Source organism: Undibacterium sp. Di26W, assembly GCF_049340265.1.
Classification (GTDB): domain Bacteria; phylum Pseudomonadota; class Gammaproteobacteria; order Burkholderiales; family Burkholderiaceae_D; genus Undibacterium.
On record NZ_JBMPOR010000023.1, the window covers coordinates 54,553 to 111,415 of the forward strand.

58 protein-coding genes and 1 pseudogene (2 of these 59 running past the window's edge) are annotated in these 56,863 nt (G+C 50.3%); 34 read left to right on the forward strand and 25 right to left on the reverse strand.

The window, feature by feature from the left end; all coding sequences use genetic code 11:
- A protein-coding gene (locus ACO0LM_RS22410) for a winged helix-turn-helix transcriptional regulator (protein WP_423040087.1) crosses the window boundary here: on the reverse strand, positions 1–55 show its 5' portion. Its footprint begins 368 nt before the window's first position; 55 of the gene's 423 nt are visible here — the first part of the coding sequence; the start codon lies at positions 53–55; its stop codon lies off the left edge, out of view.
- A gap of 88 nt (positions 56–143) precedes the next feature.
- Between ACO0LM_RS22410 and ACO0LM_RS22415 the strand changes: the two genes are divergently transcribed.
- The 15 genes from ACO0LM_RS22415 to ACO0LM_RS22485 all read left to right on the forward strand — a co-directional run bounded on the left by ACO0LM_RS22415 (position 144) and on the right by ACO0LM_RS22485 (position 15,726).
- Positions 144–305 (forward strand): hypothetical protein, encoded by a 162-nt coding sequence (locus ACO0LM_RS22415; RefSeq protein ID WP_423040089.1) that lies wholly within the window; start codon positions 144–146, stop codon positions 303–305.
- Between the two features lie 21 nt (positions 306–326).
- Complete coding sequence (locus ACO0LM_RS22420; protein WP_423040091.1) at positions 327–521, forward strand: hypothetical protein; 195 nt, start codon at positions 327–329, stop codon at positions 519–521.
- Between the two features lie 50 nt (positions 522–571).
- On the forward strand, positions 572–958 hold the full coding sequence (locus ACO0LM_RS22425; RefSeq protein ID WP_423040093.1) for a hypothetical protein: 387 nt from the start codon (positions 572–574) through the stop codon (positions 956–958).
- A gap of 364 nt (positions 959–1,322) precedes the next feature.
- Entirely contained in the window at positions 1,323–2,207 is an 885-nt protein-coding gene (locus ACO0LM_RS22430) for an MBL fold metallo-hydrolase (protein WP_423040095.1), read from the forward strand.
- Between the two features lie 25 nt (positions 2,208–2,232).
- Entirely contained in the window at positions 2,233–2,580 is a 348-nt protein-coding gene (locus tag ACO0LM_RS22435) for an antibiotic biosynthesis monooxygenase family protein (protein ID WP_423040097.1), read from the forward strand.
- An 11-nt stretch (positions 2,581–2,591) separates the two neighbouring features.
- The gene (locus ACO0LM_RS22440; RefSeq protein WP_423040099.1) at positions 2,592–4,796 is read left to right on the forward strand and encodes a molybdopterin cofactor-binding domain-containing protein; all 2,205 of its coding nucleotides are present in this window, start codon (positions 2,592–2,594) and stop codon (positions 4,794–4,796) included.
- A gap of 20 nt (positions 4,797–4,816) precedes the next feature.
- Positions 4,817–5,266, forward strand: coding sequence for a (2Fe-2S)-binding protein (locus ACO0LM_RS22445; protein ID WP_423040100.1), 450 nt, complete (start codon positions 4,817–4,819; stop codon positions 5,264–5,266).
- A complete protein-coding gene (locus ACO0LM_RS22450) occupies positions 5,263–5,853 on the forward strand; it encodes a hypothetical protein (RefSeq protein ID WP_423040102.1) in 591 nt (196 codons plus the stop codon). The genes ACO0LM_RS22445 and ACO0LM_RS22450 overlap by 4 nt, the downstream gene beginning before the upstream one ends.
- An 80-nt stretch (positions 5,854–5,933) precedes the next feature.
- Positions 5,934–6,257 (forward strand): hypothetical protein, encoded by a 324-nt coding sequence (locus tag ACO0LM_RS22455; RefSeq protein WP_423040104.1) that lies wholly within the window; start codon positions 5,934–5,936, stop codon positions 6,255–6,257.
- A gap of 243 nt (positions 6,258–6,500) precedes the next feature.
- A complete protein-coding gene (gnd, locus tag ACO0LM_RS22460) occupies positions 6,501–7,550 on the forward strand; it encodes a phosphogluconate dehydrogenase (NAD(+)-dependent, decarboxylating) (protein WP_423040212.1) in 1,050 nt (349 codons plus the stop codon).
- Positions 7,551–7,552: 2 nt separating this feature from the next.
- Positions 7,553–8,350: an HAD family hydrolase gene (locus tag ACO0LM_RS22465; protein ID WP_423040106.1), complete on the forward strand. Its 798-nt coding sequence runs from the start codon at positions 7,553–7,555 to the stop codon at positions 8,348–8,350.
- Between the two features lie 20 nt (positions 8,351–8,370).
- The gene (gene tal, locus ACO0LM_RS22470; protein ID WP_423040108.1) at positions 8,371–9,501 is read left to right on the forward strand and encodes a transaldolase; all 1,131 of its coding nucleotides are present in this window, start codon (positions 8,371–8,373) and stop codon (positions 9,499–9,501) included.
- The gene (gene tkt, locus ACO0LM_RS22475) at positions 9,498–11,663 is read left to right on the forward strand and encodes a transketolase (protein WP_423040110.1); all 2,166 of its coding nucleotides are present in this window, start codon (positions 9,498–9,500) and stop codon (positions 11,661–11,663) included. Before tal ends, tkt begins: the two co-directional genes overlap by 4 nt.
- A gap of 4 nt (positions 11,664–11,667) precedes the next feature.
- On the forward strand, positions 11,668–13,338 hold the full coding sequence (gene pgm / locus ACO0LM_RS22480) for a phosphoglucomutase (alpha-D-glucose-1,6-bisphosphate-dependent) (RefSeq protein WP_423040112.1): 1,671 nt from the start codon (positions 11,668–11,670) through the stop codon (positions 13,336–13,338).
- A gap of 3 nt (positions 13,339–13,341) precedes the next feature.
- Positions 13,342–15,726: a phosphoketolase family protein gene (locus ACO0LM_RS22485; protein WP_423040114.1), complete on the forward strand. Its 2,385-nt coding sequence runs from the start codon at positions 13,342–13,344 to the stop codon at positions 15,724–15,726.
- Between the two features lie 199 nt (positions 15,727–15,925).
- Here ACO0LM_RS22485 and ACO0LM_RS22490 read toward each other — a convergent pair whose 3' ends face one another.
- A complete protein-coding gene (locus tag ACO0LM_RS22490) occupies positions 15,926–17,509 on the reverse strand; it encodes a methyl-accepting chemotaxis protein (RefSeq protein ID WP_423040116.1) in 1,584 nt (527 codons plus the stop codon).
- Between the two features lie 391 nt (positions 17,510–17,900).
- Here ACO0LM_RS22490 and ACO0LM_RS22495 point away from each other — a divergent pair, with 391 nt between their 5' ends.
- Together ACO0LM_RS22495 and ACO0LM_RS22500 are read left to right on the forward strand one after the other, a co-directional pair.
- Complete coding sequence (locus tag ACO0LM_RS22495; RefSeq protein WP_423040118.1) at positions 17,901–18,233, forward strand: DMT family transporter; 333 nt, start codon at positions 17,901–17,903, stop codon at positions 18,231–18,233.
- Positions 18,234–18,465: 232 nt separating this feature from the next.
- Positions 18,466–20,192 (forward strand): annotated as a pseudogene (locus ACO0LM_RS22500) (cation:proton antiporter).
- A 51-nt stretch (positions 20,193–20,243) separates the two neighbouring features.
- Here the strand turns inward: ACO0LM_RS22500 and ACO0LM_RS22505 are convergent.
- Together ACO0LM_RS22505 and ACO0LM_RS22510 are read right to left on the reverse strand one after the other, a co-directional pair.
- On the reverse strand, positions 20,244–21,188 hold the full coding sequence (locus tag ACO0LM_RS22505) for a CHAD domain-containing protein (protein ID WP_423040120.1): 945 nt from the start codon (positions 21,186–21,188) through the stop codon (positions 20,244–20,246).
- A gap of 94 nt (positions 21,189–21,282) precedes the next feature.
- Positions 21,283–21,645: a translational machinery protein gene (locus ACO0LM_RS22510; protein ID WP_423040122.1), complete on the reverse strand. Its 363-nt coding sequence runs from the start codon at positions 21,643–21,645 to the stop codon at positions 21,283–21,285.
- 552 nt (positions 21,646–22,197) lie between these two features.
- Here ACO0LM_RS22510 and ACO0LM_RS22515 point away from each other — a divergent pair.
- Both ACO0LM_RS22515 and ACO0LM_RS22520 read left to right on the forward strand, forming a co-directional pair.
- Positions 22,198–23,130: a DnaJ C-terminal domain-containing protein gene (locus ACO0LM_RS22515; protein ID WP_423040124.1), complete on the forward strand. Its 933-nt coding sequence runs from the start codon at positions 22,198–22,200 to the stop codon at positions 23,128–23,130.
- Positions 23,127–23,441, forward strand: coding sequence for a chaperone modulator CbpM (locus ACO0LM_RS22520; protein ID WP_423040126.1), 315 nt, complete (start codon positions 23,127–23,129; stop codon positions 23,439–23,441). The genes ACO0LM_RS22515 and ACO0LM_RS22520 overlap by 4 nt, the downstream gene beginning before the upstream one ends.
- 111 nt (positions 23,442–23,552) lie before the next feature.
- Here the strand turns inward: ACO0LM_RS22520 and ACO0LM_RS22525 are convergent, their stop codons facing one another.
- The 4 genes from ACO0LM_RS22525 to ACO0LM_RS22540 form a co-directional block, all read right to left on the reverse strand.
- Positions 23,553–23,849 (reverse strand): 4Fe-4S binding protein, encoded by a 297-nt coding sequence (locus ACO0LM_RS22525; protein ID WP_423040128.1) that lies wholly within the window; start codon positions 23,847–23,849, stop codon positions 23,553–23,555.
- Between the two features lie 11 nt (positions 23,850–23,860).
- Positions 23,861–24,208: a hypothetical protein gene (locus ACO0LM_RS22530; protein WP_423040130.1), complete on the reverse strand. Its 348-nt coding sequence runs from the start codon at positions 24,206–24,208 to the stop codon at positions 23,861–23,863.
- 15 nt (positions 24,209–24,223) lie between these two features.
- The gene (locus ACO0LM_RS22535; RefSeq protein ID WP_423040132.1) at positions 24,224–24,796 is read right to left on the reverse strand and encodes an RNA polymerase sigma factor; all 573 of its coding nucleotides are present in this window, start codon (positions 24,794–24,796) and stop codon (positions 24,224–24,226) included.
- Positions 24,797–24,894: 98 nt separating this feature from the next.
- A complete protein-coding gene (locus ACO0LM_RS22540; RefSeq protein WP_423040134.1) occupies positions 24,895–27,681 on the reverse strand; it encodes a PAS domain S-box protein in 2,787 nt (928 codons plus the stop codon).
- 488 nt (positions 27,682–28,169) lie between these two features.
- On the opposite strand from ACO0LM_RS22540, the gene ACO0LM_RS22545 reads away from it, so the two are divergent.
- A complete protein-coding gene (locus tag ACO0LM_RS22545) occupies positions 28,170–28,820 on the forward strand; it encodes a hypothetical protein (RefSeq protein ID WP_423040136.1) in 651 nt (216 codons plus the stop codon).
- Positions 28,821–28,957: 137 nt separating this feature from the next.
- Here ACO0LM_RS22545 and maiA read toward each other — a convergent pair whose 3' ends face one another.
- Both maiA and ACO0LM_RS22555 read right to left on the reverse strand, forming a co-directional pair.
- Positions 28,958–29,614, reverse strand: coding sequence for a maleylacetoacetate isomerase (gene maiA / locus ACO0LM_RS22550; RefSeq protein WP_423040214.1), 657 nt, complete (start codon positions 29,612–29,614; stop codon positions 28,958–28,960).
- 14 nt (positions 29,615–29,628) lie between these two features.
- The gene (locus ACO0LM_RS22555; RefSeq protein ID WP_423040138.1) at positions 29,629–30,324 is read right to left on the reverse strand and encodes a fumarylacetoacetate hydrolase family protein; all 696 of its coding nucleotides are present in this window, start codon (positions 30,322–30,324) and stop codon (positions 29,629–29,631) included.
- Positions 30,325–30,540: 216 nt separating this feature from the next.
- Between ACO0LM_RS22555 and ACO0LM_RS22560 the strand changes: the two genes are divergently transcribed.
- Positions 30,541–31,848 (forward strand): TRZ/ATZ family hydrolase, encoded by a 1,308-nt coding sequence (locus ACO0LM_RS22560; RefSeq protein ID WP_423040140.1) that lies wholly within the window; start codon positions 30,541–30,543, stop codon positions 31,846–31,848.
- 22 nt (positions 31,849–31,870) lie between these two features.
- The gene (locus ACO0LM_RS22565) at positions 31,871–33,670 is read left to right on the forward strand and encodes a M14 family zinc carboxypeptidase (protein WP_423040142.1); all 1,800 of its coding nucleotides are present in this window, start codon (positions 31,871–31,873) and stop codon (positions 33,668–33,670) included.
- Positions 33,671–33,719: 49 nt separating this feature from the next.
- On the opposite strand, the gene ACO0LM_RS22570 is transcribed toward ACO0LM_RS22565, so the two are convergent.
- Positions 33,720–34,958, reverse strand: coding sequence for a nucleoside recognition domain-containing protein (locus tag ACO0LM_RS22570; RefSeq protein ID WP_423040143.1), 1,239 nt, complete (start codon positions 34,956–34,958; stop codon positions 33,720–33,722).
- Between the two features lie 213 nt (positions 34,959–35,171).
- Here ACO0LM_RS22570 and ACO0LM_RS22575 point away from each other — a divergent pair, with 213 nt between their 5' ends.
- A complete protein-coding gene (locus ACO0LM_RS22575; RefSeq protein ID WP_423040145.1) occupies positions 35,172–35,603 on the forward strand; it encodes a hypothetical protein in 432 nt (143 codons plus the stop codon).
- Positions 35,604–35,625: 22 nt separating this feature from the next.
- Here the strand turns inward: ACO0LM_RS22575 and ACO0LM_RS22580 are convergent, their stop codons facing one another.
- Positions 35,626–36,243: a DUF1345 domain-containing protein gene (locus ACO0LM_RS22580; protein ID WP_423040147.1), complete on the reverse strand. Its 618-nt coding sequence runs from the start codon at positions 36,241–36,243 to the stop codon at positions 35,626–35,628.
- Positions 36,244–36,603: 360 nt separating this feature from the next.
- On the opposite strand from ACO0LM_RS22580, the gene ACO0LM_RS22585 reads away from it, so the two are divergent.
- From ACO0LM_RS22585 to ACO0LM_RS22595, 3 genes are read left to right on the forward strand one after another with little or no spacing between them, the layout of a single operon-like run.
- The gene (locus ACO0LM_RS22585) at positions 36,604–36,924 is read left to right on the forward strand and encodes a hypothetical protein (RefSeq protein WP_423040149.1); all 321 of its coding nucleotides are present in this window, start codon (positions 36,604–36,606) and stop codon (positions 36,922–36,924) included.
- On the forward strand, positions 36,921–37,775 hold the full coding sequence (locus ACO0LM_RS22590; protein ID WP_423040151.1) for an HDOD domain-containing protein: 855 nt from the start codon (positions 36,921–36,923) through the stop codon (positions 37,773–37,775). Before ACO0LM_RS22585 ends, ACO0LM_RS22590 begins: the two co-directional genes overlap by 4 nt.
- A 50-nt stretch (positions 37,776–37,825) precedes the next feature.
- On the forward strand, positions 37,826–38,797 hold the full coding sequence (locus tag ACO0LM_RS22595) for a diguanylate cyclase (protein ID WP_423040153.1): 972 nt from the start codon (positions 37,826–37,828) through the stop codon (positions 38,795–38,797).
- Positions 38,798–38,878: 81 nt separating this feature from the next.
- Here the strand turns inward: ACO0LM_RS22595 and ACO0LM_RS22600 are convergent, their stop codons facing one another.
- The 5 genes from ACO0LM_RS22600 to ACO0LM_RS22620 form a co-directional block, all read right to left on the reverse strand.
- Positions 38,879–39,880, reverse strand: a complete 1,002-nt coding sequence (locus ACO0LM_RS22600) for an NADP-dependent oxidoreductase (RefSeq protein ID WP_423040216.1) — start codon at positions 39,878–39,880, stop codon at positions 38,879–38,881.
- A 155-nt stretch (positions 39,881–40,035) separates the two neighbouring features.
- Positions 40,036–40,845: an oxidoreductase gene (locus ACO0LM_RS22605; protein WP_423040155.1), complete on the reverse strand. Its 810-nt coding sequence runs from the start codon at positions 40,843–40,845 to the stop codon at positions 40,036–40,038.
- 121 nt (positions 40,846–40,966) lie between these two features.
- The gene (locus tag ACO0LM_RS22610; protein WP_423040157.1) at positions 40,967–41,575 is read right to left on the reverse strand and encodes a TetR/AcrR family transcriptional regulator; all 609 of its coding nucleotides are present in this window, start codon (positions 41,573–41,575) and stop codon (positions 40,967–40,969) included.
- Positions 41,576–41,802: 227 nt separating this feature from the next.
- Positions 41,803–42,474: an OmpW/AlkL family protein gene (locus ACO0LM_RS22615; RefSeq protein ID WP_423040159.1), complete on the reverse strand. Its 672-nt coding sequence runs from the start codon at positions 42,472–42,474 to the stop codon at positions 41,803–41,805.
- A gap of 14 nt (positions 42,475–42,488) precedes the next feature.
- The gene (locus ACO0LM_RS22620; RefSeq protein ID WP_423040161.1) at positions 42,489–44,015 is read right to left on the reverse strand and encodes an alpha/beta hydrolase family protein; all 1,527 of its coding nucleotides are present in this window, start codon (positions 44,013–44,015) and stop codon (positions 42,489–42,491) included.
- 1,003 nt (positions 44,016–45,018) lie between these two features.
- Here ACO0LM_RS22620 and ACO0LM_RS22625 point away from each other — a divergent pair.
- The 4 genes from ACO0LM_RS22625 (at position 45,019) to ACO0LM_RS22640 (ending at position 46,528) form a co-directional block, all read left to right on the forward strand.
- On the forward strand, positions 45,019–45,492 hold the full coding sequence (locus ACO0LM_RS22625) for a DUF2716 domain-containing protein (RefSeq protein ID WP_423040165.1): 474 nt from the start codon (positions 45,019–45,021) through the stop codon (positions 45,490–45,492).
- A 76-nt stretch (positions 45,493–45,568) separates the two neighbouring features.
- Positions 45,569–45,958 (forward strand): hypothetical protein, encoded by a 390-nt coding sequence (locus tag ACO0LM_RS22630; protein WP_423040167.1) that lies wholly within the window; start codon positions 45,569–45,571, stop codon positions 45,956–45,958.
- 67 nt (positions 45,959–46,025) lie between these two features.
- Complete coding sequence (locus ACO0LM_RS22635) at positions 46,026–46,286, forward strand: hypothetical protein (RefSeq protein WP_423040169.1); 261 nt, start codon at positions 46,026–46,028, stop codon at positions 46,284–46,286.
- Positions 46,286–46,528 (forward strand): hypothetical protein, encoded by a 243-nt coding sequence (locus ACO0LM_RS22640; protein ID WP_423040171.1) that lies wholly within the window; start codon positions 46,286–46,288, stop codon positions 46,526–46,528. The genes ACO0LM_RS22635 and ACO0LM_RS22640 overlap by 1 nt, the downstream gene beginning before the upstream one ends.
- A 135-nt stretch (positions 46,529–46,663) precedes the next feature.
- Here ACO0LM_RS22640 and ACO0LM_RS22645 read toward each other — a convergent pair whose 3' ends face one another.
- Genes ACO0LM_RS22645 through ACO0LM_RS22660 form a run of 4 tightly spaced genes read right to left on the reverse strand, consistent with a single transcriptional unit; the run spans position 46,664 to position 49,164 of the window.
- Positions 46,664–47,125: a DoxX family protein gene (locus ACO0LM_RS22645; protein ID WP_423040173.1), complete on the reverse strand. Its 462-nt coding sequence runs from the start codon at positions 47,123–47,125 to the stop codon at positions 46,664–46,666.
- Between the two features lie 56 nt (positions 47,126–47,181).
- Complete coding sequence (locus tag ACO0LM_RS22650) at positions 47,182–47,988, reverse strand: putative DNA-binding domain-containing protein (RefSeq protein WP_423040175.1); 807 nt, start codon at positions 47,986–47,988, stop codon at positions 47,182–47,184.
- Positions 47,985–48,875, reverse strand: a complete 891-nt coding sequence (locus tag ACO0LM_RS22655; RefSeq protein ID WP_423040177.1) for a DUF692 domain-containing protein — start codon at positions 48,873–48,875, stop codon at positions 47,985–47,987. Before ACO0LM_RS22655 ends, ACO0LM_RS22650 begins: the two co-directional genes overlap by 4 nt.
- Positions 48,876–48,909: 34 nt before the next feature.
- On the reverse strand, positions 48,910–49,164 hold the full coding sequence (locus ACO0LM_RS22660) for a DUF2282 domain-containing protein (protein WP_423040179.1): 255 nt from the start codon (positions 49,162–49,164) through the stop codon (positions 48,910–48,912).
- Between the two features lie 217 nt (positions 49,165–49,381).
- On the opposite strand from ACO0LM_RS22660, the gene ACO0LM_RS22665 reads away from it, so the two are divergent.
- Complete coding sequence (locus ACO0LM_RS22665) at positions 49,382–49,660, forward strand: hypothetical protein (protein ID WP_423040181.1); 279 nt, start codon at positions 49,382–49,384, stop codon at positions 49,658–49,660.
- Positions 49,661–49,733: 73 nt separating this feature from the next.
- Complete coding sequence (locus ACO0LM_RS22670) at positions 49,734–49,952, forward strand: RNA-binding S4 domain-containing protein (RefSeq protein ID WP_423040183.1); 219 nt, start codon at positions 49,734–49,736, stop codon at positions 49,950–49,952.
- Here the strand turns inward: ACO0LM_RS22670 and ACO0LM_RS22675 are convergent.
- The 3 genes from ACO0LM_RS22675 to mobB form a co-directional block, all read right to left on the reverse strand.
- The gene (locus tag ACO0LM_RS22675) at positions 49,940–50,392 is read right to left on the reverse strand and encodes a hemerythrin domain-containing protein (RefSeq protein WP_423040185.1); all 453 of its coding nucleotides are present in this window, start codon (positions 50,390–50,392) and stop codon (positions 49,940–49,942) included. The two genes, ACO0LM_RS22670 and ACO0LM_RS22675, sit on opposite strands and share 13 nt — an antisense overlap.
- A 187-nt stretch (positions 50,393–50,579) precedes the next feature.
- Positions 50,580–50,780 carry a YjfB family protein gene (locus ACO0LM_RS22680; protein WP_422987943.1) on the reverse strand — a complete coding sequence of 67 codons (201 nt, stop codon included), beginning with the start codon at positions 50,778–50,780 and terminating at the stop codon, positions 50,580–50,582.
- 40 nt (positions 50,781–50,820) lie between these two features.
- The gene (gene mobB / locus ACO0LM_RS22685; RefSeq protein ID WP_423040187.1) at positions 50,821–51,372 is read right to left on the reverse strand and encodes a molybdopterin-guanine dinucleotide biosynthesis protein B; all 552 of its coding nucleotides are present in this window, start codon (positions 51,370–51,372) and stop codon (positions 50,821–50,823) included.
- A gap of 240 nt (positions 51,373–51,612) precedes the next feature.
- Between mobB and ACO0LM_RS22690 the strand changes: the two genes are divergently transcribed.
- Positions 51,613–53,010, forward strand: a complete 1,398-nt coding sequence (locus tag ACO0LM_RS22690) for an MFS transporter (RefSeq protein WP_423040189.1) — start codon at positions 51,613–51,615, stop codon at positions 53,008–53,010.
- 304 nt (positions 53,011–53,314) lie between these two features.
- On the forward strand, positions 53,315–54,355 hold the full coding sequence (locus ACO0LM_RS22695; RefSeq protein ID WP_423040191.1) for an ABC transporter substrate-binding protein: 1,041 nt from the start codon (positions 53,315–53,317) through the stop codon (positions 54,353–54,355).
- Positions 54,356–54,443: 88 nt separating this feature from the next.
- On the opposite strand, the gene ppc is transcribed toward ACO0LM_RS22695, so the two are convergent.
- Positions 54,444–56,863, reverse strand: partial view of a phosphoenolpyruvate carboxylase gene (gene ppc / locus ACO0LM_RS22700; protein ID WP_423040193.1) — the 3' portion only. 367 nt of this gene lie beyond the right edge of the window; the window shows 2,420 of its 2,787 coding nt (coding positions 368–2,787); its start codon lies off the right edge, out of view; the stop codon is at positions 54,444–54,446.

Below are 56,863 nucleotides of genomic sequence, written 5' to 3' on the forward strand. Positions count from 1 at the left end.
TAGTAGTTTTTACTGGACAGTCTTCCAGTCGCATTGGTAGTCTGACTGTTTTCACAATGTTTCATCCCTTCCACCGCAGATAGAAATTCTAAAAAATTATAACGCTAGCCCAAAGTCACACTAAGCTTTTTGCGTTCCCTATCATGATAGTCGTAGGAATATTAACCGCACTGGGATTGGAACACGCCGCAAGCAATCACCAGCATCATGCGGCAGCAGAGCTATCCAAGCAACAGGTCATTGCAGAAATTAAGGCTAATCTACAGGAAGTAATGCAGCAGAGCAAAAAAATTCCGGACGAATGAAACCTCTGCTCAGCATCAGCAATGAACTTAAAAAAAATATCATCGCCAATTTGGATAACAAAAAAAATTAATCGACTTCTGCTGGAAAAAATCAAAGCCAAGCTGGAGTTGGGCTTTGTTATTCCTACCCTGCGGCATGAAGCCTGGAATATGATTATCGCCAACCAGACTGCTACGTATATCGGGGGAATCTCACTGGCAACAATAATGTGTTGAACAGGGGTATCGCAAGCGAGAGTTATCGCTGCTTACCTGGAGAAGTCACAGTGACATCAACAGCGGCCAGCAGCTTTGCAGAAGCCAAACAAAAAACGATCAATGCTGTACAGGATGGAGATCCGGTATATTTTCATGTTCTCTTACCCCGTCCGTTAAAAGATTATGTATTCCAGACTTATTCGAACGACAGGATAGGTCTGATCCTTGCGGTAGGCCCAAGGGGCCAACCTGACAAGCAGCATAACGCAGTAGCTCTTTTTCTGCATGAGGCAGAAAAAGAGCTGCTGAATTACATCTCAATCTATCTCCTGGTGAAGTCAGAAAATCGGCCATGCTGGAGGTGGCGCAACGCCATAAATATCAGGCCCATGGCAGCAAATGCTGCCCCACAAAGAAAACCCACAAAAGCCTGGCTGGTGCGCTTTACTTCTTGATTCAACACGTTTTCTAAAAGATTGCCATGCATATGATGATCCTCCTGTAATGAGCTACAAAATTTTAGCTTTGAAGATGATCCAATGGCAGATGCTTTTCCTGATTGTTGCAAAAAACTGGTTACAAAATTGTGCGTAATAGTAAATATATGCCATGCGTCATAGAATTTGCAGAATGCCAATTTCAACCCGGTATTAATCAAGATCGGAAAGTGATTTATTCATGCCATCCAATGTCTTACCGCACAAGCATCTTGTAATAGCAGCCATCTTGCGAGTCACACGCCCTATGCTGTTGATTTTCATTGGCTTGCTTAATTGTTCAATCGGATTTGCTGCCGCGCAAACAGGTAAAGCGTATGAGTTGAAACAAATAGGTGATGGCGTGTATTTTGTGTCTGATACTGCCTATGCCACTATTTTTGTCGTCAGCGACAAGGGCGTGATCGTGGTTGATCCTCTACCCACTTTGGGTAAGGCATATCTGCAAGCAATTGCCGAAGTCACGACCTTACCCGTCACACACATCATATACAGCCATGATCATCTGGACCATATTGGTGCTGCCAAGTTGTTTCCAGCCAGCGCTCACATCATTGCGCAGGCAGAAACCAGGCGTAGTCTGGAAATGCTGCATGACCCAAGGCGCCCCGTGCCAGATATTAGTTTTGATCAAACTTATCTACTAGAGCTAGGCAACCAGCAAATTGAACTTTTCTACCCTGGTCCAAACCATACGCCAGGTAATATCTTCCTCTATCTTCCACGTCAAAAAATACTGATGTGGGTGGACGTGGTGTATCCCGGTTATGCCCCCTATCCCAAGCTCAGTGTCAGTACGGATATAGCTGGCACCATGGCCGCCAACAAAAAAGCGCTGGACTATGATTTCGACATCTTTGTCGGTGGTCATGTAGACCATATCGGTAACAGAAAGGATGTGGAAACTTCATTGGCTTTTCTGATAGCGGTTGAAGAGAGCGCTCGCCAGGTGCTGGTAGAAAAAACTTTTCCAGACTACCTCAAGGCCACAGGTTTGGCGACAACCGAAGGTATCTGGTTTGCTCATGACGACTATGAAAAAGACAGGACAAATGCCTGCTACGCGCAACTTTTTCCAGCTTGGGAAAAACGTTTGCAGGGTCTGTCCAGATCACTGAAGTCCCATTGCTGGGCCATGCTGGTTGGCCTGGCCATATCGCTACCGCCAGCCACTATCCCGGCATCTCTGCCAGGCAGCAGCAAATAATCCTGAGATTCCATATTGAAATGCAATGCTCACTTCCTATCAGAAAGCCCGCGACATGATTATTGAATACCTGCGCTATCAGTTAAAAGACGAGACCCTATGCGGCGATTTTGAACATGCCTACCTGCAGGCGATGGCGATATTGCGATTATCACCCCATTGTCTGGGGGTAGAGGTGTCGCAATGCAAGGATGCACTGACTGATTATATCGTGCGAATACAGTGGGATAGTGTCTCCGGCCATATTGATGGATTTCGCAAGAGCAAGGACTTCACAAACTTTCTCGCACTGGTGCGCCCTTACATTTCGTTCATGCCAGAAATGCGCCATTACCAGGTGAAGTTGGCCAGCGAAACCAGCACCAATACATAAAAAGCCACCCCATGAAAACCAGCAACGCCACACAAGTCAGTGAATTGCCAAATCCATCCCGCCGCCATGTCATCAAGTTAATGGCAAATGGCACTGGTGCGCTGGTGCTGGGCTTTAACCTGCCTGCCCTAGCCGCCAAGATTTTTGACGAATTGCCGTTACAAGCAACAACACAGAAAGTCAGCCTGGGTAGCTGGATCAGTATCACGTCGGACAATGAAGTCACCATCATGGTATCGCAGGCAGAAATTGGCCAGGGTATCAGCACCACTCTACCAGCCATTCTGGTAGATGAACTTGGTGCCGACTGGAACAATATCAAGCTGGAAACTGCCGCCTTTGCCCCTGCATTTCGCAATCCCAAGTTGAACTGGATGTTCACCGGTAATAGCGAAAGCACTCAGTCTTTCTACGACCTCATGCGTAAGACGGGTGCCACCGCGCGCGAAATGTTGTTGACAGCCGCTGCCCAACGCTGGCACGTGCCTGTTAGTGAATGCAGTGCCGAAAACAGCCAGGTCTTGCATACAGTAAGTGGCAAAAAATTGTCCTTCGGCGCGTTGGTCGCTGATGCCGCAAAACTGCCCGTCCCAACTGAGCCGCAGCTGAAACAGATGCAACAATTAAAGCTATTGGGGCACGCCTTACCAAGAGTTGATATACCGTCCAAGGTTGATGGCAGCGCAGTGTTTGGTATAGACATGAGTGTCCCTGGCATGCTGCATGCAGCAGTCAGGATTTGCCCCTATCTGAGTGGCAAACTCAAGCGCCTAGATGAAGCTGCCTTGAAGTCGCAACCTGGCGTGAAAATGCTGGTGCCCTTACCTAACGGTATCGCGGTAGTCGCAACTTCTTATTGGCAAGCAAAAGCAGCAATGCTGGCGCATCCGCCTGAATTTGAAGCTGATACCAGTAAGAATTTGAATTCTGTCCAATTACGTCAACAATATGCAAATGCCTTGCATAACGGTCCATTCGCTACCGCATTAAAAGAAGGTGAAGCCATGGATGTGCTGGCGCAGACAAAGAAGCGTCTGTACGCAGAATATGAAAACCCGTTCGCCGCTCACGCCACTATGGAGCCGATGAACTGCCTCGCCGATGTGCAGACAGACAAATGTGAAATATGGGCACCAACGCAAGGACAGGAATTTGCCCACCTCGCCCTCAAGAGCATTTTTCAATTAAAAGATGAACAAGTCATTGTTCACCGTACTACAGCGATCGGTGGCGGTTTTGGCAGGCGACTATTACCTGACTTTGTGATACAGGCAGCACTGATATCCAAAGCCGTCGGCAAATCAGTCAAGCTATTGTGGGACAGGGAAGAAGATTTTGCCCATGATTATTACCGCCCCGCTAGCATGCTGGCGATGGAGGCAGCAATCGATCCCAAAGGTTATCCGTCGGCATTAATGATAAGACTGGTGTCACCTACCATCTTGTTGCCGGTCTTTCCGCCGATTGCTTCCATGCTCAAAGAAAAACATATTGACCCCAGTGCCATCGAAGGATTGACTGAAATACCGTATGGAATTGCAGCAAAACACCTGGATTTCCATTTGCTGGAAACATCAATTCCCACTTCAGTCATGCGTACTACCGGCTATGGTCCTAATCTGTTTGCACTGGAGTGCTTTATCGATGAACTGGCACACGCAGCCAGGCAAGACCCTCTTGCCTATCGCCGACATCTGTTAAGAGATCATCCACGGGCACTGGCCGTATTGGACAAAGTCGCTGCCATGAGTCAATGGTCAAAAAAAACGACTAAAAAAAATCGGGCCAAAGGCCTTGCCTTTGCTTCCGCCTTTGGTAGCCTGATTGCGCAAGTACTGGAACTGGAAGTCAAAGGAAATGACATCCACATACTAAATACCTGGCTAGCCGTAGACTGCGGCAAAGTGTTAGATCCTGGCATTGCCGCCGCAGGCATCGAAGGTGGTGTGGTATTTGGTCTAGCCTATGCCAATACCGCTATTACTTTTAGCCAGGGACGCACCGACCAGCATAATTTCAATGACTATGAGCTCCCTTACCTGGCTCAAACACCGCATATTGAGGTTGAATTTATCAACAGCGGTGCAGCTTTGGGGGGCGTAGGCGAAGTCAGTCCCATCACGGTCCCGCCAGCCTTGTCAAATGCCGTATTCGCCGCCACCGGCAAGCGTATCCGCAGACTGCCCATCAAGCACCATGGATTCAACCTCGCCTGATTTTATCCAGAAAGACGAACATGAAACTTCAAGTCAACGGCCAGAAATACGATATTGATATTGATGGCAAGACGCCTCTGCTGTGGGCGCTACGTGAATCACTTGGTTTAAGTGGCACCAAATTTGGTTGTGGTATTGCTGCCTGCGGTGCCTGCACAGTACATATCAATGGCAATGCGGTACGGTCCTGCTCTTTCCCTGTCGAAGCTGCACAGGGGGCTGATATCACGACCATAGAGGGTTTGTCGAAAAATCGTTCTCATCCTTTGCAACAAGCCTGGATAGAAGCGCAGATACCACAATGCGGTTACTGCCAGTCCGGTATGTTGATGGCAGCAGCAGCACTAATCAAGCAAATACCGCGTCCCAACGACCGCCAAATCAATCAGGCAATAACCAACATCTGTCGTTGCGGTACGTATCACCGGGTGCGCATCGCGATAAAAAAAGCGACAGGACAAGCAACATGAAAAACCTGTTCACCTCAACACCCCCAGCGTCGTTGCTGGGTATTTTTCTATATGCAATGTCTCCCCTGCTTGTCCATGCGGGCACTGACGACAGTATCGCCTGGCAACAGGTAGAACAAGTATTGAAACATCCGCGCTGTCTGAATTGTCATTCTGCTGGCGCCAGCCCAAGACAGGCCGACGACAGACATGAACATCAATTCCGCGTACTGAACGGGCATCAGGGCAAGGGCAATCCTGGCGCACTGTGTATCGCTTGTCATCAGGATAGTAACCAGACCACCAGCGGTGTACCGGGTGCAGTCAACTGGCAACACGCTCCCACAAGCATGACTTGGGAAAGCAGTCCAGGTAAAGCAATGAATAGCAAAGAACTTTGCCAGACTTTGCGCGCCCCACAAAAAAATGGTGGCCGTGACCTGAGCGCCCTGCTTGCACACCTGCGCACGGAACCGCTCGTACTGTGGGCCTGGTCACCTGGCAACAATGCAAAAGGCGAACCCAGAACCACACCAGCCATCAGCCACGAAGAATTCATGCACTTTGCAACATTATGGGCTAAGGCTGGAGGGAAATGTCCTGCATAGGGCCAAGCCTATCAGGACTGCCGCAAGATCATAGGTATTGAAAAGACATAGTCAAGCATCAAATCGCCGTAATCTCATTCATGATTTTTTTGCTTCTCCTGCAGCAATTGGCTGTTTTCTTTTTGCATGCCAGGAGCCATTCCACCAATGAAGAGGCCCGCGTAAAAAATATACAAATCCCGCCCATGTTCCCTGTTCATTTGTCAGTATCACAGCCGATACCGAAAGGCTATCACCGCAATATTGATGATGTTGCCGACAATGTCGGACCGCAGGTCATTGAGTACATCTGCATCTGCCGTAATAAGGTGCTGGCAGGAAATGTTTCGTTCAAGCGTCGTCCTGGTTATTTTCCACATCATCGGATTTTTCTCACTGTCCATGCGGATCGACTAGTGTTTTGACATGCAGACGCTGTCAAGTTTTTGAGGCAATCGCCTTTTATTCATTTTCTGGTTAAACCTGGCGATAGAAGGGACGCAAATGAAAAGACGCTGGGGTTAGCTGTTCTGTGTTCTCTCTTTGCTGCAGGCATCATGTGCATTGAACTCTTTGCTATCTGTGTGCAAACGAACAGATGGACGGCACGCATCGGCTTAGTCTATAGCACTTAGGTATCCGCCAATAATTCAGGATAATAAATGCAAATGCAAATCGGCATGATAGGCTTAGGCAGGATGGGTTCGGGCATGGTCAGGCGCCTGTTGGCCAAAGGTCATGACTGCGTGGTACATGACCCGCAGGAGTTGGCGATGACTCAAACCAAAAAGGATGGGGCAAGCGTCGCGACGTCATTGCAAGATATGGTGCGACTTCTATCACCTCCCCGGGCCATTTGGCTGATGGTGCCCGCTGCAGTGGTCGACGGCGTTTTAGCTGACTTGCTACCCCTGCTTACCAAGGGTGACATTGTGATCGACGGTGGCAATTCTTATTATCGCGACGATATACGACGCAGTGTCGAATTGCAGGCGAGCGGAATACACTATCTTGACGTTGGAACAAGCGGTGGTATTGCTGGCCAGGAGCGCGGTTATTGTCTGATGATAGGTGGCGAGGTCAACATAGTTGAACACATGCGCCCGATATTTTTATCATTGGCGCCTGGGGTCGCAATAGCCAGTCGCACCCCAGCCCGCTTGCTTAAGGCTGATGAAGTCAATGATGCCGAACAAGGTTTCTTACATTGCGGCAGCTATGGAGCGGGCCACTTCGTCAAGATGATACACAATGGCATCGAGTATGGAATCATGGCAGCCTACGCAGAAGGCTTAAACATTTTGCGCAACGCCAACATAGGCAAGCTTGAATCCAAGCCAAAGAGTGATGCTGAGAGTACACCACTCCGGAATCCGGAGTTTTACCAATACGACATGGACCTGCCTGAAATCACGGAAGTGTGGCGTCGCGGTAGCGTCATCAGTTCCTGGTTGCTTGATCTGACGGCATCGGCTTTATTCCATGATCCAGATCTTGATGCTTATGCTGGCCATGTTTCAGACTCAGGTGAAGGTCGCTGGACTATCCTTGCAGGTATTGAAGAAGCGGTTCCAATGGGCGTTCTGAGCGCAGCATTGTTTGAACGTTTTTCTTCGCGCGGACGGGGTGATTTCTCGAATCGGATGCTGTCTGCAATGCGCAGTGAATTTGGTGGGCATCTGGAAAAAATTGATGCGCTTCCAACGAAGGGGTCATAATAATGTCTCCTGAAACAGAGCCCGGCCTCAAAGAAATTCCTGTCAGAAAAAGCCTGGTGTTTCTAATTGATGTTGACAACACCTTACTCAACAACGACCAGATTTTATATGAATTCGGTCAACTTCTTTACACAGAGTTTGGCTCCGCCAGCGCTGCGCGCTATTGGGATATCGTAGAGCAGTTGCGAATTGAATCTGGCTATGCCGACTATTTTGGCGCATTGCAGCGTTTTCGCTCTGATCCAGCCTTTTCGTCAGACAATGCGCCTGACAATGCATCTGACAATACACACAGCACAAACAATCAGGCACTACTACGACTGTCCAGTTTTCTGATGGATTATTTATTCGCAGACCGTTTGTATCCTTATGCTCTGGAACTGATTGCACAGCTTGAAACGATAGGCAGTACCGTCATTGTGTCTGATGGTGACATAGCCTATCAACCACGAAAAATATTTCGCTCGGGCTTGTGGGACGCGGTAGGTGGTCGTGCTCTCGTTTATATTCACAAAGAAAAAATGCTGGCCTCCATTGTCCAGCAATATCCTGGGCAGCACTATGTGATGATAGACGATAAATTGCGCGTCCTTACGGCAATGAAAAAATTGATGCAAAACCGCCTTACGACTGTCTTCGTTCGACAAGGTCATTTCGCTTTGGATGCGGACACACTGGCCATGTATCCACCAGCAGACATCAGTGTAGCTTGCCTCGGCGATCTGATGGACTATAAATACAGTGCATTCGTCAGCTTTGACAGTCCGATCACTGTCAACTCATGGCCGTTCAGCAGTTAAAACTACCAAATGGAAACTATATGAATGCTCATACCAGCCAATTGCGTGATCTGGGTCAAAGTGTATGGCTGGATAATATTCATCGCCAGTTACTCACAAGTGGAACACTGCAATGCTACATCGTTGATTTGAATGTGTCCGGCTTAACCTCAAATCCTAGCATTTTTGAACATTCCATAGGATCAGGGACTAGCTATGACGCAAGTATTCTTCAGCTCTACAAGGATGGATTGGCGGGTCAGGAACTCTTCTTTGCGTTAGCGCTGGAGGATTTGACACAGGCCGCTCAATTATTGCGTCCTATATTTGATGCCAGCGACGGTGTGGATGGCTGGGTCTCGCTTGAAGTGTCGCCACTTCTGGCACATGACATGCTCAACACGGTCAGAGCCGCCACGCATTTACACAATCACGCGGCACTGCCTAACCTGTACATCAAAATCCCAGGTACGCCAGCAGGTATTCTGGCGATTGAACAAGCCATCTTCGACGGCATACCGGTCAACGTCACTTTGCTATTTTCGCGCGAACAGTACCTGGCTGCGGCCAATGCCTATTTACGTGGCATGGAAAGACGTCAGCGGGCAGGCTTGCATTTGCATATTCAGTCTGTGGCGTCGGTATTTGTGAGCCGCTGGGATGTCGCAGTGAAAGAAGAAATATCACCCGAGTTTCATAACCGCCTTGGTATCGCCGTTGCTGTGCAATGCTATCAAGCCTATTGCGAGTTGCTCTTGTCTGAGCGCTGGCAAAGGCTAGTGACTGCCGGCGCAAGGCCACAGCGCCTGCTGTGGGCCAGCACCGGAACAAAAGATGCCAAGGCCTCAGATACCATGTATGTCGAGGCGTTAGTGGCAGCCAATACAATCAATACCATACCAGAGAAAACACTCCTTGCATTTGCAGACCATGGCAAAGTGGTTGGCGTATTGCCGGCTGATGGAGGTTATGCCAATTCGGTAGTAGAAGAATTCAGGCGTGAAGGTGTTGATATTGAAGCGCTCGCGGCACGGCTGCAAGACGAAGGTGTGATGGCATTCACTACATCCTGGAATGAATTGATGTCCGTCATCAATGAAAAGAGTAAGCAGGCTGACATACCTTCAAATACGATGCACACGGTTCCGCAAACAGCAAGAAACTTACCATGAATACCCGCTACCCTCTCAAGGAGTATAGCGCTATCGCCACGCCAGATGCGCTGGATGTACTTGATGTGCTTTGCATCAACACCTTGCGTACACTTTCCATCGACATGGTGCAAAAGGCGAATTCTGGTCATCCCGGCACGCCTATGGGCGCAGCACCAACAGCGTATTGCCTCTGGCAGCGTTACCTGAAATTTGATACCAACGATGCTGACTGGCTCAATCGCGATCGTTTTGTATTATCGGTCGGCCATGCGTCAGCTTTGCTCTACAGTATGCTTCATTTATGCGGAGTAAAAACAAAAGGGAATAATGCATCTGACAATCTTGCCGTCAGCATGGCAGATCTGCAAAGTTTTCGGCAGGCTGGCAGCCGCTGCACAGGCCATCCGGAACACGGCTGGACGACAGGGGTAGAAGCTACCACAGGGCCACTTGGCCAAGGTCTGGCTAACAGTGTTGGTATGGCTATTGCACAGCGCTGGCTAGCTGCTACCTACAATAGGCCTGACTATGCCGTGTTTGACTACAATGTGTACGCCTTATGTGGTGACGGCGACATGATGGAAGGCATCAGTGCGGAAGCCGCCTCCCTGGCGGGCCATTTGGAACTCGCCAATCTTTGCTGGATTTACGATAGCAATCACGTCAGTATCGAAGGGGCGACGGCCATCACCTTTACCGAAGATGTCGTGGCACGTTTTCGGGCCTATGGCTGGCAAGTCATCAGCGTGGCAGATGCAAATAACCTGGAACAACAGACAAATGCCTTACAGCGTTTTGTTGACACCCAGGACCGGCCCACGCTCATCGTGGTGCAAAGCCATATTGGTTATGGTGCACCACACAAGCAAGACAGCCGGGAAGCACATGGAGAACCGCTTGGTGTTGACGAGGTAAGACTCGCCAAGCAGTTTTACCATATGGACCCAGATACTCAATTTGTCGTACCGGATGGCGTACCAGCCCATTTCAGCACACATTTTGGTGAACGTGGAAGGAATGCTCGCGCGGCGTGGGATAGCCTGTTCGTCGAGTACCGTAAGCAATATCCGCAGCTTGCGAACCAAATTGATTGCATGCAGCACGGCCAACTGCCGGACGGCTGGGATCTCGTTTTGCCAGATTTCCCGGCAGACAAAAAAGGACTTGCCACCCGTGAAGCATCAGGCAAAGTATTGAATGCCATCGCTACCCAGATGCCATGGCTGCTAGGCGGAGCAGCCGATCTGGCACCGTCAACCAAGACCCATTTAGATTTTGACGCAGCGGGAGATTTTGAGGCTTTCGTTACCAATGACAACGCCTACTTCAGCGCGGAACTGGGAAATGAATCCGCCAGCTACGCAGGACGAAACTTCCATTTCGGCATACGTGAACACGCCATGTGCGCTATCGCCAATGGCATGGCACTCTCGCGGTTACGGCCGTTTGCCGCCAGTTTCTTTGTATTTACCGACTACTCTCGTGCGGCAATCCGGTTGTCGGCAATGATGGGCCTGCCGGTCATTTATTTATGGACGCACGATTCCATCAGCATGGGTGAAGATGGGCCTACCCACCAACCTGTAGAGCAACTGGCCTCGTTTCGTGCCATGCCGGGCATGGTTCTGCTGCGTCCTGCAGATGCCAATGAAGTAGTGGAAGCCTGGCGTGTCACCATGCACATCAGTGATCGCCCTGTCAGCATAGTGTTATCACGACAGGCGCTGCCAACTTTTGACAGAACGCGATATGCCAGCGCCAGTGGTGTCGCAAACGGTGCCTATATACTTGCCGGTGCACTTGAAGAGAAGCCCGAAGTGCTGCTGCTGGCAACAGGTAGCGAAGTGGCACTGTGCATTGCCGCGTATGAACAATTGAAGACAGAAGGTATTTCCGCCCGTGTCGTCAGCATGCCATCATGGGATTTATTTGAAAGGCAAAGTACAGCCTATCGCGACGGCGTGCTGCCGCCAACAGTATTGGCCAGAGTGTCGGTCGAGGCTGCTTCGGCATTGGGCTGGGAACGTTACACGGGTCAGCATGGCACAATGATCTCCATGCAGTCATTCGGTCTTTCTGCTCCGGGGAAAGTGGTTGAAGCACATTTTGGTTTCGATGTCGCCCATGTCGTCGCCGCTGCCAAAGCACAGGTTTTACGTCATCGCTCAGTGGTCGAGTAACGCCATGCCAGTATCTATTCATCCAATGGCAGGCAAGTCAGGGCCGATATCCTCACTCATCAATGTCGCGAAATTAATCACGGCTTATTTCGCGTTAAAGCCGGACCCGTCAATTCTGGAACAAAGAGTTAAGTTTGGTACATCAGGGCATCGTGGCTCTGCATACGACAGTTCATTTAACGAAGCCCACGTACTGGCAATCACGCAGGCAATTTGTGATTTTCGCAACTTAAATGACATCAACGGCCCTCTTTTTCTGGGCATGGATACCCACGCTTTATCAGAACCGGCGTGCGCCAGTGCAATGGAAGTATTGGCAGCCAATCGTGTGGAAGTAATGCTTGCCAGTAATGATGAATACACGCCTACACCCGCGATTTCGCTGGCCATATTAAGTTACAACAAGCACCGGGACCGTCATACCGGGCTGGCAGACGGTATCGTTCTTACGCCCTCACACAATCCGCCTCGCGATGGTGGATTTAAATACAATCCGCCCAACGGTGGACCTGCCAGTCAGCAAATTACTGAATGGATAGAAATCGCGGCGAATCAATATCTTGATACAGATCTGGCTGGCGTGCGGCGGATCACCAGCAGCAAAGCAATGCAGGCAAAGACGACCCATCATTACAACTTCATGGATTTCTACGTGGATGAGATCGGCAGCGTCATTAATATGCATGTCATCCGCGATGAACAGATACGAATCGGTGTAGATCCCCTTGGCGGTGCGGGCGTCCATTACTGGGCTGCCATCGCAGACCGTTATCGGTTAAATCTGACAGTGGTCAACGATGTGATAGATCCCCGCTTTGCTTTTATGCCACTCGATTGGGACGGCAAGATCCGCATGGATCCCTCTTCAAAATATGCCATGCAAGGTCTTATCGGCATGCAAGACAAGTTTGATATTGCTTTCGCCTGCGATACCGACCATGACAGGCATGGCATTGTCAGCAAGTCTGTTGGCTTGATGCCACCCAACCATTACCTATCGGTCGCCATTGACTATCTTTATAGTCATAGACCACATTGGACCAGCACTGTTGGAATAGGTAAAACCGTCGTCAGCACAAAGATGATAGATAGTCTGGCAAAAAAATTTACCCGCCGCTTGTATGAAGTGCCTGTTGGCTTCAAATGGTTCGTTGAAGGCTTACAGAGTAGTGAGCTGGGTTTTTGCGGAGAAGAAAGTGCGGGCGCAAGTTTTTTGCGCATGGATGGCTCTGTGTGGACCACAGATAAAGATGGTATCTCCAGTGCCCTGCTGGCTGCAGAAATGACTGCAAAGATGGGCTGTGATCCCGGTGTTTTGTATCGCAATCTCACGAGCGAACTAGGGGAACCCTTTTTTGAAAGGATAGATGCCCCTGCGACAAGGTCACAAAAACAAAAACTGATGGCATTATCTGCGAAGCAAATCAGCGTAAACAATCTGGGGGGCGACAAGATAGAACAGATACTCAGTCACGCACCCGGCAATGACGCTGCTATTGGTGGTATCAAGATCGTGACTGCCAATGCATGGTTTGCTGCACGGCCATCCGGCACTGAGGAAACCTACAAAATATATGCCGAAAGCTTTATTGGTGAAGCCCATCTTCAACAAATTCTTCATGAAGCGCAGGCTATTGTCGATACTGCGATTGCATCTGCTGAAGAGGAGATATAGTTCATGGCAGCATTTAATCCCTATGCTTTGCATCCGCTTTCTGTTGAGTTGCTTGAAAAAATGCACGCCTATTGGCGGGTGGCAAACTATCTGTCAGTAGGACAAATTTATCTGCAGGCGAATCCTCTTCTCAAACAGCCATTGAAACTGGAACACATTAAGCCGCGCCTATTGGGACATTGGGGTACAACTCCCGGTTTGAATTTTATCTATGTGCATTTAAACAGGTTAATCAAAGAGAATGACCTCAATATGATGTATGTGATCGGCCCTGGCCATGGTGGGCCGGGCATAGTGGCACATACCTATCTTGAAGGTTCGTACACAGAACGTTATCCAGCCATAGAAAGGAATGAAAATGGCATATTACGTTTGTTTCGCCAATTTTCATGGCCGGGCGGCATTCCCAGTCATGTATCGCCAGACATTCCTGGCTCTATCCATGAAGGCGGTGAATTAGGTTACTCCCTGGCACACGCTTATGGCGCAGCATTTGATAATCCTGACCTGATCGTTGCCTGCGTCATCGGCGATGGTGAAGCTGAAACTGGCGCTCTGGCAGCAAGCTGGCATTCGAACAAATTTTTAAATCCTGCTCAAGATGGTGCGGTACTGCCAATTCTTCACTTGAATGGCTACAAGATTGCTAACCCCACATTGCTGGCCCGCATCAGCCGTGAAGAGTTGAATGATCTGTTAAGAGGCTATGGTCATGAACCTTACTTTGTTGAAGGTGATGACCCCGCACTGATGCATCAGGCTTTTGCTGCCACGCTGGACGCAGTATTGCAGAAAATCAGAGATATCCAACACATCGCTCGCAATGCCATTGCCAAAGATGCGCTACGACGTCCACGCTGGCCTATGATCGTATTCTCCAGCCCCAAGGGATGGACCGGACCCAAATTCGTGGATGGCTTGGCGGTCGAAAATACCTGGCGGGCACACCAGGTACCGATTGCCGACTTCAAAAACCCCCAACATTTGGCGCAACTTGAAACATGGCTGCAAAGCTATCAGGCCCATGCGCTTTTCGATGAAAACGGACAATTACTGGAAGAGTTGGCGGACCTGGCACCAACCGGACATCGCCGCATGGGTGCTAACCCCCATGCCAATGGTGGCGAATTATTGCAAGCCCTGAAAATGCCTGATATGCATAATTATGCCGTCGCAGTCCCTATGCCAGGTTCGGTTAAAGCTGAGGCAACGCGGATACTTGGTGACTTCTTGCGGGAGGTGATGCTCAATAATCTTAACACAAAGAATTTTCGCCTCTTTGGCCCCGATGAAACCGCATCAAACCGCCTGGATGCGGTCTTAAAAGTCACCGGTAAAGCCTGGATGGCAGACACCAATGAGCTTGACCTTCACCTCAGCGTCAATGGCCGGGTCATGGAAGTCTTGAGCGAGCACCTTTGTGAAGGCTGGCTGGAGGCGTATCTATTGACGGGCAGGCATGGACTATTTTCTTGCTACGAAGCCTTCATCCATATTATTGATTCCATGTTGAATCAACATGCGAAATGGCTCAAAGTCTGCAATAACATCCCATGGCGCGCGCCGATTGCCTCACTCAATTATTTACTGACTTCGCATGTCTGGCGCCAGGACCATAATGGTTTCTCGCATCAGGACCCAGGTTTCATTGATCATGTCGCCAACAAGAAATCGGAAGTCGTACGTATTTATCTGCCCCCGGATGCCAATTGCCTGCTATCGGTTGCTGACCACTGCCTGCGTAGTCGTAACTATGTGAATGTCATTGTTGTTGGCAAACAGCCAGAATGGCAGTGGCTGGACATGGCAGCGGCTGTGCGTCATTGCACCGCAGGTGCCGGTATATGGCATTGGGCCAGCAACGACATGGGCAATCCGGACGTCGTGATGGCTTGTGCAGGTGATGTACCAACCTTGGAGACCATGGCTGCGGTGAGCCTGTTACGTGACTATATTCCGGGCATTCGTATCCGGGTAGTCAATGTTGTTGATCTGATGGTACTGCAACCACAATCGGATCATCCCCACGGTCTGGACGAGCATGAATTTGACGCCCTCTTCACGACAGATAAGCCTGTTATTTTTGCTTTTCATAGTTATCCGGCATTGGTGCATAAATTGACCTACCGCCGACATAACCATGGCAATTTCCATGTTCGTGGTTATCGCGAAGAAGGAACAACCACCACGCCGTTCGATATGGTTGTACTCAATAACCTTGACCGCTACCAACTGGCACTCGATGCGATTATGCACATACCGCGCTTTAGCGACCAAATAGCAGATGCACAGGCACGGTATTGGACGACGATGGAACACCACAAACGTTTTATATGCGAACATGGTGAAGATTTACCCGAAGTACGTGACTGGCGCTGGATGAATTAATTTAGGCGGGTCTCCACTAGAATAAGCTGTGGCAATCACTTCTCCGCCATGAACAATAAAAAAGCCCTTGATGATCAAGGGCTTTCTCTGTTTTTGAATATGCTCATCTATATACGATTAAACCACCATTCCAATGCTAGCCACAGCGCCACAGCAAATGTGTAACGGCGAGATCACTGCGTCCATACAACACACCAGATCAGGCAACAAGGCGCATGGCTTTGCTGTTTGATGGTGCCATATCCACGATTTTAAAGACTCTGACTGCATCCATCAGTTGTTGCGCCTGGTCCTGGGTGCTGCCGGCTGCTGCGGCGGCCTGTTCAACCAGGGCGGCATTCTGTTGGGTTGCTTCATCCATCCGTATCACAGCCGTATTGATCTGATCGATACCCTGGCTTTGTTCGATACTGGCGGCGGTAATTTCAGCCATGATGTCGGTGACATTTCTGATGGAGTCCACGATCTCATTCATGGTCTTGCCAGCGTCATCTACGAGTTTGCTGCCGGTATCCACTTTCTCTACCGAGGTATCAATCAACTGCTTGATCTCTTTCGCGGCACTGGCAGAACGTTGGGCCAGAGTGCGGACTTCGCTGGCGACCACGGCAAAACCACGGCCCTGCTCACCGGCACGTGCGGCTTCTACTGCGGCATTCAATGCCAGGATATTCGTCTGAAAAGCAATGCCGTCAATCACACCAATAATATCCACGATCTTGCCTGAGCTCTCTTTAATCGAACTCATCGTGGTGACGACATGACCCACCAGGGTGCCGCCACGCACCGCCACTTCGGAAGCGGCGATGGACAGTCGGTTCGCCTGCTTGGCATTGTCTGCATTCTGTCTCACTGTTGAAGTCAGCTCTTCCATCGACGACGCGGTTTCTTCCAGGCTGGCGGCCTGTTGTTCAGTACGACCAGACAAATCCATATTGCCCTTGGCGATTTCATCGGTTGCAGTCGCGATGGAACTACTTCCCTTGCGTACACGGGCAACAGTCTCTACCAGACTGACACGCATTTTTTCCAGGCCTGTCATCAAATGTCCCATTTCATCATGGGAAGTAGCATGGACAGGTGCCGTCAGATCGCCAGCCGCAATCGCATCAAAATGCTGCAGCATCTGATTCAGGGGGCGGGTAATGGCACGCAATAACAAGACGCTGGAAACAATCACCAATATCAATCCCACGACCAACGCGCTGATGCTCAACCAGCGGAAAGTACGGTTCATGGCCTGGCTTTCCAGATACTGTTGTTCTGTCGTTTTAGTCTGATAGGCGACCAGCTCATCTGCCTTTTCTGAAAACGCGGTATACAATTTTGCAGCTTTACCCATGACGATGGCATCAGCATCTTCCTGCTTACCAGCCTTCAACGCTACCACCAGTGGCTTGAAACCCTCGTTGAGGAAATTATTGCGCTTTGCAGTAACGTCATCAGAAATTTTCCTTTCTTCTGCATCACTGGGCAATGCCAGATATTTTTCCCAGGATTTATCAGCCCGGCTGATAAAGTCTTCAGATCGCTTGATGGTTGCCGCAGCTTCGCTGGCATCAGGATGCATCACCACCCGGTCAATTGCAGCCCTGGCGCGCAAAGTGTTTACCTGAGTCTCACCAATGGCAACAGCGGACGGTAGCTGGTTGGTAAAAATATCGTTGATCACGCCATTGCTGCGGTCACCACCAACCATGCCCAGTACCGCCACGATAACCAGCAAGCACCCCATGACTGCCATGGTCAGAATAAGCCTGAACCGTATAGTAAGATTGACCATCGTGATCTCCTCAATTTAATCGTCGCAAATCATTGCCCTTAAACAATATCCATTGTCCACCCAAGCTATTGCTATGCTGGTGAATTATTGTTAAATGTTTAGTTCTTTTTGACAATCCACGATTTCAGAATAGCAAATATTTTCAATTGTTGAAGATTAAGTTGGTAAAAGAACATAGCTTAAAAGCATGTGCTTTGAGAAATCGTGCCGCAACTTGCTATCTTGATCAGCATATAAAGATGGATTAAAACTTTCACTTGGCCAGCCACCTGAGCCAGTACCCATTGAGTTTGCTCACAAGAACCAATAAAGAACAAGACTGTTATTTTTTTGATCTGGCATTTAAACTAAGGCATGTTGACATAAGCTTTTCCTTGATACGGACATCACTATGAATCACTGGTTTTTCCTGGGGATCGCCATCGCCGGCGAGGTAATCGCAACGTCTGCACTCAAGGCAAGCGAAGGTTTTTCCAAACCAATTCCATCGATTGTTGTTGCAGCAGGTTACCTGATTGCATTTTACTTTCTGTCACTGACATTAAGGACCATGCAAGTTGGTGTCGCCTATGCGATATGGGCGGGGCTTGGCGTGGTTGTGGTGAGCGCAATTGCCTGGATCGTGTATGGTCAAAAACTTGATCTGCCCGCCATGGTGGGAATGGCTCTGATCATCTCGGGCGTCATGGTGATGAACCTGTTTTCAAAGTCTGTTGCGCATTAAAGGTGCCGGTTAATTTTTGACCGGAAGCAATACTGAATCTACTATTTCCCTCTTCCAGGATAAAGCCATGTATGCTCATCCACACTTGCAGAAGTGCGCTTGATGACATTCCAAAACTTATTTCTTCAAGAAATGAATCCGGACAAGACGATTCAGCATGCAATGCAAGGCACCTCAAGCACCCGTCCACACCAACTGCAGCGACTGGCCGTGGTTAAAATTAAGGAGTCGAATGGACCACAGTATTTCTTTGATCACCACTGTTGCTGCCGCTTTCGCCGGTGCACTGGTCCTCGGATTCATTGCAGAAAAAATTAAAGTTCCTGCCCTGGTCGGTTATCTGCTGGCAGGGATCATGATAGGGCCCGCCACACCTGGTTTTGTGGCGGATGTGAATATCGCTTCACAATTATCAGAGATTGGCGTCATGCTGCTGATGTTTGGTGTAGGCCTGCATTTCTCACCCAGCGATCTTTTGGCGGTAAGACGGATCGTCATTCCTGGTGCAGTCTTGCAAATGGGCGTGACTACTGCCTTGGGTGCAGTCATTGCATCATGGTGGACCTGGAGCCTGGGCGGCTCACTGATTTTGGATTATCACTGGCCTGCGCCAGTACGGTCGTTTTGCTGAAATCACTGGAAGCACGTAATTTGCTGAACACCATGAACGGTCGCATAGCAGTTGGCTGGCTGGTGGTTCAGGATTTGGTTACCGTGCTGGTACTGGTTTTGCTACCGCCGCTGGCGGGCGTGCTGGGCAGCACAACTGCCATAGCGGCAGGCTCTGCGCCGCTATGGATGACCATCGGTAAAACACTGTTGCAGGTATCCGTATTTATCGCCTTGATGCTGGTTGTTGGCCGCCGCGCCCTGCCTTGGTTATTGTGGCAGGTTGCGCGTACCGGCTCGCGCGAGCTATTCACCTTGTCGGTGATAGCGACAGCCATCGGCATTGCTTATGGTGCCTCTGTCATATTTAGTGTGTCTTTTGCCTTGGGGGCGTTCTTTGCAGGTACGGTCATGCGCGAATCCGAATTCAGCCATCGCGCTGCTGAAGAATCACTGCCGTTACGCGATGCCTTTTCCGTACTGTTTTTTGTATCCGTCGGCATGGTATTTAACCCTGGCATCCTGGCAGCAGAGCCCATGCGGGTTCTTTGTGTTGTCGCCATCGTCATCCTGGGTAATTTTTTCACCTCTGCGGCTTTGGTCATCCTGCTGCGCTATCCACTCAACACTGCCCTTTCAATCGGTGCCAGCCTGGGGCAAATCGGTGAATTTTCCATCATCCTGGCTGGCCTGGGATTATCACTCGGCTTATTGCCTGCCGAAGGGATGAGCCTGATACTGGCGGGCGTACTGATCTCCATAGGTTTGAATTCTTTTTTGTTCACGCTGATAGGGCCGATAAGAAAATGGGCCCTATCGCATTCTGACCTGGCGCGCCAGCTGGACCAGCGCCAGGATCCCTACGCAGAACTACCCATGAGTACAGAACGCAAATACCTGGAAGGTCAGGTCGTGCTGGTTGGCTATGGCAGAGTAGGCCGCCGCATCGCCAAGGCCATGGATGAACGAGGTATTCCCTATGTCATTGCCGAGCAGAATCGTGAAATCGTGGAAGGCATACGCAAAAAAGGCATTGCAGCCGTTTCCGGCAATGCTGCAGACCCAGTAGTATTGATACAGGCGCATATTGCCAATGCCGCGATGCTGGTGGTGGCAACACCAGATACACTGAATGCGCGCCACATGGCAAAAACTGCCCGTACACTCAACCCCAACATAGAAATTTTGCTGCGTACACATAGCGAAGACGAATCGATTTTGTTACGCAAGGAGGCAATAGGCGATGTTTTCTTTGGCGAAGAAGAATTGGCGAAAGGCATGGCGCATCATGTATTGAATCGCTTCAAACCAGACGACGACAAGCATACGCACACGCAAACCCAGGTGTAATTTGCATCAATGATGCATACCAGTTCCCCAGCATGTTTGACGCATCCACCGTCATTTTAGCCTGGGGAAATTCACCCCATGAAAGCGCTTCCAAAGCGGCGCAAGTTTTCGCTGAAGCTGCCTCAGCTGCAAAAACAGATAGCCCCGTACAAAGCTGCAGCTTGCCACTTGCTCGCCCCGTTCCTGACCAAGCTCACCCAACAACCTGCCGGCAACGACGGCATCGTTGATCATCCCTAAGCGGTCTTGCAATACGCTTAATGAAGCCAGATAATCATCCATATCTTGCTTGGAAAAAAATCTTCTGAAAAATAGGCAGGAATCGCGCGCATGCTTTACCTCTATCCTGAATTGATGACTTTCCTTTGGACTATGCTCACTTCTTTTTCCAAACAATTTGTCACCGCGCTTGAGCAAATGAAGTTGCTGTCGACGTAAATTCTTTTGAATGAAATGTCTTAATTTTTCACAGGGTTTTTTCTTTTTATGCGCACGATAATTGCTGGCAGGTGCATGAGGTGCCTCAATCCGACTTGATAAACCCGATAATAATCGCTTATAACGGCTGGACCGTATGGCGGCATAGGCAATCTTTTCTCTTTCTTGCGCCATTTGCAAAGCAATCTGGCGCAAGGCCAGTATCTGTGGCTCTTCAGCCGTCGCTTTGATTGCAGTCAAGCATGAATCTGAAAGAAGACGCCAATCATGTGCCGTTCCCAATTTCGATGACAAGCTACCTAGCTCTGCTTGCAGCTTTTCTGGAAGAAACATGAATTCATTAAACAAAGTCAACGCTGATTGCAAGTGACGCAAGCCAATATGCATACGATGAATGCACTCGGGGTCATCGCTTTCAGTCACGGCAGACTGACTATCCTGAATTTGCGCCACGCAATGTGCAATGATTATTTGCGCTGCCTGTTCTATTTTCATGCTTCGGCGCAATTTTACCTGATGCAACTTCACCCTCATTGACTGCTTTAATTGTGATAACAAACTTGTCTCCCAATTTTTCTGCCAGGTATCAAGGTGCCAGATTCGGCACCATGCGATTTATGCCCTGTGAATACCAGCACTTGCCATGCATCCTTTACGTCAGTTTATCCGCTTTCAGAAAATAAGCACGCGCATGAGCAAGTAATTGTGCGTCGCTTGGATGATCTACTGTCTCTATGCTTTTGACCTTTTGCGCAATCGCATCATAGTTTGTCAGTAAATGCTTCATCAGTTCCAGTTTTTCAAAGCCAGGCCCGACAATCAGAACTCCCAGGGCGTCTTTTAGCTTTGTGGCAATGTCGTCGAAATAATGGGCATCTTCCGGAGCGCGCCCCGCCCCGATAACGCCGGCCTTGGTGTGCAAATGCGGATGGTTTGAATGCGTATAGACAATTTCAGTTTCAGCCTTTTCTGGATTGAAATGAATAAGGTGTGCCTGGACATGATCAATCCACACCAGGACGTTGTTAGATAGCATGAAATATCTCCACGGAAAAAATCTTACATTTTAAAGTTTGATAAACAAAGCAATCCAAAGTAAACATGCGGCTCTTATCGTCCTTAGAACGTGTTTACGATCTGTAGCGAGCGAGCGTCAGCGGGGTGAAGAGCAGCGCAAAAAGCGGAATGTACTTAAGTACATGAGCATTTTGAGCAGCGCATGAGCCCCGATCACGCTCGCGCAGTAAGATCGGAAACAGGTTCTTACAGATATTTCGCTGAGAACTTCGACAATGCATCGCCTGCTGCTATCAAAGGTTTCATACAAACACACATTGCACGTATAGCATCAACACAGTCTGTGTGCCACCGAACAGATAGTCGCTTCTTATCAATGCAGTCTGAACACCTGCTGGTTTGCTAAAAATGTAGATCGCATTCAAATAAGCTTGGTACAGGCCCACTGTAGAAGCCCAATCTAACGCTAAAGCCTTATGCCTTTGAATACAGTGTCTGGATAGCAAGGGACCTGAATGACGCAGAACAAATTAATTGAGCTCGGATTCTCATGAAATATAAAGACTACTATCAGGTGCTGGGTATCACCAGAAACGCGACGCTAGACGATATCAAAAAAGCTTATCGAAAACTGGCGCACTTGTATCATCCTGACGTATCAAAAGACCCCAAAGGCGAAGACAAATTTAAAGAAATTGCTGAAGCCTATGCGACTTTGAAAAACGCAGAGAAACGTGAAGAATATGATCAAATAGGCAGCCACTCAAATGGCGAAAACTTTACCCCGCCACCGGAATGGCAAGCGCAATATGGCGCGAATGCCTCGTCCTTCGATGATGTGGACATTTCTGATTTTTTAAATGCATTCAGGTCTGGTGGTCAGCGGAGAACCAACTCTTCCGTGACAGGTGAAGATTATTCAGTAGCTGTTTCCATTTCACTGGAAACCGTGTTCAATGGTGGTGCCGCTGATGTATCGCTCGAACTACCAGAACTTGATCAGCACGGCTTGCCTCATCGTGTGCCACATACCTTCCGCATAACCATCCCCAAGGGCGCGCAGGAAGGCCAGCGCATGCGACTTGGTGGCAAAGGTGGCCCTGGTCACAATGGTGGTAAATCCGGTGATCTTTACGCGATTTTGACAATAGCGCCGCATGCTCTATTTCGCCTTAGCGGACGTGACCTCTATTTTGATCTGCCGATGGCACCGTGGGAAGCTGCACTGGGTGCAACTATTGAGATTCCAACTCTTGGAGGTAAAGTCGAACTCAAGGTAAAACCAGGGACATCTTCCGGACAACGCCTGCGCCTGGCAAAGCGTGGATTGCCGACAGCAGATGGAAAAATGGGAGATCTGTACGCCGTCGCCCAAATCCAGATACAAAAAGAAGTCAGCGAAGCCGAGCAGGATTTGTACCAACAACTCTCCGATATATCCGCCTTCAAACCCCGCGCCCAGTTCAATAAGGAGGCAAAATGAAAGTTCAAATTTCTGAATGGGTCTTGCTCGATGAGCAAAATGCCTGCTCAGTGTCGTATCTGAGTGAAGTATCTGGTCTGTCTGCCGAAGAAGTAAGCGATTTGATAGAGAATGGCATTCTCGTTCCCATCGATGGCAAGGCAACGGAGAAATTCTTTCCAATGCATTCCATTGTCATTGCGAGTAGTGCCCGTAGATTACGTGATGATTTCGAACTGGACAGGCACGGCATGATGCTGGCCCTGACATTGATGCGACGCATAGACGATTTGCAAGGCGAATTGAATGTACTTCGTGCACGCTTCCAATAAGCCTTAGCTTACGTCAGACATTGCTGCGCAAATCCCGCCCAGGCTGCGTTACAGCGCCTCTCCTGTGCATTGATGTGCAATGCTTGCTCCTGCCTCATCAGGAAGAGCCCATTATCCAACTCTGCGCAGGGTAATGGCCTTTTCCGGACAAGCTATCACACACAGGCCACAAGCGCGGCACGCATCGGCACGCGGTGTGTAGGCGACCTTCATGCCATGTACACGTTGCTTGATCTGTGCCAGCAAACCCAGTTCTTTATAATCGTCAGTGGTAATCCTGCGAATTTCAAAAACATGCTCAGGACAGACCGGCACGCAATCGGCCTTGCCTTCGCATCGACTGAAATTCACAACCGGGACGATAATGCCGGGGTCTTGCTTGCATTCGTCCAGTTTTTGCGTCTGCATTTGCGTCTGCATCAGGCCTGCCCGTTATTTTTGACGTGTACCTCGTCCCTATGCTTTCTGCGTCCAAAAAGGCCATGCTGGAATTTTTCACGTTCTTCAGGCGTCAATTTTTCCCAGCGCTGATGCTGCCAATGATGCCCGCCATGCCTGTGCCAGCCACCATGGTGGCCACGGAAGCCGCCAAACAGGATTTTACTGAGCACCAGCAAACCGACTGCCTGCAAGAAATCAATGCTGCGGGCGCCGACAAACAAGGCTGGGATGAGCCAGTTCCATAACATCATGACGACCCAGCTCAATGCGGCGATGCCGCCGACAACCAGAATGATGAACTTCAATACTTTAAAACGATGTAACATGGTGATACTCCTCTTTCAATTCAATTCGTCAAATATTTCCTGTAAGCGGCTACGCAGATGCAGGACGGCATAGCGTTTGCGTGCCAGCAGGGTATTCACGCCCAGGCCGGTTTCGGCTGCCATGTCCTTAAAGCTGCGACCTTCTATCTCATGACCAATGAAGGCGTCGCGCTGCTCTTCAGGTAATTCTTCCAGGGCATCGTACAGTTCCGCCAGCAAGGCATTGCGTGCATAGGCGGCTTCCGGCCCGTCGTCTGTCGATGGCAACAGCTTGTCCAGCCAGATGTCGTCATCGCTTCCCTCCCCCGCCTCTGGCAAAGGCAGTTCTTTCTTTTTACGAAAACGGTCAATAATGCGGTTACGTGCCACACGAAACAGCCATGCACCTATCTGTTCAATAGGTTCTGGCAGCCGGTAAGCCTCGACCAGCTCATAAAACACATCCTGCAAGATATCCTCTGCTTCACTGGCATCGGCGACACGCTTGCGTATGAAACTACCCAGGCGGGCACGCTCGCGCAATACCGTTTCAGTGATGTGATTATCTTGATCAGCCATCAATTCGTCAGGGGTTAATGTGGTTTCCATGATGATGTAGACGCATCATGACAAGCAATATTGTAGGGAAACGAGAAAACTGCAGAAAAGTCAGTCCAGCATGCCTGCAATGACTTTTTGTTATGTGATTATGAGGGGAAACCGGCTTCGAAACCAGTGCCTTTACCAGCGCCCCTTGCATTCTTTTCATTGGCAATCTGTGGTGCGACCAGCGGCAGGGTCATGATGAAGGTCGTTCCTTCGTCCAGTTGGCTGTGCAGTTGTATCTCGCCTCCCAGCACGCCAGTCACCAGGTTGTACACAATATTCATTCCCAGGCCCGATCCCCCCTGCCCCAGCTTGGTGGTGAAAAAGGGGTCGAAGACCCTTTTCTTGACATGCTCATTCATTCCTATGCCATTGTCTGAGAATATGATCTGCACACTGCCATCGTCCTGCAGATGGGTGATCAGGCGCATTTCACCACTGGTACGATGCTCGAACCCATGCGTCAGTGCATTCGTCATGAAATTGGTCACGATCTGCCCCAATGGCCCGGGATAACTATCCATGCCTATCCCTGGTGCCAGATCGGTCAACAGAGTATAAGGACTATTTTTGTACATCGGTGCCATGGTCACGATCAGCTCTTCCAGCACCGTCTGCAAATCGAAATTGCGCCGGTGGCTACTCGACTGGTCAACGGCCACCTGTTTAAAACTGCGTATCAATTCCCTGGCCATGCCAAGAGTGCGCATCAGCAGTTCAGTTCCCTTGCTGGCGGTATCTACATAAGTATCCAGCATTGAACGCTTCAGTCTGCCTTCACGGAGATCCGCCATTAAATCTTTGGTTTTGTCTTGCAGGGTACTGGCAACGGTCACACTATTCCCTATGGGAGTATTCAATTCATGCGCAACCCCTGCCACCAGTGAACCCAGGGCCGCCATTTTTTCTGCACGTACCAATTCATCCTGGGTATGCCTGAGTGACGCCATGGCGGATGCCAGCTCGGCATTGGCCTGCTGCAGATTCAGGGTGCGCAATTTCACCCGTTCTTCCAGCTGTGCCGTCATCTCACGGATTTCATGCTCGACCTCTACCTGACGGGTCACATTCAGCAATGAGAAAATACACATACGCTTGTTGCGCATTTTAATCAACCTGGCCGACAGTAGAAAAATCAAGCTGGTGCCATCCTTGGATTTCAAATGGACTTCCATCTGATCCACCTTTTTGCCACGCAATAGCGCCTGATCAAATTCTTTTCGTTTTTCTACCTGCGCATCAAAACCAAGTGCGCTGGTAAGCTGCCCGACAACCTCATCCCTGGTATAGCCGAATTCCTTCAGCCAGACATCATTCACTTCGACGATGCGATCGGCCTTCACATCCACCAGGCCCAGAGGAATCGGTGACAACTGAAACAGTGTGGAATATTTATGCTCGTTTTCGCGCAGCAGCGACTCCACTTGCAATCGCGTTGCGTCTGCTGCGATTTCACTATCAATATTGCGTGAAGACAGCAGCAAATATTCTTCATTTCCTGCTTCAAATTTGGAACCCGAAATGCGACATTGCGTGATCACTCCAGTTTTACGGCGGAACGAAACGTGCATGTCCCTGACTTCACCATCGTGCTTGATACGGGCGATCAGTTCGTCGCGCTGCTCTGGCTTGGCCCATAAATTCATCTCATTCGATGTACGTCCTATCGCATACTCACGGGTAAAACCAGACATGGGCTCCCAGTTACGGTTGACTTCTATATACTGCCCCGTAGCCATCTTGGTAATGGTGAGTATGTCGGGTACCAGTTGAAACACGGTCGCCAGGAGTTTTTCACGTTCCTGCAGTTCCCGCTCTACCTGTACCTGCAGTTTTTCCACCCGGCGCAATGCAGTCACATCCTGCATAGCATAGGCGATGTAAGGTTCACTGCCGGCATCAAAGCGGGTGCCGGAAATCAGCACATGATATTCATGTCCCTGCTTGTGGCGGTATATCGTTTCATAATTATTGACTTCACCATCGCGCGCAAGAATGGCGAGCATTTCCGGGCGCTTGCTGGGGTCTGCCCACAAATTCATTTCGAGTGAAATGCGCCCCAGCGTCTCATCTCTGGAATAGCCGGTAACGGTTTCCCAATGGCGATTCACATCCAGGTAACATCCGTCTTTTTCGCGGCAAATGGTCAATACGTCCGGCACCAACTGGAATACTTTTTCAAACAACGCATTACGTTCTTTCGACATGCGTTCTATGTGCTGGCGCTCCTGTATTTCCTGCAGCAGGTTTTCATTGGTGCGATAGGCATCTTCCTGCTGACGCAGCAAGGCAGCCACCATGAACAGCATGCCTATCGCCAGATCAAGAAAAGCACCGATGCCAAAACCCAGTGAGGCGAATTCAGGATAGTCTCGCAACAGGGGGAAATCCAGCAAATGCGCACCCTTCAGGAAAATCAGTGCACCCAGCACAATGTAACCCAGGCTGTGTTTGCCACTTTTCATGCGCCAGAAAGTCATGGCTGCAGCAATCAGCAGGCAGCCTGCCGAAAAGTATACCGGCAGTGTGCGCCAGAACAGGGTGGCACCCGTCACGTACGTCATCAACAGCCACATGACAGCGAGAGAAAAGCCCAGCATGACAGGCATGACATACACCGTCACCGCGTAAAAAATTCTTGTTCCTGCCCATAAAAAACAAACATAAGCAAGCAGGGATATATCGGCCCCCAGAGCAAACAGCGGTGCAGGAGTCAGCGCCAGCAAGCTGCAGACACCACGCAAAACCAGAAAGGCATAGGCCAGCGCCCAACAACGGGTGGTCCTGGCATGCACATTCAAATGCTGGACATAAAACAGCACCAGCATGGTCAGCAACGAAGCGACCAGAGAACTAATAATGGCGGCGGGAAGAAAGGACGAAGGCATGACTATCCTGCGACGCTATCGAGAGCGGAAACCTGGAGTTACCATCAACGTCTCCCAAATGAGGCTTTTTAGTCATGACGAATCACAAAGCATCTGGCGGTGCAATACCTGTGGTTTATTTGCACTCTATAGGAATCATTTTAATTGAATACCAGTACTTGTCTGCAAATTTAATTGGCCGTTAAAGAACCGATTACCAACAAATACCAGGCCATGCTGCATTTTAGCTGTGCAAACCACGGTTCTTTGCCAGCAGAAGATCGCCACATCATGTGACTGTTTCGTCTCATTGCAGGTAATCTGCCTCTGTCAACTGGCTTTTTTGCACCGATTTAGCAAGTTCATGGGGCAGCTTGAGCAATCTCTAATGCCCTGTGTTGCAATAAGGATTATTTACCCTGTTTCATTTCTTTGAGCTTGATTAAGCTGAGCGCTTCACATAAGATTAAACTGAAAGTAAGACAATTCAAGCAACAGGGAGCGCACTGATGAAGAGTCAACACAGTAGAACACCCGGCTTGTTACAAAATGATCTTTATGCCGCTGTCATGGCTTGTGACCGTATGGCAAAAAATGAAAGATCATCGGGTAGTGGTTTTTTTTCGTATCTGGATGGTAAATTTTTGTCCGATGCTGGATTTGGCAGCAACCAGGACGATGACATTATTGATTTTATTGACGAAGACGAAGAATCATTACAAGCAAAAGTTGAGTTACATCCCTGGAAGATCCTGATTGCGGATGATGACAGCAATGTTCACGATACAACCTTGCTGGCCCTGAGCGGTGTCAAAATACATGGCCGCCCACTGGAATTTGTGCATGCCTACTCGGCAAAAGAAGCTGGCACCGTCATCGGCACCCATCAGGATATCGCTCTGGTGTTACTGGATGTGGTGATGGAAACTGTCGATGCAGGTTTGAAACTGGTCAGTGTAATCCGCAATGAAATGGGCTTGACCAATTTGCGCATTGTCTTGCGTACCGGACAACCAGGCTATGCGCCGGAACGGCAAGTCAGTGAAGTCTTCGCCATTGATGGCTACACCACCAAATCCAAACTCACACGTTCGCTGCTGATTTCAGTATTGAACGACACGCTTAAAATGGACAGTGACAATTCTGAACTGCCCAACTGAATCTGCACTGCCCTTCCGTACCCATAAAGCCAGGGCCTCTATCGAGGCCCTGGTCTTTTACACTGTATCGCCAGTCAGAGACTTGAATTGCTTATTGCATTTCATCGCGACTCACTTCTGCACTGCTCAGTTCACCACTATTCTGCATCAGGCTGGTTGGCCGGTGCAGCCTTGATAAAGGCTGGATGTTCAAGACAAGTCTGGTGTATGCGCATCAAGACTGGCATGCCTGACAAATCGCAATTGAAACGCTGGGCGTTGGCAATCTGTGGCACCAGGAAACAGTCGGCCATGCCAGGCTCATCACCAAAACAAAAACGCCCGGTGCGCGTGTCCATCGCCAGTTTTTGTTCCAGCACTTTCAGGCCTTCCTCGCACCAATGGCGATACCAGGCATTTTTTTGATCATCGCTGACCTCTAAAGTCCCAGTCAAATAGCGCAATATCCGTAAATTGTTCACCGGATGGATTTCACAGGCAATTGCCAGCGCCAGTGCACGCACATGTGCACGTGCCACTGCGGCGGGTGGCAACAGCGCAGGCTGTGGATAGACTTCATCCAGGTATTCAATCATGGCCATGGACTGCGTCAGCGTCACGGCATGACCTTCATACTCATCCTGCAAAACAGGTACCAATGCGTCAGGATTAAGTGCGCGATAAGCAGGGGCAAATTGCTCGCCCCCGTTTTTCACCAGATGCACTGCCACCTGTTCATAGTCCAGCCCTTTCAGGTTCAAAGCAATTCTTACCCGATACGATGCCGAACTGCGAAAATACCCATAGAGTGTCATCATATATCCGCCACTTAAACCAGTTTGACTTTCAAATTACTCAGCCCGGCAATACTGGCCTCAAGCAAGTCGCCCCGCTGCACGGCTGCAACGCCTGCGGGCGTGCCGGTATAAATCAGGTCGCCGGGCTGCAAGGTATACAACTGCGACAGACTGGCGATGATTTCAGACAGCTTCCAGATCAGCTTGCCGGTATCACTGTCCTGGCGGGTCTTGCCATTCACGTCCAGCCGTATGCTGGCCTGTTCCATGCCGGACACCGTATCGGCTGCATGGATGGCACCGATAGGCGCAGAAAAATCAAACCCTTTGGATGTACACCACGGCCGCCCCTGTTCTTTGGCCTCGGCCTGCAGATCACGGCGTGTCATGTCCAGGCCGACTGCATATCCCCAGATATGACTGAGGGCATCTTCTTCACGAATATCCTTGCCGCCCTTGCCTATGGCCAGCACCAGTTCGACCTCATGATGCAGGTTACTGGTCATGGAAGGATAAGGCATTTCTCCCACCTTGCCAGGGGCAACAGGCAACACCGCGTCAGCCGGTTTCATGAAGAAAAACGGTGCCTCACGACCGGTTCCGCCCATTTCTTTTGCATGCTCTACATAATTGCGGCCAACACAGTAAATTCTGTGTACAGGAAACAGCCCCGTGCTGCCAGCCACCGGAACAGCCGCCTGGGGCTGAGGGGGAATAAGGTAATCCATATCATCTCCGATCATTGCGTGTACGTCTCTCCACAGCAGTAAATCTGCACAACAGCACTGCCTGCATTGCCTGTGCACTGCCTGGGCTCCACTCTATTATGGCATTTTCCCTTGATGCCTGCCATGCATGCAGATGACACCTGACTTTACTATAAGGCCATCCAATCACGCCTGTTGATGAACTAGTTATAATGCATGATCAACGCGGAGTAAAAAATGAAGACTTGCCTACACCCCAAATACCTGATCCCTATAGAACCGGCTGCCACTGTCCTGCAAAATCATGCGCTGGTGATGCAGGATGAAAAAATTCTGGCCGTACTCAGCAGCACAGACGCACGGCAACAATACCCCGATGCCCAGCATGTGGAACTGCAGAATCACGCGCTCATGCCGGGCATGGTCAATCTGCATGGCCATTCCGCCATGAGCCTGTTGCGTGGCCTGGCGGATGACCTGAGCCTGATGGACTGGCTGAATGAGCATATCTGGCCAGCAGAAAAAAAGCACGTATCAGAAGAATTTGTCTTCGATGGCAGCGTGTATGCCATGGCCGAGATGCTGCGCGGCGGTACCACCACCATCAATGACATGTATTTCCACCATGAAGCGGTAGCACGTGCGGGCCTGCATTCCGGCATGCGTACCGTAGTGGGTTGCAGCGTACTGGAATTTCCAACTGCTTACGCCGCCGATGCCGATGCCTATCTGGACAAAGCCATGGCAGCGCAGCAAGCTTTCCAGGGGCAGAGTGGGGTTGAATTCCGGCTGGCACCGCATGCACCCTATACGGTGTCAGATATCACCTTCAAGAAAATTATCGCCCTGGCAGACAAGCATGACATGGGCATACATTGCCACATTCATGAAAGCATGGATGAAATCAATGACAGCCTGCGCGACCACGGCATGCGCCCCCTGCAACGTCTGCATCAACTGGGCTTGCTGTCACCACGCCTGATTGCGGCCCACATGGTGCATGCGAATGAAGATGAAATTCAATTGCTGGCCCAACAGGGTGTGCATATAGCGCATAACCCCGCCAGTAACCTGAAACTGGCTTCCGGCTTTGCCCCCATCCACGCCATGCAAACAGCAGGTGTGAATGTGGGTATAGGTACGGATGGTGCTGCCAGCAATAACAAACTGGATCTGCTGGGTGATTTGCGCATGGCTGCCTTGCTGGCAAAAGCCGTGTCCAGCAACCCAACCGCACTGAATGCCGGCAAAGCACTGGAAATGGCTACCCTGGCCGGTGCCAGGGCTTTAGGTAAGGATAAGCAGATCGGCAGCCTGGTTGCCGGCAAGCTGGCCGATGTTATTGCAATTGACCTGTCGGCTATAGAAACCCTACCCCTGTTTGACCCCGTATCACAAATCGTCTATGCGGCTGGCCGTGAGCAGGTGAGTCACGTGTGGGTCAATGGCCGCTGCCTGATGGCAGAACGCCAGTTGCTGACCCAGGATGCAAGCCAATTGAAAGACAAAGCCATCTGGTGGCAGCAACGCATTACGGCTGCCTGAACAAACTCATTTAACTTCCATCATGAAATCATTACCTGCGTTCATCAAGACCTCTGTGTATTCTGGTTTGGCCGGGCTGCTTGCCAGCACCCTGCCCCTGTCACCTGCCTTTGCAGGCAACGATCCACTGACCACGGTGGCAGAACAATCCGGCTTCCTGAAAACCGGCCGTTACGAAGAAGTGGAAAAGCTGTGCCTGGCGTTTCAGAAAAACTATCCCAGGGAAGTACGCTGCCTGGAATTTGGACGGACGCCAGAAGGCCGCCCCATGCTGGCCTTGCTGGCGACGCGCACCGGTGTCTTCCAGGCTGGCGAAGCGACCAAGAGAAACCTCCCTGTCACCCTGATACAGGGCGGCATTCATGCCGGTGAAATTGATGGCAAGGATGCCGGTTTCCTGGCCCTGCGTGAAGTGCTGGACAACAAGGCTGCACCGAATGCGCTGAATCACCAGATACTGTTGTTTGTGCCGGTCTTCAATATCGATGGACACGAACGTTTCGGCGCATGGAATCGCCCCAATCAACGCGGCCCGGAAGAAATGGGCTGGCGCACGACGGCGCAAAATTTTAATCTGAATCGCGATTACGTGAAAGCCGATTCTGCTGAAATGCAGGCCATGCTGGCACTTTTCAATACCTGGAACCCACTGGCTGTCATCGATTTGCATGTGACCGACGGTGCCAAGTTTGAACATGATATTTCCATCCAGGTGGAACCTGTCAATTCCGGTGATGAAGAGATGCGCAAGGCCGGCCAAGTCTTGCGCGACAATGTCATCGCTGACCTGGCAAAACAAGGTTCTTTGCCGCTATCGTTCTACATGACGTTTGCGCACGAAGATGACCCCATGTCAGGCTTTGTCGACAATGTGCCGCCGCCGCGTTTTTCGAATGGCTACCTGCCCTTGCGCAACCGCTTTGGCATGCTGGTGGAAACCCATTCATGGAAAGATTACCCTACCCGCGTGCGCATTACCCACAACACCATTATTTCAGTGCTGGAGCAAGTCGCACAGCATGGCGATGCATGGCTGAAAACTGCCCAGGCAGCAGATCAGCGCGCCGCACAAATGGCGGGGCTAGCATTGGCTGTGACTTATAAAACCAGCGACAAGAGCAAGGATATCGCCTTCCGCGGTTATGCGTACACCCGTAACATGTCGGATGTGTCAGGTGCCTTGATGACACGTTACGATGAAAACAAACCGCAGGTATGGAATGTCAAATTGCGTGATGAAATTCTGCCCGATACCGTGGTCACGCTGCCCAAGGCTGGCTACCTGATACCCGTCGCCTACAGCAAAGCCGTAAAGGAAAAACTGCAGCAGCACGGCATACAGTACAGCATCATGCAAAAAGAACTGAGCAATGTTGACACCGAACAGTTCAAGGCAAGTAAAGTGAATTTGCAGGCCCAGTCGTTTGAAGGACATCAGGCCTTGAAACTGCAAGGCCAGTGGGAAAGCAAGACGCAAACCCTGCGCAAGGGTGCCCTGTTCGTTCCCATCGCACAGGCAAAAGCCCGTCTGGTGGCTGCCCTGTTCGAGCCATCAGCGCCAGATGCCCTGGTCAACTGGGGCTGGTTTAACGGTGCGTTTGAACGAAAAGAATATATGGAAGCCTATGTGGCAGAAGATGTCGCCCGCCAGCAACTTGCCAGCGATGCGCAACTGAAAGCTGCCTTTGAAAAGAAAATTGCCGACGAGCCAGAATTTGCCAAAAGCCCTTCTGCCCGCCTGGAATTTTTTGCCCAACGCCATTCGTCTTGGGACCAGCGTTATCAGGTATATCCGGTATTGCGCCTGAATACCAGGCCTTGAACTGAAAACGGCATGCAACGGATGCATGCCGTTTCCAATCAAGCTTGTATCAATGGAAGAACAGGTAGGCCACAAATATGGCTGCCACGACACCTGCCAAGTCGGCCAGCAAACCCATGGAGATGGCATACCGTGTCTTGCGTATGCCGACTGAACCAAAGTACAGCGCGACGATATAAAACGTGGTATCGGCCGAACCCTGGAAGATACAGGCCAGACGACCGACGAATGAATCCACACCGTAGGTCTTCATGGCATCCACCATCATCGCGCGTGAGCCACTGCCACTCAGCGGTTTCATTAATGCCGTCGGCAAGGCAGCGGTAAAATCCGTATTCACCCCCATCTGCGTAAATAGCCAGTTAAAGCCCGACACCACAAAACCCAGTATCCCCGAATTGCGCAGGACGCCAATCGCCACCAGCATGCCCACCAGATACGGGATAATCGTCAGCGAGGTTTGTATGCCACCCTTGGCCCCTTCGATAAAGGCTTCATACACATTCACCTTTTTGCGCATCGCCCCCACAATGAAGCTGACGATGATGGTGAACAGTAAAAGATTGCTGCTGACCTTGGAAAACACTTCAATCTCTGCCCGCGTCATATGCTGGCTCAGATACCAGACCATGGCAACGATAAAACTGCTCAGGCCACCCAGCCAGGCGATGATCACCCTATCAAACAGATTGATGCGCTGTCTGATGGCCACAGCCACCAGGCCCACCACCGTGGCTACATAGGTGGCGATCATGCAGGGGATGAAAATATCTGAAGGATCTTTCGCGCCCAGCACCGCACGTTGCGCAATGATGGCCAGTGGTATCAGCGTCAGCCCGGACGTGTGCAAAACCAGGAACATGATCTGGGCATCGGTGGCTTCTTCCTTGTCGGGGTTCAAGCTCTGCAGACTTTCCATCGCCTTCAGGCCAAACGGTGTGGCAGCATTGTCCAGTCCCAGCAGATTGGCGGAAAAATTCATCACCATGTGGCCATTGGCCGGATGATTTTTTGGCACACCCGGAAAAATGCGGGCAAAAAATGGAGCAATCAGTTTCGCAATAAAGTCGATGGCACCGGCTTTTTCACCAATATTCATGATACCCAGCCACAGCGTCATGACACCTGCCAGCGGCAAGGCAATGTCCATGACACCGATGCGTGCCGAATCAAAGGTCCCATCCATGATGCGCTTGAATACCTCTACATCCCCCAACACCAACCACTGCACCAGGGCAGCAATAAAGCCGATCAAGAAAAAGCCGGTCCAGATATAGTTAAGTAACATGACTTGTGTGTTTGATGTGCATTTGATGTAGGAGTGCAAGCTTTTTATCATGAAAAGCTGGTACCGTAGTATGAAAATTTCATTTGCGGCCATAGACGGCAGACATACCTGAAACATCCTGTTGCAGTTTTTCCACCTGATATACAAATTCAAGTAGTCCTGGCGGTACTGGCCTGCGTTATATGGACATCGCAACAAATCAGAGGTGGGGTCATGAAAACCAGCTTACTCGTGAAATGCCTGTTGTCCGCAACAGTTCTGTACGCTGTCGGCACAGGCGTGGCCGCAGCACATGATGTTGACCGTGGCTGGCGCAACTATCCGTCACCACATCATGCAGTGCGCAATTACAACTATATTTACTACCCTTCACACCAGGTGTATTACGCGCCTGATCATCGCACCTGGTATTGGGCGAATGGTCGTCGCTGGGAAACCGGCAGCCGCTTACCCTACTTTGTAAATGCAGACATGCGACTGGGCGGGGTACCTATCGTATTGCGCTCATCCACACCCTATGTCGAGCATGTGTATGTGGAACAGACTTATGGCCGCCCATGGCGCGACAGGCACGGCTGGTACCAGGAAAGACGCCATGAGCGGGATTGGCGTGATGAAAGACGCGACCATCACCACTGGCGGTAGTTGACGCCTTAGAAACAGGTTCTTAGTTACCAACCAGGGCAGCCGCGATATTGATGGAAAAGCCCACCACGGCAACATTAAAGAAAAAACTCAGCACAGACTGCGCAAGCACTGTCTTGCGCGTCTGGCGGTTCATGACGCACACATCTGAGGTTTGTGCAGCCACGGCGATGGTGAAAGAAAAATACAGGAAATCCCAAAAATCCGGCATCTCCACATCATCCGGGAAATGCAAGGCACGTTTTTCTTCGGGCGAATTGTAAAACAGCAGTGCATAGTGAAAACAAAAGACGATTCCCAGCAAAACCCAGGAACCAAGCACGGTTGAGACGGCAAACAGGTATTTCAGTATCCGGACTTCACTGCTGAGGCCTGACATGCCAGACAATTCGTGAATAATGGCCAGCAGGCTGATGGTCGCTGACAGTGACAAGATCACCAGCACCCCCACCGCACCTTCATCTTCCTGCTGCGCCATCTTGCGGACCGCGTGTTTATCAGCACGCATCATCAGCCAGGCCATCGAGATCAGATAGAGCCAGACACCTACATTCCAACCACATAGTGCCCGCGTCACCAATGGTGTCGTCGTCGGCAGGACCAGCGCTGCCACGGTACCTAAACCAAGGGTAATCAACAACCTGGGACGTCTTTTGATGAATTTTTTGATAATTTTTCCTGTCAATAAAATCTGGCCCGCGTTTTATACAAGGGATATACAAAGGAGTTTACCCCAAGGAGTATAGCCAGGCAGGTCTTGCGAAATCAATCAGACCGCTGATTGCATTGCCTGACTGTTGCCTGACGCAGTATCGAGGCCGGGTGTAGTATATACAATAATAAGTGAGTGATAGGTGAGTGACAGGTGCGTATTCGCAGGCCTGCTGTTACAGCATGACATTTTATTCAAAAAGAAACTTTCAAATACGCAATTTTTTATTACACTGCAACTACTTACACTGTAAGCCTGGCTGGAATCTTACTGACATAGGCAGCTAATATGAATAAACGTACACATTATGTAGCGCTTTCCAAAGTCACCGCCGGTGCCGTGCTGGCGGATGACTTGCTCGACAAGGTAGGGCATGTATTGCTGCCGGCCGGCGTGACGCTGACGGATCATATGCTGCATTCCATCGCTCACCACGCCATACATCAGCTATCCATCGTTGCTGCCCCGGTTTCAGAGCAGGAAGAAACCCAGGAACGCGAAATCAGGCTGGCACGCCTGGAACGACTATTCCGCCACGCCCCCGACAATGGGCCAGCCAGCCTGTTGAAAGCCTATGTCTTCCATTACCGCCATGGTGACTATCAATGAATGACACGAGCGAGTATCAGGTACATCTGGAAGATGTGGTCAAACACATCAAGGACTTGCCTACCCTGCCGGCAGTTGCCATGGAAATGCTGCAAAACCTGGAAGATGAAGACAGCAGCATGGACATGATCACTGAAAAAGTGGCCATGGACCATTCCGTCACCGCCAAGCTGCTGCGAATGGCCAACTCATCCTATTTTGGGAATAATTCCAAAGTGGTCACCCTGCAGCAGGCAACAGCCATGCTGGGCGTTAAAAATGTTAAGAACTTGATACGAATGACCATATTAAGTGACAAGTTCCCGACCGCTAATTGTCCGGCCTTTGATTTTCGTGCTTTCTGGCGCCACAGTATAGGGACGGCCATCTGTGCAGAGCTGATTTCACGGGCATTGCACATGAAGCATGATTTTGCGTTTACCGCTGGCTTGCTGCACGACATAGGCAAACTGGTGCTGGTCACCGGTTATCCTGACAATTACAATCAGGTACTTCATTATAAGGCAGCACATGATTGCTACCTGCTCGAAGCAGAACGACACACCATGCACATAGATCATGTCGCTGCCGGCCTGGCACTGGCGCATCAGTGGCGTTTTTCGGAAGCTGTCAGTGATGCCATACGCGGCCACCACGATCCGGAACAGGAAAACCTGCACGCGCTGGCATCGGTGGTGCACGTTGCCGATGCCATTGTGCATGCGCTCGACTTGTCCGCGGAAGAAAACGACATACTCCCCTTGCTGTCACAGGCCGCTTGGGATACGCTAGGGCTTAGTGAAGCTGACTATATAAGCATATTTCGTGAAACTGAAATGCGTTTCGATGCTTTGGATCAGATCGTACTCTGACTTTTTCTTTTTGGCCCATGTATCTGGATAAAACAATTTTGGAACACTTGATGCTTTTCAGATCAACGGACTATCGCATAGAAGATATCCACCTGTTTCGTGACATTAACGAAGAAAACCGAAAACTGATCGCCGACATCGTCAAGGACTGCCAGGTCGTCAAGGCCCGCACCGGCCAGATCGTGCTCGATGCCAATAGTTCAGGTGCCAGACTATTCATCGTCCTGAAAGGCGCACTCGGCGTCAGCCGCCTGACAGAAAAAAGCAATCACCTGGAAAACACGATTACTCAATACCTGCCGGGTGAATGCGTGGGCGAGATATCGGTGCTGGATGAAGAAATCCATTCCGCCACTATCTCTGCCATCAGCGACAGCGAATTATTGCTGATTGAAGCTGAAACCCTGTGGAAACTCATCGATGAATCAAACGGTGTTGCGCGCAACCTGTTGCAGTTATTGTCCTTCCGCATCCGGGCGGCCAATGCACAGATACGCAACCGTCAGAAAGTAGGCGAATTTTATCGCCAGCTTTCCATGGTCGATGGCCTTACCGGCCTGCATAATCGCGCCTGGCTGAACGCACAACTGCCGGGCATGATCGAATATGCCCACGCTGCCGGTGCGCCACTCAGCATCATCATGGTGGATCTGGATCACTTCAAACGCTTCAATGACGACTATGGTCACCTGCTGGGCGACGACGCCTTGCAGACCGCCGCCAAAGTCTTGAATGCGGGCCTGCGCCCCAGTGACTTTGCTGCCCGCTACGGCGGCGAAGAAATGATTGTGATCTTGCCGGGTGCCAGCCATAAGGCGGCCATGGGTGTGGCCCAGCGACTATGCAATCGCCTCGGCAAAACCAAAATCTTTAGCGACCGGCAAAAAATCCTGCCGCATATTACCGGCTCTTTTGGGGTGGCGACACTGACCCCTGGTCAGGACAGCAATGCCCTCATCAGTACCGCCGACGTGGCACTTTACCGTGCCAAGGCGGCTGGGCGTAACCAGGTTGCCAGTTAAACTTGGTTGTCACGGGCTGGCACCTGCCTTTACTGCCAAAATCTACCCGCATATCAAGAAGCCAAACAGGCTGGGTTTCGCCTATAGAATCTTGACAACGACCTTGCCTTTGGCCCGTCCTTTTTCGACATAGGCCATGGCTTCGCCAGTTGCTTCGAATGGAAATATCTTGTCTACCACCGGGCGTATGGCCCCGGCATCGATAAGCGTAGTGATCTCGCGCAATTGTCTTCCGTGCGCTCGCATGAACAGAAAAGAATAGTCTATGTGTCGACGCATGGCTTTTCTCCTGACACCAAAACTCAGCAGGCGCATGATGAATTGCACAAACCAAGGAGCGCCGATTTTTTTTGCGAAATCAACATCCGGGGGACCAGAAATTGAAATGAGTTTTCCACCAGGTTTAAGTATTTGCAATGACTTTTCGAGCGTCTTTCCATCCTGGCTATTTAAAACCACATCGTAGTCTTGCAAGATTTTTTCGAAATCGTCTTTCTTGTAATCGATAACGATATCTGCACCCAGGCTCTTCACCAGCTCAATATTTGCGGTACTGGTGGTGGTAGCCACGATTGCCCCCATATGCTTCGCTAACTGAATCGCAAATGTGCCGACACCACCAGAACCAGCCTGGATGAATACCTTTTGCCCTTTCTTCAAATTGGCCAGCTCTATCAGCGCTTGCCACACCGTCAAACCTACCAGCGGAATAGAGGCAGCTTCTTCCATCGTCAACGATTTCGGTTTCATCGCCAGCGAGTCTTCTTTGATGGCAATCAATTCTGCGAAAGCACCAATGCGAAAGTCATCTGGCCGCGCATAGACTTCGTCGCCAAGCTTGAATTGTCGTACCTGAGGCCCTACTTTTACCACCACCCCGGCCACATCATGACCCAGAATCAGCGGCAAGTGATAAGGCAGGATAAGCTTGAACTCTCCATTCCTGATCTTGGAATCCAGCAGGTTGACGCCAGCAGCGTGGACCTGGACCAAGACTTCATTCGGCCTGATCTCCGGGACTGGCATAGGGCCAATCCGGCCATCCGCTTTTTTTCCATAACTATCGATAATAAAAGCTTTCATCATGATTTTGACTCCATTTTTGACTCCATTCTAGTTAAAACGGGGTGATAGCTTGCCGGCAAAAATCTGCTCACCAGGTATGGTTGCCGCAGGCTTGGTATTTCATTTCCGGTTTGCGTCATCTGCTGTCTTTGAACGCGCAGTACAAATATAGTCTAGGCTTCAAGTCGCAGGTCTTTACGTATCCCGGCATCCATCAGACCCGCAGGTGCATAGGTGCGCAGCAAGCGTAAGCGATTCGCCAGGCTACCGGCGGTGTAACGTAACTTGGGATGATGCGCGGTTGCGGCCTTCAGCACAACCTCGGCCACGACTTCAGGCCCTTCTGCTGTCGCCATCACTTCTTTCACCCTTTTATTCACTACCGCACGGACTTCACGGTATTCATCCAGCTTTGTGTCTGCTTCCAGCATATTCGCGTCGAACGGGGTCTTGGTGTAAGCAGGTTCGACCACACTGACACGGATACCCCTGGTACGCAGCTCATGGTCAAGGGATTCCGAATACCCTTCAACCGCGTGCTTGGTCGCCGAGTACAGGGCACCGTAGGGCATGGGCAAAAACCCGAGTACCGAGCCAATGTTGACGATGCGTCCCGCCCCTTGATGTCGCATATACGGCACAACTGCCTGTGTCACGCGCAAGAGTCCAAAAAAATTCGTGTCAAAAATCGCCTGGGCTTGTGAAATCGAGACCTCTTCTGCGCCAGCAGGGGCGATGCCTATGCCAGCGTTATTGACCAGCAGATCAATCCGCCCACTCAAGCGTATCACCTCATTGACTGCTGCCGTTACCGATTCATCGCTGGTCACATCCAGTTGCAACATGTTGAATGACCGATCACCAGTTGAAGCACCCCGCCGACTGGTACCGTACACGGTGTAACCTGCTTTCGCCAGTCGTTTGGCAGTCGCTTCACCTATACCCTGCGAAGCGCCGGTAACCAATGCTACTTTGTTGTTCATTATGTTCTCCAATCTGTATGGACTATGTATTTAAGGGGGTGGTAATACGTTAATTTCTACAACAAAATATGACGATCATCATATTTTAAAACAAACAAAACCCGGCGAACATCCACCGACATCAACTATTTACGGGAACCAGTTTTTCCCGCGCAGCGTCGAGAAAACTTTCTGATAACCTGGCATCGTCAACCGCCCGCGCCAACAGCAGCGTGCCAACCATGGTGGCGACCACCATCAGTGCCTGCTCATGCGCACCTGGTTGCCCCCAATCTGGCAACTGACGTGCGACGACATCAATCATTTCCTTGATACGACGGGTAGCTGCACGCCGCACCTCTGGCGCCTGCCGGGGCATCTCCGAGCCGAGAGCACTTACTGGACAACCATTCTCTATACTATCGACATGTTCCTTCGACAAGTACGCTTGTACCAGCGCCTGCAAGGCTTGCTCTGGCGGTACGGCAGCGGCAATCTGCGCCGAAACAGCCACCGCTTCGGCACCAGCGCGATCCGCAGCCTCGGCCAACAACGCTTCGCGGGAAGCGAAATGGCTGTAGAAGCCACCGTGCGTCAACCCGGCTTCCTTCATGATGTCGGCGACACCGGTGCCAGCATAACCACTACGCCGTATGGCACGCGCTGCAACTTCAACAATACGTTCGTGCGTAATTTCTTTGCGGCTGCCGCCTTTTAACTTTGTCGATTTATTCTGCATGACGATCATCATATATCATTTCAGAATAATGTGCTGGATTGTTCACCAAAAAGTCCCAGACCTCAATTCACAAATACAATGACGCATTAGCAGCGTGAGGTGCAGGTAATACAAACGGACTGGTGACATTCATGTGCCACTTTCGCTAACAGCGAACTTGTCCGGTACGGAAATTTCTAAAAAAAAGGGGCTCCAGCATCAACTGGGCCCCTTTTCATCAATCTATGCAACTGAAGTTATCAGAAGCTGTAACCTAGCGCCACACAATATACGACAGGACGGAAGTCGATTGTTGTTTTGCGTTCAATACTGCCTGTCGTCGCTGTCATATCTGATTTGACTTTAGCAGCCGCGATGGTAGCCGTTACAGACCAGCGGTCATTGAATTGGTATTTGGCACCCACCTGACCCGCCAGACCAATCGAATCCTTCAAATCAATCTTGGTTGGTCCACCAGTAGCAATATTACCTACTGCAGTTGATTTCGCGTCGAAGAACTGCGTGTAGTTCAAACCAAGGCCAACAAAAGGACGCAAAGTATCAGTCGGCGCTCCAAAATTGTAATTGATAAAAAACGTAGGCGCACGCTGCTTGACTTTGGAAATAACACCATACGGTGCCAAAGTGCCACGACCGACCACTTCATGCTCAGGTGGAATACCTGCAACAAAATCGAAATCGAAATGATCGGTGAGTCTGCGGGAATAGCCCAACGCCACTGTGGTTGCATTATTAACAATCAGACCTGCCGGTTGTGGCGTCAGGAAAGCAGGGCCATTGCTGGTGAAATCCGGAGATTCGGAATGCACCTGCACATTGATGATACCGGCACGGACAGTATTGTCATACGCCATGGCGGAGACCGAAGCCAGGCCCAGCGCAACGGCGATAGCGATTTGTATTTTTTTCATGATGGCGTCTCCTCTTATTTAGCCAAAACTTGCTGGAAGAAGGCGCGTGCTGCAGCGTTGCAGAACGGTGGAACCAACGTGCCATGGTAAGCAGCGGCGACCGCTGAGGCCGGGTCCTGCTTGGCGGCAATGGCTGCATTGATGGCTGCCGTTTTGCTTTGACCAAAACCGACCTTGGCAGCAGCAAACGGATCTGCTGCGCTGGTTGGAGCCGAATCCACGTCCAACACTGTCAAGGCTGCTGCTGGCAAACCTTTGGCCTGGAAGTAACCTGCCGTTGCCTGGGTGCTGGCAAAGAACACGGTAGGATCACCGTTACCACCACACAACATGACAGGTACGGTAGGCACATAGTTACGCAAGTCATTCTTCACACCAGCCTTACGGAAAGGATTGGCAGGCGTACAGTTCAAAGGATCTGCAGGATTGACGTTGCAAGGATTTTTCTGCGCATCAGCCAGATAGGTGTTGCGATAGCTGGTTTTCACCAGGTTACCGTCACCGAAGAACACAGCAAAGGCAGCAGATGATGGGCCTGGCAAAGAATCCTTGGCAAACATCGCATACGCTGGCAACTTGCCTGTCGTGAACAGGTCATTGAAGGTCAGCGCGCCTGGCAACAAAGTTTCGATGCCGGTTGCGTATTTGTCTTCGAAGACTTCATTCGGGTTGGTATACAAACCGCCATAGGATTTTTGCCAACTGGTCGTGATCAAAGGAATGAACACCGTACCACCCGCATTCGGGCTACCGGCAAACGTTGCGTCACCCAACAGGGACATGGCGTAAGGGCCGGACATACCTGCCAGGGCAGTTACTTTGAATTCAGACGCATAGGTAGTCTGCATCGCGCGCTGCGTTGCCATCGCCACGTGGCCACCTTGAGAATAGCCGCTGATGACCAGCTTGCCAGAATCCTGCGCACCGATAGTACCGAATGCCTTGCGTGCAGCACGCAGGGAATCCACCATATCGTTGGCTTGCTGTTCGGCATTCAGGTAAGGATGGTAGCTCAATGCCGATGTATCGTAACCGGCATAGTTAGGCGCAACCACGATGAAGCCTTGCGCGGCATACATGGCTGCCAGCAGGATAGCTTCCGAGTTATCACGCAGATTAGCCATATTGAAGGACTTTTCTACTGTCGTGCCATGCGCATACAGCAACACTGGACGTGGGCCGGTACAGGCAGCATCCGTGCCGGACGGCACCATGATGGCGCCAGTCGCATCAGTCGCTTCGTTGGCGCCGCCAACCGTGGTGTACTTCATATAGTAAGTACTGATTTCGCACTTCGGTGCGCCGGTGATCTGGGTCAGACCAGGTTTTGCCGCATCCAGCGAAGCCTTGAAGACCACTGGATCAAGCTTGGTCAATGCTGGGCCACTCGCCTGAGGAATAGGCACCAGGACAGGGGGATTGGCAACCAGCGTACCACGCGCAGGTGTTGTATCGATTGTTGGACCAGCACTACCACCGCCACCGCAAGCCGAAAGAACGGCAGCCGAAAGCAGACCCAGCGCTATATGGATTTGACGCATTATTGTCTCCTGTTAAGTATTTTTTTTACAAGTCAGTAGAACCACCGACGTTCAAAAATAAAATGGAACGAGCGTTCTAAAACTCAGTGAGTAGTATGTCATTTACGCAATTTGCTGAATAGCGAAAATTTCATATCTAGAGTAAACACTCTTAAAATTCTGATTGAATTTGGTGCAAAAACTGCCTACGCGTACCAAATACAACACAAGGCGTAATTTTAATGTCTGTTGAGAGAAAAACAAGAGATCATTTCACTCATTTCATCAAATGCGATGCCCCCTCAGGACCATCACGGAAATGAATCATGGTTGAGTTTGTCTTTACAAACACGAAGGAATGCTGACTGCCATGAGCCTATAAAAGTTCATTTTAAGAACGCATTTTATTTTTTGCGTTGCAGCATAGAAAGCTTGCGAAGGCATTAGGTTTTTCAGAATTGTATCTGGGCACACTAACCCGCTGGCACAGGTATTGATACAATGAAACATTGCACGGAAAAATTAATCGCAACTTCAGGATCACAATGAATTCAATCGTCATTTTTAACGTGACACAAGCGGGATATAAATCCTATCTGTTTCCGGCCACTGGGCTCATCGCAGTCGCAACAGGACTTTATTATCTCTACCTTCATTTTTCCATTCGTCCCCGCGAACTGCCGGCGTAAAAGAAAGGGGTAAAAACGAAGAATCATTTGATGTCGGAGATACGCATTTCTCGTACTCATCCCACATTATCACCGCTGGCTACAACACAACTGTAGATCAAGGCGGGCTAATGAGAGAAGGCTTGCATGTCAGGATTCATCGTTGTGCTCTGGGTATTGCCCGGCTAGAAATCGTCGAAAATGCCACGATGAAGAATTAGCAAAGTGTGGATGGCAGTTATTACTTCGAGGCACGGCATACGAATGTTTAAGCAAAGCTAGCACAATCCCCCATATGTATGTAGCCGTATCTACATACCCGTTCAGTTTTTTTCAATCAAGTAAACACTATAAATATGCGAGCACTTGACGATGACGAGTATGCCAAAGTTTGGGATAATTTCGATAAAACATTCTCTTTTCGTCCTTCAGTTAAGGGCCCGTTTCCAGCGATAACTGAACCTAAAGACTCAATTACATTTTTGCTGGCACATGACTACGACGACGCATTGCTCGACGAACTTGAAAATGCTCTTTTCCAAGCCTTTCTCGACTGTGGATATGCGTCAAAAGAAGTCTATTATCTTGATTGGCAGCACACATGCTATGCCATCACAATTAATGAAAATAATGATTCCTGGATGCCGGGTTTTCCAGATGGCGACTATGCTATCTTGCTTTCAAAAGATATGAGCGTCGGCACTTTCGGACATCCTTGGGAATACAGCATTTGCATTTTTGGTGAGTCTTTCGTCAAGGCCATCATTAAGCACAAGCCTGCTATTTTTCAGAAAGTCATCCGAAACCCTGGTTGCTACAGTGTCGAATGAAATTTCAAAAAAAATGACCGCTACAATATCATTGCCCTTGTAACACTAAACAACTTGGCCCTGACTAGACACAAAAATGATCTCCATTCGCTTCAACACAAACAAATTCGATGTTACGTTGGAACGTCCAAATCCGATCAATCCGATTCATGGCGAATCCTTGCTTATATGGTTGCGCGAACAAGCTATGCCAGGTGTCGAAGTCAGCGAACCCGGTGCAGAAGATTGGGGATGGTATTCGTACGTTGACTGGAAAGGGAGAGCCTACTTGCTGGGGAGTACAAGTACATCAGAAGGTGAGAATGGAGAGCGTGAATGGGTATTACTGTTTGAAAAACAGCACACGTTAAAAGAAAAATTGTTGGGCCGGGCAAAAATGACGAAGGACGATGCATGTATGCATTTTTTCAAAGAACTGTTGGAGCGAGAGCCCGCCTTTTCAAACATGAGTGAAGATGACCATTAGAGTCGGCTGCATTTAAATAAATACTTTTTTTACCATCTGTCCCCCTAACCTGGCCAAGGTAATTTGTATGTTCACACCTGAATTTATCAATCATGCAAAAAACGAATATGTGCTCTTTGCCAACCACAATCTTGAAAACCAGGACGCAATCAATTTAAGTGTGCAGTACAACAAGGCACGCATCGCTTTTGGTGCTACACACCTGCCTCCGCACATGAAATCATGTCGTATCATTTATGATATCCGGGGTCAGTCGGTATCGAGCTTGGCAATTGATGAAATTATCCAGGCACTAGCTGCACTTTGTACGGTGGAGTTCAAACGATAATGGGTATCCAGGTCATTGTAAAAGCCAAAGTGGCTAGCGATATTGAGTCTGCGCTTGGGGACATCGCATCAGAATGCGAAATTTTTCCTATCGACAGCACAAGCTGGGGCATTTCCATTCCGGCGAAGCTCATTGAAGCCATTGGCGAAAAAAATATCAGGAGAGCCTTGGAAAAGCTCGATCATTTTGATCTATGGGCTGGCGTATGGACATCGACAAAACCAAGATGGAAATTCTGGTAAACGTGGTTTTTAATCCAAATCTCAAATCCTTGGTCTGCATAAAAATCTCGTATGACGCTTCTCACTGTACAACGCCAGACCGGCACGCCCACAAACTCAGCGCGGTATCCATACTTGCCTACCCCACCAGAAAATTCAATCCCCCCGTTTAGCCAACCAAGCATCCACAGAAAATTTACCTGAGCCAAAACTGACCAGTACCAGTAACAAGATGCCCCAGTAAAAATGGGCGTTGATGGCGGCGGGACATTCGAGCATGAATAAGGCAGGGTAAGAAATCACAGCCATGGCGTTGACGGCAAACAGGGCAAGTGCTGTGGGGCGGGTGAAGATGCCGACGACCAGCAGGACAGGCAAGACTAGCTCGCCCCCTGCCCCCATCCAGGCGGCGAGTTCGGGCGGGATGACGGGGACCATGTATTCTTCCCGGAACAGGGAAAGCGTGGCGGACCAGTCAGAGACTTTGACCAAGCCAGCTTTAAAGAATTGCCAGCCCACATAAATTCTGAGTGCCAGGCATAAAACAGAGCCGGCCCAGAGATTCAGGTTCTGGTCAAAACGGCGGCTTAAAGTATGAACGTATTGCAGGATGTACATTGAGATTCTCCAGTTTTTTTAACTCCTGCAACTTAGTCAGACCAGCAGCCGTATCCTTACAGACTATCGTCAGAAAATCTGACTTTGGTAAACAACCCTGCATGAAACCAGGCTTGTACATTACTGCTGATATCAAAATCACAGTCGGCATTAACTGCTGCTTCCAATGCCTCAGACAAGCTTGCACCTGCCCGCAGTGCCTGCAAGGCCAGGTATGCTGGCTGCTGAATTTCTGTCAGCTCTACCGACCACTGTGTGCGCAAGATCAGTCCATAACTGCTGTGCCGGATGTTGTTGGGAAACCCTGTCTGTGTTCCGGGTTGATGCGCCAGCCAGATAGCGACTGTCGCCCAGTCTGATGCATGCAGGCCAAAGGCCGGATGCAATTCAAATCTGGCTTGCTGTAAATCCTGGCCGGTCTCACCAACCAATTGCACCAGTGCTGGCAGGCTCATGCTATCTGCATCGGCGGCATAATAAGCGCGATGGATTTGCCATTCCAGCTCAGCCACATCAGAAAAATAAGGGTAATCGGCGGCATCTGGCGTCTGCGTCAAAAACGCTGGCAAGCGTGCGCCAAAATCATTCAGGTCACCGGATTCAGAAGGAAAGCTGCGCCCGAAGCTGCGTGCCATTTGCGCAAAATAGTCTTCGCCAACCAGCGCATGCAATACCGGATAGGCATTGCGTAAGGCGGCGGTCCAGATGGCAGTCAGGTTGCCACGGTACAAAGCCAGGCGGTCATCCTGCGCTGGATGCGCAGCAAACAGCTCACCAGCATCAGCGGCATCAGTTGCAGCTTCGGGCTGCAACAAGGCTGCAGCAAATTGCTGCTGTATCTGGGCGAGTGCAGAAGCACTCATGATGCTGAAAATTTCATGGAATGATGATACCGATGCCGGATTTCGCCGGCCTTGGCAGCCTCGTCCAGCAATACTGGCAAGGCAGGGATTGCCGTATCCCACTCTATCAATACCGGGATATCGGCAGGCAGCAATTGACAGGCGTGCGCATACAAATCCCAGACCGGGCTGGCAACCTGGCTACCATGATCATCGACCAGGCATATATCGGTCTGCAAATGGCCCGCCAGATGAATTTCACCGATCGCGCCGGGCGGCAATGCTGCCATGACATGCAAAGCATCCAGCGCGCTCTCGCCGTGATTGGATTGGTTCACATACAGGTTATTGATATCCAGCAGCACGCCACAACCGGTGCGGCTGACCAGTGCAGCTAAAAATTCAGCCTCGGACATATCATCGCGCGCAAAGCGCACATAGGTCGATACGTTCTCTATAAGTATCTGGCGCTGCAACAGCATTTGTAGCTGATCAACACGCTCGCATACCAGATCGAGCGCGCTTTGCATCAAGGGCAAAGGCAAAAGATCATTCAGGTGATGCCCAGCGATTGCGCCCCAGCATAGATGTTCGGATACCAGGTCTGGCTCGGTGCGTTCGACCAGGCGTTTGAGTTTATCCATATGTGCTGCGGCAAACCCCTGGGCTGATCCCAGGCCCATGCCGACGCCGTGCAGGCTGAGCGGATAATCACGGCGCAATGTCTGCAACACATGCAGATCATAGCCACCGTCACCAAAATAATTTTCTGAATGCACTTCCAGCCAGTCAATATCCACAGGCGCATTCAGAAAATCACGATAGTGCAGGCTACGTAAACCCACGCCCACCCCTTGCAGGGTGGGCGTGGGCATGGCGTGTAAACGGGCGGTATCAGTCAATATCATTCCAACCCGTCAAAAAAACAGCCGTCAAGTGTAATCAGGATTTAGGCGCATCCAGTTTGCCGCCCATTTTTTCGCAGGTACCCGCTGGTACTTTTTTCCATTCTGCTGGATCATTGTCTTTTTTACCCTGACCAGCGCAAGAGTGACTGCCGGATTTGGTCGCGCAGTCATTCTGACCTGCTTTTGCAATACCAAAGCATTTTTCTGTTTTTACTGGCTCTGCAGCCATTGCTACGCTTGTGCCAAGCAAACCAGCCAGTGCTACTGCAACCATTGCCTTGTTATTCATTGTCTTCTCCTGAAAAAGTAAAACGTCCCACAGCGGGAAAAATTAAGAACTACAGCCTGTAAGTCGATACAGAAACGGCAAACTTACAAAAACTTTGAAAAAATTTTCATAAAACCGGACCTGCATCACAATATACGTTGAACTGGTTTGTTTGGATTCAAGCTATAGTCAGAATATCGTACTATCTTATTACTTTTTTTCAAGAAAAACTTTTTTCATGCTTAACATCATCCAGCAATTGGGCACCAGCATCACGGATTTGTCAGAAGAACGCATCAATATCCGCCAATTTTGTCAGCTATGGCGTGCGCAAACAGATTTGCTGACAAGCTTGCCGGCCCAATTTGCCGAAGTGATGGAAAATTTGCTGGGCAGGATGGAAGCCAGCAGCCTGTTCACCGAAGAAAGCTGTTCTTTTAGTCAGGCTGACCTGACGGCGCAACTGCGTATCTGGTTAGATAAAGCCCAACGAGCCATAACGCGCCCGCAGAAATAGTGTAAGCTGCGCCCCTTTTTACTAGAACTCATTTCATCAATAAGGATGAGTTCTACCATTCGTAGGAGTTGTTATGCAAAAACTGAGTTTTAGCCTGGAAGGCGAATACGTAGAGTTGAACCAGTTGCTGAAACTGGTCGGGCTGTGCGAAAGCGGCGGTGCCGGCAAGATCATCGTCGCCAGCGGTGATGTCAGCGTCGATGGCCAGCAAGAACTGCGCAAGACTGCCAAGATCCGTGCGGGTCAATTGGTCAGCCTTGGCGATATTGAAATCCGGGTTCAGGCAGGTTGAGCCTGTCCCTGGTCGTCCGTTTGGTGCGTCTGGTCGGGTAACTGCGTGGCCTGCCCTGCGGCCATAAAGCGCGCCAGCATATTGTCCATGGTATCGACATGATGCTCAAACCATAGTGGCAACTCTTCTGCCAGGCGGGCCGCCAGGTCTGTTTCACCCAAGGCGACACGGCGCCTGACTTCCTGCATGACTTCCAGCACGGCCTCATGCTCTTGCCTGTGGCAGCCGACAGGCGGAAAGGCCGTTTCTTCCATCCAGCGGTTTTCCTGCTCGAAATGGTCGATGGAATGCGCGATCAGGGCATCCAGCCGGTTCAGGAAGGTATCCGGATTATCTTCAGACAGGGCAGCACACAATTCCACGAATTCTTTGTGTGTCTCGTCCATAGGTTCATAACTGAGGCTGAGGCGGTCGGACCAGCCCCAAGAATTTTGCTCCATGCTTTTTCCTGAAATCGATGCTGGCCCAGATTATCGCTGATCAGCGCCAAGCTTGCTTGCGCCCTATCAGCTCATCCAACAAATATCCACCAAAAACAAAGCGCGCCGATGGCGCGCCTCTTGATTCAAACACATCCCGCAATGAATACAAATTAATGCAGCCAATACCACCCTGACTACATCAGCTTCATGCCGTCGTGTTGATATTGCGACCCAGATTGGGCGGCAAGTTGGCAACAGATTTATTGTCGGGTACTGCTTCGATCAGTGCAGTTGCACTTTCGGCAGCAATGTCATTTGCTTTTTTTAATACAGCAATACTCACCGCCTGGCTGGTACCCACATCTGCCAGCGTTGTTGCCACATTGGCTATTCCAGTCACATCCATGACAATTCTCCTTATCTGTCTACCGATAGTAACGGCAGCTTTAAGGTAATTCTTTAGGCTTGTTTGCGCTTTTTTTCAACAAGTTGTTCTGCATCGCAGCAAGCAGCCAGTCCAGCACCTGCTGTGACTGATTCAAATCCAGCCATGCCAGCCCTGCCCGCAGATTGGCCGGCGCGGGTATATCGGACGCCACCGCCAAAATATAGACGTCGTGCGGATAAATGGCCGGCTTGCCAAGTGCGGGGCGATGCACTTCCAGCTTGGGGATGGCTTCCCACTTATACCCTTCCACCAGCGTCAGATCGGCTGGCGACATGCGCAACAGCAAGTCGCTGAGTGGTGGCTCGGCTTCTTCACGCAACTCACGTGTGATGACATAGCGGTAGGGTGACGCCAGCAATACCTCGGCGGCACCCGCCAAACGCAGCCTTGCACTGTCTTTCTGGGGTGGTTCAATGATGATGTCGTGATGACTGTGCTTGACGATGTTGATCTGTTTGCCAGACGCTGCCAATTCCTTTACCAGGTATTCCAGCAGGCTGGTTTTACCACTGCCCGACCAGCCTATGACACCAAGTAGTTGTCCCTGCATATAAACAGCACTCCATTAAGTTCATAAAAGCGTTCAAACACGCTCTTGTAACCGACAGCTTAGCAAAATTCTGCTTTACCAAGAACAAAGACAATTTTCAAACTTAGATCCATATCAAAAAACAATGTTGTCCGACATCATATAACAATGTATAGTTTTCCAATTTTGTATCTCGGCTCCGGCATGGCTTGCGACACCAAGTACATGCCAAGCCATAAATTTTTTGCAACTGGAAACCGTATGACTGCATTGAAGTCACCATCCTCACCGAACTCACCATCAGGCAACAACAATACCGGCAGCTCCACACGTGTGCGTTGGAGTATTTTGCTGATCTTGTTCGTAGTCACCACGATTAATTATGCTGACCGGGCCTCTATTTCCATTGCCGGCCCGGAATTAAGCAAGACCCTGGGTCTGTCATCGGTAGAGATGGGGTATATCTTCTCTGCATTTGCCTGGTCTTATGTCCTGGCGCAAATACCCGGCGGTTGGCTACTTGACCGCTTTGGTTCAAAAATAACTTACTTTTTCAGTATCTTTCTTTGGTCGTTTTTTACGCTCATGATGGGAACCGTTGGCTTCCTTTCCGGGGCGGCGGCAATCACCTTACTGTTTGCTCTACGCTTACTGGTCGGGGCGGCTGAAGCACCCTCTTTTCCTGGTAACAGCCGTATCACTTCGGCCTGGTTTCCAGTCAGTGAACGTGGGTTGGCGGCAGCAATTTTCAATTCGGCACAGTACTTTGCCACTGTGATTTTTGCCCCCTTCATGGGATGGGTGGTGCATAACTGGGGTTGGCAAAGCGTGTTCTATGTCATGGGTGTATTAGGCATCGTGATGGCGTTCATTTGGCTGTTCACCATTTATGATCCCAAAAATCACCCCCGCATCAGCACTGAAGAACTGGACTTCATCAAAGCTGGTGGTGCCCTGGTGGATCTTGAGACTGTTCACCAGTCGCCACAAGCAAACCGCATCGATACGTTTTCCATCATCAAACAATTGCTGTCAAACCGCATGCTGTTAGGTGTGTACATTGGTCAATACTGCATCAATACCCTGACCTATTTCTTTTTGACCTGGTTCCCGGTCTACCTCGTCAAGGAAAGACACATGACCATCCTCAAAGCGGGCTTCGTTGCCGCCATACCGGCAATTGCCGGTTTCGCTGGCGGAATGTTGGGTGGCTTCATTTCTGACCGCATGATCAAATCCGGTGTGTCGCTCTCCATATCAAGAAAAACCCCTATCGTCGCAGGCTTGCTGTTGTCCACGAGCATGATGCTGTGCAATTTCATTACCACCGATGAACTGGTGATCGCTATCATGTCACTGGCATTTTTTGGCAAAGGGATAGGCGCGCTTGGCTGGGCTGTCGTATCAGATACCTCACCCAAAGAAGCTGGCGGTTTGAGTGGCGCCTTGTTCAATACCTTTGGTAATGTCGCAGGTATTACTACACCGATCGTGATTGGATACATTCTTCAGGCCACAGGCTCATTCGCGGGCGCACTGGTGTTTGTGGCAGCCAATGCGGCGGTCGCTATATTTTGCTACCTGGTCATCGTTGGCGAGATCAAGCGTGTCACATTTGACACTGCTGCAAACCAGAATCCTGTCCCGCCGTTGAATTAGCAAGACTTGTTTGCACGCCGGGATTCAGCCAGATGCTGTTTCCCGGTCCATCCAGGTTTATCCCACCAAACCAGCCACGCGCTAAGCTTGCCTTTTCTGGATCAGGGAAAAAAATCATAACCAAATCACCTTTAAATATAACCAAATGATGCATCGTCATTGCGGCGTAACATTCTCATGACAGAATTGTTGCATTGCAATCAACAACAGGTTATTCAGGATGATTTCTTTCCTCAGGCAATGCATCATTTGCGTTTGCTTATTTTCGGGCATTTTTAGCACGCCAGCCCAGGCTCAGGGCAATGTGATCATTATCGGCCAGGCCATCGACTTATCAGGGCCAAATGGCAGTATAGGTCGCGACTATGTCGCCGGTATCACGACTTATTTTGACAGTATCAATGTTGCAGGCGGAGTAGGTGGACGTCGCATCAAATATCTGGTGCGTGATGATCAGGGTCTGCCGGCACAATCGGCCCAGGCAGTGACTGAGCTGATAGAAAAAGACAAGGCCGAATACCTGCTGGGCGGCATAGGCGCGGCAGTCACTGATGCCGTACTGGCTGCACCAAAATTTGCACAAAGTGGGCAAACCCTGTTTGCGCCGCTGGTAGCTTCGGTAAAAAATTACAATTCCCGCGTCCTGTTCTGGCGTCCTAGCCCTGAACAAGAGATGCAATACATATTTTCCTATTTCGATAAATTAGGTATTAAAAGTGTAGGCATCGCGGTGCAGGATTCTGCGCTGAATCAGGACATGTACCAATACGTGGTTGCCGAACTGCGCAAACGCAATATGTTGATGAGTGGCGTCGTCCACATCAGCGGCCCGGCAGCAGATATGGCCAGAGAATCCGCAGTGCTGGCCAAAACCAACCCGGGCATTGTGATTGCCATTTCCGACACGCTGGGTACCGGGATTTTCCTGAAAGAATTCAGGAAGTATGCACCACGTACTTTTGTCGCCGGCATGTCCCTGATCAATCTGGATCGTCTGGCAGAAGTAGCCGGACCTACCGCGCTGGAGTGGACAGTATTTTCCCAGGTCGTGCCCAATCCCCTGAGCAAGAAATCGCCCATACAGATGGACCATAGCAATATGATGAAAAAATTCAGGGATGAAGATTTGTCGTCACTGACTTTTGAAGGCTTCATGGTCGCCAAGACGCTGGTCAAGGGTATACAAATGGCCAAACCAGGACGCGATGCCGTGCAGTCACTGGCCGCACAAAAGAGCATCATTGATCTGGGCGGCATTACTGTCATGCCATCCGATGGCACTCATCGCATGTCCAGTTTTGTAGACATGGCGCTGTTCCGTAAAGGTGGCGGCTTGTTGTTCTGATTAGTTCTGATTGTTGCTGGAACAGTCAAAAGAAAAAACCTCACTTACAATTGCAAATGAGGTTTTTTCATGTTCAGGAAAGCTAAGGCTAACCGCTATTGCGCAAGCCGGCAGCAATACCGTTGATGGACAAATGTATGCCGCGGCGCACGCGCTCGTCTTCATCTCCGTTGCGATAACGCTCCAGCAATTCCACCTGCACATGGTTCAAGGGTGACAGGTAAGGGAAGCGGTTACGTATCGAACGTGCCAGCAATGGATTGGCTGCCAGCAATTCGTCCTGACCGGAGATAGCCTTCAATATCGCGATCGTCGCTTCATGTTCGGCCTGTATGCGCGGGAAGATGCGGTTACGCAAAGATTCATCTTTCACCAATTGTGCATAACGGCTGGCAATGCCGATATCGCTCTTGGCCAGTACCATTTCCATATTCGACAACACCGTCGTGAAGAACGACCATTCCTTGAACATGGCCTGCAAGGTTTGCATGCCGGTATCCGGGTGCGCTGTCAGATAGCTTTGTACAGCGCTGCCAAAACCAAACCAGCCCGGCAACATCAAACGGCATTGTGACCAGCTGAATACCCAGGGTATGGCACGCAAGTCTTCTATCGCTGTCGATTTTTTACGTGATGCAGGTCGGCTACCGATGTTCAGACCGGCGATCTCGGAAATCACGGTCGATTCCCAGAAATACTGTTCAAAGCCTTCGGTTTCATACACCAGATTACGGTAAGCCTTGAAGGCATGGTCAGACAATTCTTCCATGGCCGACAAAAATTCAGGCTTGGGTGCCGTTTCGGTATATGCCAGCAAACTGGCTTCCATGGTGGCCGCAGCCAGTACTTCAAGATTGCGGCGACCGACTTCGGGATTGCCATATTTGGCCGTGATTACCTCACCCTGCTCGGTCAGACGGATTTGCCCCTGCACGGCACCGGCAGGCTGCGCCAGGATAGCCTGGTAACTGGGGCCACCACCGCGGCCAACCGAACCGCCGCGCCCATGGAACAGGCGCAGACGCACCTGATGTTTGGCGAATACTTCCACCAGATCCAGTTCAGCCTTATACAATTCCCAGCCCGAAGTCAAAAAGCCGCCATCCTTGTTACTGTCCGAATAACCGAGCATCACTTCCTGCGCATTATGGCGACTGGTCAGCAAACGCGCATAGGCCGGTATGCCAAACAACCTGTCCATGACGGGGGCACTATTTTGCAGATCACCAATGGTTTCAAACAGCGGGATGATGTTGACATCAACACGCCCTTCAGCCGGATGCAGCAAGCCTGACTCTTTCAGCAGCAAGGCCAGTTCCAGCATGTCAGACACGCCATCGGTTTTGGAGATGATGCAATTCGGTACCGCACCTTTGCCATAGCGTTGTTGTGCCGTACAGGCGGCACGGTAAATCGCCAGTTCAGACTGGGTTTCTTCAGAATACGTCAGGTAAGGTGACGCCAGTGGGCGGGCCGAACTGATTTCCTTGATCAAGACCTCGATGCGCTGGTCTTCATTCAAATCCAGGTATTTCAATTCAGGATTGGCCGCCTGCAATAGCTCGGCGACCACACGTTCATGTACATCTGAATTTTGACGCAAATCCAAGGGGGCCAGGTAAAAGCCAAAGACTTTGACTGCACGGCGCAAGTGGCGCAAACGGCCACGCGTGATCGCTGCAGAACCATTCGCATGCAAGGAATAATGGACAATATCCAGATCAGCCACCAGTTCTTCCGCAGTTGCATAGGGCTCGGCAAGGCCGCTGGGATGAATCACCGGTTCAAGATCAAGCAATTGCTTGTACGTGGCTGCCAGACGTGCATAGACGCCACTGATTGCCAGGCGATAGGGTTCATCCGCACGATGCGGTGAATGATCGGGTGAACGTTCTGCCAGCGCCAGCAAATCATCCGACACCTTGACCAGCAGATTGGCCATCGACAATTGCGAGCCCAGGGTATGCAATTCTTCCAGATAAAATTTGAAAGCGCGGGCCGCCTGCATGGCCAGGGTTTTTTCCAGCACAGTGGCAGTCACGAAAGGATTGCCATCGCGGTCGCCACCTATCCAGCTACCCATTTTCATGAAGCTGGGCAATTCATGTTGCGCGAACGTGGCATCCTTGCTGGCCAATAAATCTTCCAGACCGGCATACAGGTGCGGCAACTCACGCAGGAAGGTGTAGTCATAAAAACTCAGACCATTTTCCACCTCGTCCAGCACCGACAGTTTGGAAGTGCGCAGCATGCGTGTCTGCCACAGCGTCAATACGGCACGTCCAATTGCCTCTTCATTGGCGGCAGATTCTTCCGGCGTCAATTGCATGCGGTCGCGCTCATCCAGCAAACGCGTAATCACCATCTGACAATTCAAGATACTCTTGCGCTGCACCTCAGTAGGATGGGCAGTCAATACCGGGAACACTTGTGCTGTCTGGAAAAAATCCAGCAATTGCTGGCTGCTGTGGCCGGTGTTGTACAGCGCTTCTATCGTGTGCGCCAGAC

What these genes read in the sequence shown, in the direction of transcription:
- ACO0LM_RS22415 (WP_423040089.1), top strand. Translation starts at nt 144, where the DNA reads ATGATAGTCGTAGGAATATTAACCGCACTGGGATTGGAACACGCCGCA.
- ACO0LM_RS22420 (WP_423040091.1), top strand. Translation starts at nt 327, where the DNA reads ATGAACTTAAAAAAAATATCATCGCCAATTTGGATAACAAAAAAAATT.
- ACO0LM_RS22435 (WP_423040097.1), top strand. Translation starts at nt 2,233, where the DNA reads ATGCTCACTTCCTATCAGAAAGCCCGCGACATGATTATTGAATACCTG.
- ACO0LM_RS22440 (WP_423040099.1), top strand. Translation starts at nt 2,592, where the DNA reads ATGAAAACCAGCAACGCCACACAAGTCAGTGAATTGCCAAATCCATCC.
- ACO0LM_RS22445 (WP_423040100.1), top strand. Translation starts at nt 4,817, where the DNA reads ATGAAACTTCAAGTCAACGGCCAGAAATACGATATTGATATTGATGGC.
- ACO0LM_RS22450 (WP_423040102.1), top strand. Translation starts at nt 5,263, where the DNA reads ATGAAAAACCTGTTCACCTCAACACCCCCAGCGTCGTTGCTGGGTATT.
- ACO0LM_RS22455 (WP_423040104.1), top strand. Translation starts at nt 5,934, where the DNA reads ATGATTTTTTTGCTTCTCCTGCAGCAATTGGCTGTTTTCTTTTTGCAT.
- gnd (WP_423040212.1), top strand. Translation starts at nt 6,501, where the DNA reads ATGCAAATCGGCATGATAGGCTTAGGCAGGATGGGTTCGGGCATGGTC.
- ACO0LM_RS22465 (WP_423040106.1), top strand. Translation starts at nt 7,553, where the DNA reads ATGTCTCCTGAAACAGAGCCCGGCCTCAAAGAAATTCCTGTCAGAAAA.
- tal (WP_423040108.1), top strand. Translation starts at nt 8,371, where the DNA reads ATGAATGCTCATACCAGCCAATTGCGTGATCTGGGTCAAAGTGTATGG.
- tkt (WP_423040110.1), top strand. Translation starts at nt 9,498, where the DNA reads ATGAATACCCGCTACCCTCTCAAGGAGTATAGCGCTATCGCCACGCCA.
- pgm (WP_423040112.1), top strand. Translation starts at nt 11,668, where the DNA reads ATGCCAGTATCTATTCATCCAATGGCAGGCAAGTCAGGGCCGATATCC.
- ACO0LM_RS22485 (WP_423040114.1), top strand. Translation starts at nt 13,342, where the DNA reads ATGGCAGCATTTAATCCCTATGCTTTGCATCCGCTTTCTGTTGAGTTG.
- ACO0LM_RS22490 (WP_423040116.1), bottom strand. Translation starts at nt 17,509, where the DNA reads ATGGTCAATCTTACTATACGGTTCAGGCTTATTCTGACCATGGCAGTC.
- ACO0LM_RS22495 (WP_423040118.1), top strand. Translation starts at nt 17,901, where the DNA reads ATGAATCACTGGTTTTTCCTGGGGATCGCCATCGCCGGCGAGGTAATC.
- ACO0LM_RS22515 (WP_423040124.1), top strand. Translation starts at nt 22,198, where the DNA reads ATGAAATATAAAGACTACTATCAGGTGCTGGGTATCACCAGAAACGCG.
- ACO0LM_RS22520 (WP_423040126.1), top strand. Translation starts at nt 23,127, where the DNA reads ATGAAAGTTCAAATTTCTGAATGGGTCTTGCTCGATGAGCAAAATGCC.
- ACO0LM_RS22525 (WP_423040128.1), bottom strand. Translation starts at nt 23,849, where the DNA reads ATGCAGACGCAAAAACTGGACGAATGCAAGCAAGACCCCGGCATTATC.
- ACO0LM_RS22530 (WP_423040130.1), bottom strand. Translation starts at nt 24,208, where the DNA reads ATGTTACATCGTTTTAAAGTATTGAAGTTCATCATTCTGGTTGTCGGC.
- ACO0LM_RS22535 (WP_423040132.1), bottom strand. Translation starts at nt 24,796, where the DNA reads ATGGAAACCACATTAACCCCTGACGAATTGATGGCTGATCAAGATAAT.
- ACO0LM_RS22540 (WP_423040134.1), bottom strand. Translation starts at nt 27,681, where the DNA reads ATGCCTTCGTCCTTTCTTCCCGCCGCCATTATTAGTTCTCTGGTCGCT.
- ACO0LM_RS22545 (WP_423040136.1), top strand. Translation starts at nt 28,170, where the DNA reads ATGAAGAGTCAACACAGTAGAACACCCGGCTTGTTACAAAATGATCTT.
- maiA (WP_423040214.1), bottom strand. Translation starts at nt 29,614, where the DNA reads ATGACACTCTATGGGTATTTTCGCAGTTCGGCATCGTATCGGGTAAGA.
- ACO0LM_RS22555 (WP_423040138.1), bottom strand. Translation starts at nt 30,324, where the DNA reads ATGGATTACCTTATTCCCCCTCAGCCCCAGGCGGCTGTTCCGGTGGCT.
- ACO0LM_RS22560 (WP_423040140.1), top strand. Translation starts at nt 30,541, where the DNA reads ATGAAGACTTGCCTACACCCCAAATACCTGATCCCTATAGAACCGGCT.
- ACO0LM_RS22565 (WP_423040142.1), top strand. Translation starts at nt 31,871, where the DNA reads ATGAAATCATTACCTGCGTTCATCAAGACCTCTGTGTATTCTGGTTTG.
- ACO0LM_RS22570 (WP_423040143.1), bottom strand. Translation starts at nt 34,958, where the DNA reads ATGTTACTTAACTATATCTGGACCGGCTTTTTCTTGATCGGCTTTATT.
- ACO0LM_RS22575 (WP_423040145.1), top strand. Translation starts at nt 35,172, where the DNA reads ATGAAAACCAGCTTACTCGTGAAATGCCTGTTGTCCGCAACAGTTCTG.
- ACO0LM_RS22585 (WP_423040149.1), top strand. Translation starts at nt 36,604, where the DNA reads ATGAATAAACGTACACATTATGTAGCGCTTTCCAAAGTCACCGCCGGT.
- ACO0LM_RS22590 (WP_423040151.1), top strand. Translation starts at nt 36,921, where the DNA reads ATGAATGACACGAGCGAGTATCAGGTACATCTGGAAGATGTGGTCAAA.
- ACO0LM_RS22595 (WP_423040153.1), top strand. Translation starts at nt 37,826, where the DNA reads ATGCTTTTCAGATCAACGGACTATCGCATAGAAGATATCCACCTGTTT.
- ACO0LM_RS22600 (WP_423040216.1), bottom strand. Translation starts at nt 39,880, where the DNA reads ATGAAAGCTTTTATTATCGATAGTTATGGAAAAAAAGCGGATGGCCGG.
- ACO0LM_RS22605 (WP_423040155.1), bottom strand. Translation starts at nt 40,845, where the DNA reads ATGAACAACAAAGTAGCATTGGTTACCGGCGCTTCGCAGGGTATAGGT.
- ACO0LM_RS22610 (WP_423040157.1), bottom strand. Translation starts at nt 41,575, where the DNA reads ATGATGATCGTCATGCAGAATAAATCGACAAAGTTAAAAGGCGGCAGC.
- ACO0LM_RS22615 (WP_423040159.1), bottom strand. Translation starts at nt 42,474, where the DNA reads ATGAAAAAAATACAAATCGCTATCGCCGTTGCGCTGGGCCTGGCTTCG.
- ACO0LM_RS22620 (WP_423040161.1), bottom strand. Translation starts at nt 44,015, where the DNA reads ATGCGTCAAATCCATATAGCGCTGGGTCTGCTTTCGGCTGCCGTTCTT.
- ACO0LM_RS22625 (WP_423040165.1), top strand. Translation starts at nt 45,019, where the DNA reads ATGCGAGCACTTGACGATGACGAGTATGCCAAAGTTTGGGATAATTTC.
- ACO0LM_RS22630 (WP_423040167.1), top strand. Translation starts at nt 45,569, where the DNA reads ATGATCTCCATTCGCTTCAACACAAACAAATTCGATGTTACGTTGGAA.
- ACO0LM_RS22635 (WP_423040169.1), top strand. Translation starts at nt 46,026, where the DNA reads ATGTTCACACCTGAATTTATCAATCATGCAAAAAACGAATATGTGCTC.
- ACO0LM_RS22640 (WP_423040171.1), top strand. Translation starts at nt 46,286, where the DNA reads ATGGGTATCCAGGTCATTGTAAAAGCCAAAGTGGCTAGCGATATTGAG.
- ACO0LM_RS22645 (WP_423040173.1), bottom strand. Translation starts at nt 47,125, where the DNA reads ATGTACATCCTGCAATACGTTCATACTTTAAGCCGCCGTTTTGACCAG.
- ACO0LM_RS22650 (WP_423040175.1), bottom strand. Translation starts at nt 47,988, where the DNA reads ATGAGTGCTTCTGCACTCGCCCAGATACAGCAGCAATTTGCTGCAGCC.
- ACO0LM_RS22655 (WP_423040177.1), bottom strand. Translation starts at nt 48,875, where the DNA reads ATGATATTGACTGATACCGCCCGTTTACACGCCATGCCCACGCCCACC.
- ACO0LM_RS22660 (WP_423040179.1), bottom strand. Translation starts at nt 49,164, where the DNA reads ATGAATAACAAGGCAATGGTTGCAGTAGCACTGGCTGGTTTGCTTGGC.
- ACO0LM_RS22665 (WP_423040181.1), top strand. Translation starts at nt 49,382, where the DNA reads ATGCTTAACATCATCCAGCAATTGGGCACCAGCATCACGGATTTGTCA.
- ACO0LM_RS22670 (WP_423040183.1), top strand. Translation starts at nt 49,734, where the DNA reads ATGCAAAAACTGAGTTTTAGCCTGGAAGGCGAATACGTAGAGTTGAAC.
- ACO0LM_RS22675 (WP_423040185.1), bottom strand. Translation starts at nt 50,392, where the DNA reads ATGGAGCAAAATTCTTGGGGCTGGTCCGACCGCCTCAGCCTCAGTTAT.
- ACO0LM_RS22680 (WP_422987943.1), bottom strand. Translation starts at nt 50,780, where the DNA reads ATGGATGTGACTGGAATAGCCAATGTGGCAACAACGCTGGCAGATGTG.
- mobB (WP_423040187.1), bottom strand. Translation starts at nt 51,372, where the DNA reads ATGCAGGGACAACTACTTGGTGTCATAGGCTGGTCGGGCAGTGGTAAA.
- ACO0LM_RS22690 (WP_423040189.1), top strand. Translation starts at nt 51,613, where the DNA reads ATGACTGCATTGAAGTCACCATCCTCACCGAACTCACCATCAGGCAAC.